This is a genomic window from Pantoea sp. SOD02, assembly GCF_024707505.1.
Lineage (GTDB): Bacteria > Pseudomonadota > Gammaproteobacteria > Enterobacterales > Enterobacteriaceae > Pantoea > Pantoea symbiotica.
In genome coordinates, this window is the sequence record NZ_CP102604.1 from 633,994 (window position 1) to 690,914 (window position 56,921).

The 56,921-nt window shown below is 52.3% G+C and carries 62 protein-coding genes (2 of these 62 only partly in view); 45 read left to right on the forward strand and 17 right to left on the reverse strand.

All coding sequences use genetic code 11. The features are described from left to right. Positions 1–218: the 3' portion of a DUF1090 domain-containing protein gene (locus tag NR302_RS02840; RefSeq protein ID WP_258144490.1), read on the forward strand. The gene continues 169 nt to the left of window position 1, outside the view; only the last 218 of its 387 coding nucleotides appear in the window; its start codon lies beyond the left edge, outside the window; the stop codon is at positions 216–218. 192 nt (positions 219–410) lie between these two features. Here NR302_RS02840 and NR302_RS02845 read toward each other — a convergent pair whose 3' ends face one another. The 8 genes from NR302_RS02845 to fliE are packed head-to-tail and all read right to left on the reverse strand — an operon-like array spanning position 411 to position 7,370. Continuing rightward, on the reverse strand, positions 411–821 hold the full coding sequence (locus NR302_RS02845; protein ID WP_258144491.1) for a flagellar protein FlhE: 411 nt from the start codon (positions 819–821) through the stop codon (positions 411–413). Further along, positions 818–2,911 (reverse strand): flagellar biosynthesis protein FlhA, encoded by a 2,094-nt coding sequence (flhA, locus tag NR302_RS02850; RefSeq protein ID WP_258144492.1) that lies wholly within the window; start codon positions 2,909–2,911, stop codon positions 818–820. Before flhA ends, NR302_RS02845 begins: the two co-directional genes overlap by 4 nt. Then, on the reverse strand, positions 2,904–4,055 hold the full coding sequence (gene flhB / locus NR302_RS02855; protein WP_258144493.1) for a flagellar biosynthesis protein FlhB: 1,152 nt from the start codon (positions 4,053–4,055) through the stop codon (positions 2,904–2,906). The genes flhA and flhB overlap by 8 nt, the downstream gene beginning before the upstream one ends. A gap of 18 nt (positions 4,056–4,073) precedes the next feature. Further along, complete coding sequence (gene cheZ / locus NR302_RS02860; protein WP_258144494.1) at positions 4,074–4,712, reverse strand: protein phosphatase CheZ; 639 nt, start codon at positions 4,710–4,712, stop codon at positions 4,074–4,076. A 5-nt stretch (positions 4,713–4,717) separates the two neighbouring features. Further along, positions 4,718–5,104, reverse strand: coding sequence for a chemotaxis response regulator CheY (gene cheY / locus NR302_RS02865; RefSeq protein ID WP_258144495.1), 387 nt, complete (start codon positions 5,102–5,104; stop codon positions 4,718–4,720). A 28-nt stretch (positions 5,105–5,132) separates the two neighbouring features. Next, complete coding sequence (locus tag NR302_RS02870) at positions 5,133–6,179, reverse strand: chemotaxis response regulator protein-glutamate methylesterase (RefSeq protein WP_258144497.1); 1,047 nt, start codon at positions 6,177–6,179, stop codon at positions 5,133–5,135. Further along, positions 6,176–7,030, reverse strand: a complete 855-nt coding sequence (locus NR302_RS02875) for a CheR family methyltransferase (protein ID WP_258144498.1) — start codon at positions 7,028–7,030, stop codon at positions 6,176–6,178. Before NR302_RS02875 ends, NR302_RS02870 begins: the two co-directional genes overlap by 4 nt. Before the next feature lie 16 nt (positions 7,031–7,046). Continuing rightward, positions 7,047–7,370 (reverse strand): flagellar hook-basal body complex protein FliE, encoded by a 324-nt coding sequence (gene fliE, locus NR302_RS02880; RefSeq protein WP_258144500.1) that lies wholly within the window; start codon positions 7,368–7,370, stop codon positions 7,047–7,049. 263 nt (positions 7,371–7,633) lie between these two features. Here fliE and fliF point away from each other — a divergent pair, with 263 nt between their 5' ends. The 13 genes from fliF (at position 7,634) to fliR (ending at position 18,077) form a co-directional block, all read left to right on the forward strand. Further along, positions 7,634–9,319 carry a flagellar basal-body MS-ring/collar protein FliF gene (fliF, locus tag NR302_RS02885; protein ID WP_258144501.1) on the forward strand — a complete coding sequence of 562 codons (1,686 nt, stop codon included), beginning with the start codon at positions 7,634–7,636 and terminating at the stop codon, positions 9,317–9,319. Next, positions 9,316–10,302, forward strand: a complete 987-nt coding sequence (gene fliG / locus NR302_RS02890; RefSeq protein ID WP_258144502.1) for a flagellar motor switch protein FliG — start codon at positions 9,316–9,318, stop codon at positions 10,300–10,302. Before fliF ends, fliG begins: the two co-directional genes overlap by 4 nt. Next, entirely contained in the window at positions 10,289–10,993 is a 705-nt protein-coding gene (locus NR302_RS02895; RefSeq protein WP_258144503.1) for a flagellar assembly protein FliH, read from the forward strand. Before fliG ends, NR302_RS02895 begins: the two co-directional genes overlap by 14 nt. Further along, a complete protein-coding gene (gene fliI / locus NR302_RS02900) occupies positions 10,990–12,354 on the forward strand; it encodes a flagellar protein export ATPase FliI (protein WP_258144504.1) in 1,365 nt (454 codons plus the stop codon). The genes NR302_RS02895 and fliI overlap by 4 nt, the downstream gene beginning before the upstream one ends. Before the next feature lie 4 nt (positions 12,355–12,358). Beyond that, the gene (gene fliJ, locus NR302_RS02905) at positions 12,359–12,808 is read left to right on the forward strand and encodes a flagellar export protein FliJ (RefSeq protein WP_258144506.1); all 450 of its coding nucleotides are present in this window, start codon (positions 12,359–12,361) and stop codon (positions 12,806–12,808) included. Next, complete coding sequence (locus tag NR302_RS02910; RefSeq protein WP_258144507.1) at positions 12,805–13,854, forward strand: flagellar hook-length control protein FliK; 1,050 nt, start codon at positions 12,805–12,807, stop codon at positions 13,852–13,854. Before fliJ ends, NR302_RS02910 begins: the two co-directional genes overlap by 4 nt. A gap of 130 nt (positions 13,855–13,984) precedes the next feature. Then, complete coding sequence (locus NR302_RS02915; protein ID WP_258144508.1) at positions 13,985–14,494, forward strand: flagellar basal body-associated FliL family protein; 510 nt, start codon at positions 13,985–13,987, stop codon at positions 14,492–14,494. Between the two features lie 5 nt (positions 14,495–14,499). Beyond that, entirely contained in the window at positions 14,500–15,492 is a 993-nt protein-coding gene (gene fliM / locus NR302_RS02920; protein WP_258144509.1) for a flagellar motor switch protein FliM, read from the forward strand. 7 nt (positions 15,493–15,499) lie between these two features. Further along, the gene (fliN, locus tag NR302_RS02925; protein WP_258144511.1) at positions 15,500–15,883 is read left to right on the forward strand and encodes a flagellar motor switch protein FliN; all 384 of its coding nucleotides are present in this window, start codon (positions 15,500–15,502) and stop codon (positions 15,881–15,883) included. Beyond that, positions 15,883–16,281, forward strand: a complete 399-nt coding sequence (fliO, locus tag NR302_RS02930) for a flagellar biosynthetic protein FliO (RefSeq protein WP_258144512.1) — start codon at positions 15,883–15,885, stop codon at positions 16,279–16,281. Before fliN ends, fliO begins: the two co-directional genes overlap by 1 nt. Further along, a complete protein-coding gene (gene fliP / locus NR302_RS02935; protein ID WP_308713713.1) occupies positions 16,281–17,018 on the forward strand; it encodes a flagellar type III secretion system pore protein FliP in 738 nt (245 codons plus the stop codon). The genes fliO and fliP overlap by 1 nt, the downstream gene beginning before the upstream one ends. A gap of 10 nt (positions 17,019–17,028) precedes the next feature. Further along, complete coding sequence (gene fliQ, locus NR302_RS02940; protein WP_258144514.1) at positions 17,029–17,298, forward strand: flagellar biosynthesis protein FliQ; 270 nt, start codon at positions 17,029–17,031, stop codon at positions 17,296–17,298. After that, the gene (fliR, locus tag NR302_RS02945) at positions 17,298–18,077 is read left to right on the forward strand and encodes a flagellar biosynthetic protein FliR (protein ID WP_258144515.1); all 780 of its coding nucleotides are present in this window, start codon (positions 17,298–17,300) and stop codon (positions 18,075–18,077) included. Before fliQ ends, fliR begins: the two co-directional genes overlap by 1 nt. Before the next feature lie 29 nt (positions 18,078–18,106). Here the strand turns inward: fliR and NR302_RS02950 are convergent, their stop codons facing one another. Beyond that, complete coding sequence (locus NR302_RS02950) at positions 18,107–18,631, reverse strand: hypothetical protein (protein ID WP_258144516.1); 525 nt, start codon at positions 18,629–18,631, stop codon at positions 18,107–18,109. Continuing rightward, a complete protein-coding gene (locus tag NR302_RS02955; RefSeq protein WP_258144518.1) occupies positions 18,597–19,436 on the reverse strand; it encodes a transcriptional regulator in 840 nt (279 codons plus the stop codon). The genes NR302_RS02950 and NR302_RS02955 overlap by 35 nt, the downstream gene beginning before the upstream one ends. Before the next feature lie 969 nt (positions 19,437–20,405). Between NR302_RS02955 and NR302_RS02960 the strand changes: the two genes are divergently transcribed. Further along, entirely contained in the window at positions 20,406–21,407 is a 1,002-nt protein-coding gene (locus NR302_RS02960) for a methyl-accepting chemotaxis protein (protein ID WP_258144520.1), read from the forward strand. Between the two features lie 432 nt (positions 21,408–21,839). Here the strand turns inward: NR302_RS02960 and NR302_RS02965 are convergent, their stop codons facing one another. After that, positions 21,840–23,312 (reverse strand): flagellin, encoded by a 1,473-nt coding sequence (locus tag NR302_RS02965; protein WP_258144521.1) that lies wholly within the window; start codon positions 23,310–23,312, stop codon positions 21,840–21,842. Between the two features lie 316 nt (positions 23,313–23,628). Between NR302_RS02965 and fliD the strand changes: the two genes are divergently transcribed. Genes fliD through NR302_RS02980 form a run of 3 tightly spaced genes read left to right on the forward strand, consistent with a single transcriptional unit; the run spans position 23,629 to position 25,875 of the window. Next, positions 23,629–25,137: a flagellar filament capping protein FliD gene (fliD, locus tag NR302_RS02970; protein ID WP_258144522.1), complete on the forward strand. Its 1,509-nt coding sequence runs from the start codon at positions 23,629–23,631 to the stop codon at positions 25,135–25,137. Positions 25,138–25,181: 44 nt separating this feature from the next. Beyond that, positions 25,182–25,589 (forward strand): flagellar export chaperone FliS, encoded by a 408-nt coding sequence (gene fliS / locus NR302_RS02975; RefSeq protein ID WP_258145148.1) that lies wholly within the window; start codon positions 25,182–25,184, stop codon positions 25,587–25,589. After that, a complete protein-coding gene (locus tag NR302_RS02980; protein ID WP_258144523.1) occupies positions 25,582–25,875 on the forward strand; it encodes a flagellar protein FliT in 294 nt (97 codons plus the stop codon). The genes fliS and NR302_RS02980 overlap by 8 nt, the downstream gene beginning before the upstream one ends. 127 nt (positions 25,876–26,002) lie before the next feature. Here the strand turns inward: NR302_RS02980 and NR302_RS02985 are convergent, their stop codons facing one another. The 3 genes from NR302_RS02985 to flgA all read right to left on the reverse strand — a co-directional run bounded on the left by NR302_RS02985 (position 26,003) and on the right by flgA (position 27,531). Further along, the gene (locus NR302_RS02985; RefSeq protein ID WP_258144525.1) at positions 26,003–26,446 is read right to left on the reverse strand and encodes a flagella synthesis protein FlgN; all 444 of its coding nucleotides are present in this window, start codon (positions 26,444–26,446) and stop codon (positions 26,003–26,005) included. Between the two features lie 20 nt (positions 26,447–26,466). Further along, on the reverse strand, positions 26,467–26,751 hold the full coding sequence (gene flgM, locus NR302_RS02990; RefSeq protein WP_258144527.1) for a flagellar biosynthesis anti-sigma factor FlgM: 285 nt from the start codon (positions 26,749–26,751) through the stop codon (positions 26,467–26,469). A gap of 78 nt (positions 26,752–26,829) precedes the next feature. Beyond that, positions 26,830–27,531, reverse strand: a complete 702-nt coding sequence (flgA, locus tag NR302_RS02995) for a flagellar basal body P-ring formation chaperone FlgA (protein WP_258144528.1) — start codon at positions 27,529–27,531, stop codon at positions 26,830–26,832. 258 nt (positions 27,532–27,789) lie between these two features. Between flgA and flgB the strand changes: the two genes are divergently transcribed. The 21 genes from flgB to NR302_RS03100 all read left to right on the forward strand — a co-directional run bounded on the left by flgB (position 27,790) and on the right by NR302_RS03100 (position 47,472). Further along, complete coding sequence (gene flgB / locus NR302_RS03000; protein WP_258144529.1) at positions 27,790–28,203, forward strand: flagellar basal body rod protein FlgB; 414 nt, start codon at positions 27,790–27,792, stop codon at positions 28,201–28,203. 6 nt (positions 28,204–28,209) lie between these two features. Then, entirely contained in the window at positions 28,210–28,614 is a 405-nt protein-coding gene (gene flgC, locus NR302_RS03005; protein ID WP_258144530.1) for a flagellar basal body rod protein FlgC, read from the forward strand. Between the two features lie 12 nt (positions 28,615–28,626). After that, positions 28,627–29,319, forward strand: a complete 693-nt coding sequence (locus NR302_RS03010; protein WP_258144532.1) for a flagellar hook assembly protein FlgD — start codon at positions 28,627–28,629, stop codon at positions 29,317–29,319. A 27-nt stretch (positions 29,320–29,346) separates the two neighbouring features. Next, positions 29,347–30,552, forward strand: coding sequence for a flagellar hook protein FlgE (gene flgE / locus NR302_RS03015; protein ID WP_258144533.1), 1,206 nt, complete (start codon positions 29,347–29,349; stop codon positions 30,550–30,552). Between the two features lie 10 nt (positions 30,553–30,562). Continuing rightward, a complete protein-coding gene (locus NR302_RS03020; protein ID WP_258144534.1) occupies positions 30,563–31,300 on the forward strand; it encodes a flagellar basal body rod protein FlgF in 738 nt (245 codons plus the stop codon). Positions 31,301–31,322: 22 nt separating this feature from the next. After that, positions 31,323–32,105 carry a flagellar basal-body rod protein FlgG gene (gene flgG / locus NR302_RS03025; RefSeq protein WP_258144535.1) on the forward strand — a complete coding sequence of 261 codons (783 nt, stop codon included), beginning with the start codon at positions 31,323–31,325 and terminating at the stop codon, positions 32,103–32,105. A gap of 60 nt (positions 32,106–32,165) precedes the next feature. Beyond that, positions 32,166–32,879 (forward strand): flagellar basal body L-ring protein FlgH, encoded by a 714-nt coding sequence (locus NR302_RS03030; RefSeq protein WP_258144536.1) that lies wholly within the window; start codon positions 32,166–32,168, stop codon positions 32,877–32,879. Between the two features lie 7 nt (positions 32,880–32,886). Beyond that, positions 32,887–34,008 carry a flagellar basal body P-ring protein FlgI gene (locus NR302_RS03035; protein WP_308713718.1) on the forward strand — a complete coding sequence of 374 codons (1,122 nt, stop codon included), beginning with the start codon at positions 32,887–32,889 and terminating at the stop codon, positions 34,006–34,008. Further along, positions 34,008–34,934 carry a flagellar assembly peptidoglycan hydrolase FlgJ gene (flgJ, locus tag NR302_RS03040; RefSeq protein WP_258144537.1) on the forward strand — a complete coding sequence of 309 codons (927 nt, stop codon included), beginning with the start codon at positions 34,008–34,010 and terminating at the stop codon, positions 34,932–34,934. The genes NR302_RS03035 and flgJ overlap by 1 nt, the downstream gene beginning before the upstream one ends. Positions 34,935–35,040: 106 nt before the next feature. Then, positions 35,041–36,678 (forward strand): flagellar hook-associated protein FlgK, encoded by a 1,638-nt coding sequence (gene flgK, locus NR302_RS03045; RefSeq protein WP_258144538.1) that lies wholly within the window; start codon positions 35,041–35,043, stop codon positions 36,676–36,678. An 11-nt stretch (positions 36,679–36,689) separates the two neighbouring features. Next, positions 36,690–37,583 (forward strand): flagellar hook-associated protein FlgL, encoded by an 894-nt coding sequence (gene flgL / locus NR302_RS03050; protein ID WP_258144539.1) that lies wholly within the window; start codon positions 36,690–36,692, stop codon positions 37,581–37,583. Positions 37,584–37,657: 74 nt separating this feature from the next. Further along, positions 37,658–39,298 carry a methyl-accepting chemotaxis protein gene (locus tag NR302_RS03055; protein WP_258144540.1) on the forward strand — a complete coding sequence of 547 codons (1,641 nt, stop codon included), beginning with the start codon at positions 37,658–37,660 and terminating at the stop codon, positions 39,296–39,298. A gap of 156 nt (positions 39,299–39,454) precedes the next feature. Beyond that, the gene (locus tag NR302_RS03060) at positions 39,455–40,180 is read left to right on the forward strand and encodes an RNA polymerase sigma factor FliA (RefSeq protein WP_258144541.1); all 726 of its coding nucleotides are present in this window, start codon (positions 39,455–39,457) and stop codon (positions 40,178–40,180) included. A gap of 357 nt (positions 40,181–40,537) precedes the next feature. Next, positions 40,538–40,897 carry a flagellar transcriptional regulator FlhD gene (gene flhD / locus NR302_RS03065; protein WP_258144542.1) on the forward strand — a complete coding sequence of 120 codons (360 nt, stop codon included), beginning with the start codon at positions 40,538–40,540 and terminating at the stop codon, positions 40,895–40,897. Beyond that, entirely contained in the window at positions 40,890–41,471 is a 582-nt protein-coding gene (gene flhC, locus NR302_RS03070; protein WP_258144543.1) for a flagellar transcriptional regulator FlhC, read from the forward strand. The genes flhD and flhC overlap by 8 nt, the downstream gene beginning before the upstream one ends. Positions 41,472–41,556: 85 nt before the next feature. After that, the gene (motA, locus tag NR302_RS03075; RefSeq protein ID WP_258144544.1) at positions 41,557–42,453 is read left to right on the forward strand and encodes a flagellar motor stator protein MotA; all 897 of its coding nucleotides are present in this window, start codon (positions 41,557–41,559) and stop codon (positions 42,451–42,453) included. After that, on the forward strand, positions 42,450–43,352 hold the full coding sequence (motB, locus tag NR302_RS03080; RefSeq protein ID WP_258144545.1) for a flagellar motor protein MotB: 903 nt from the start codon (positions 42,450–42,452) through the stop codon (positions 43,350–43,352). The genes motA and motB overlap by 4 nt, the downstream gene beginning before the upstream one ends. After that, positions 43,339–45,291 carry a chemotaxis protein CheA gene (gene cheA, locus NR302_RS03085; protein WP_258144546.1) on the forward strand — a complete coding sequence of 651 codons (1,953 nt, stop codon included), beginning with the start codon at positions 43,339–43,341 and terminating at the stop codon, positions 45,289–45,291. The genes motB and cheA overlap by 14 nt, the downstream gene beginning before the upstream one ends. Positions 45,292–45,310: 19 nt before the next feature. Then, positions 45,311–45,817 carry a chemotaxis protein CheW gene (locus NR302_RS03090; protein WP_258144547.1) on the forward strand — a complete coding sequence of 169 codons (507 nt, stop codon included), beginning with the start codon at positions 45,311–45,313 and terminating at the stop codon, positions 45,815–45,817. Between the two features lie 37 nt (positions 45,818–45,854). Beyond that, positions 45,855–47,048, forward strand: a complete 1,194-nt coding sequence (fliB, locus tag NR302_RS03095) for a flagellin lysine-N-methylase (RefSeq protein ID WP_258144548.1) — start codon at positions 45,855–45,857, stop codon at positions 47,046–47,048. Between the two features lie 94 nt (positions 47,049–47,142). Next, positions 47,143–47,472, forward strand: coding sequence for a DUF1493 family protein (locus NR302_RS03100; RefSeq protein WP_008107769.1), 330 nt, complete (start codon positions 47,143–47,145; stop codon positions 47,470–47,472). Positions 47,473–47,502: 30 nt separating this feature from the next. On the opposite strand, the gene NR302_RS03105 is transcribed toward NR302_RS03100, so the two are convergent. Further along, positions 47,503–48,282 carry an NAD(P)H-dependent oxidoreductase gene (locus NR302_RS03105; protein ID WP_258144549.1) on the reverse strand — a complete coding sequence of 260 codons (780 nt, stop codon included), beginning with the start codon at positions 48,280–48,282 and terminating at the stop codon, positions 47,503–47,505. A 91-nt stretch (positions 48,283–48,373) separates the two neighbouring features. Here NR302_RS03105 and NR302_RS03110 point away from each other — a divergent pair, with 91 nt between their 5' ends. Both NR302_RS03110 and NR302_RS03115 read left to right on the forward strand, forming a co-directional pair. Continuing rightward, positions 48,374–49,264 (forward strand): LysR family transcriptional regulator, encoded by an 891-nt coding sequence (locus tag NR302_RS03110; protein WP_258144550.1) that lies wholly within the window; start codon positions 48,374–48,376, stop codon positions 49,262–49,264. Between the two features lie 83 nt (positions 49,265–49,347). Continuing rightward, complete coding sequence (locus NR302_RS03115; RefSeq protein ID WP_258144551.1) at positions 49,348–50,403, forward strand: DUF1176 domain-containing protein; 1,056 nt, start codon at positions 49,348–49,350, stop codon at positions 50,401–50,403. Positions 50,404–50,842: 439 nt separating this feature from the next. On the opposite strand, the gene NR302_RS03120 is transcribed toward NR302_RS03115, so the two are convergent. Continuing rightward, a complete protein-coding gene (locus tag NR302_RS03120; RefSeq protein ID WP_258144552.1) occupies positions 50,843–51,520 on the reverse strand; it encodes a YecA family protein in 678 nt (225 codons plus the stop codon). A gap of 210 nt (positions 51,521–51,730) precedes the next feature. Here NR302_RS03120 and NR302_RS03125 point away from each other — a divergent pair, with 210 nt between their 5' ends. From NR302_RS03125 to NR302_RS03140, 4 genes are all read left to right on the forward strand, one after another. Continuing rightward, positions 51,731–52,750 carry an isopenicillin N synthase family oxygenase gene (locus NR302_RS03125; RefSeq protein ID WP_258145150.1) on the forward strand — a complete coding sequence of 340 codons (1,020 nt, stop codon included), beginning with the start codon at positions 51,731–51,733 and terminating at the stop codon, positions 52,748–52,750. Positions 52,751–52,767: 17 nt separating this feature from the next. After that, complete coding sequence (locus NR302_RS03130) at positions 52,768–53,550, forward strand: MetQ/NlpA family ABC transporter substrate-binding protein (RefSeq protein WP_179451923.1); 783 nt, start codon at positions 52,768–52,770, stop codon at positions 53,548–53,550. A gap of 142 nt (positions 53,551–53,692) precedes the next feature. Continuing rightward, positions 53,693–54,880 carry a serine hydrolase gene (locus NR302_RS03135; RefSeq protein WP_258144553.1) on the forward strand — a complete coding sequence of 396 codons (1,188 nt, stop codon included), beginning with the start codon at positions 53,693–53,695 and terminating at the stop codon, positions 54,878–54,880. Between the two features lie 156 nt (positions 54,881–55,036). After that, on the forward strand, positions 55,037–55,549 hold the full coding sequence (locus tag NR302_RS03140; RefSeq protein WP_008107748.1) for an RcnB family protein: 513 nt from the start codon (positions 55,037–55,039) through the stop codon (positions 55,547–55,549). On the opposite strand, the gene NR302_RS03145 is transcribed toward NR302_RS03140, so the two are convergent. After that, positions 55,546–56,921: the 3' portion of a PLP-dependent aminotransferase family protein gene (locus tag NR302_RS03145; protein ID WP_258144554.1), read on the reverse strand. Its footprint extends 73 nt past the window's final position; only the last 1,376 of its 1,449 coding nucleotides appear in the window; its start codon lies beyond the right edge, outside the window — the gene reads right to left on this strand; its stop codon occupies positions 55,546–55,548. The genes NR302_RS03140 and NR302_RS03145 overlap by 4 nt on opposite strands.

Genomic DNA, 56,921 nt, shown 5'->3' on the forward strand with positions numbered 1-56,921 from the left:
AAGCGTTGCGTGAAGCTAGCGAACATTGCACGGACAGTGGATTACTCAAAGCGCGCCAGGAAAAAGTGGCCGAGAAGCAGTTGAAAGTGCAGGAGCGTGAGCAGGATTTACAAGAGGCGCAGGCCAAAGGCCGTAGCGACAAAATTGAGAAGCAGCAGCGTAAACTGGCCGACGCGCGTGAAGAGTTGAAAGAAGCGCAGGATGCGCTGGCAAAGTAAACTCAATAGCAAAGTATAAAAAAACCTCGCTTCAGGCGTAATGCCGCTAAGTTAATCAATAAATTGCATATGTATCAAGGTGCGCATGAATGCGCACCCTACAAACCCCTCGCCAAATCACCGTAGGGTCGCCATTCATGGCGACCGATTCATTCTTAACTAACAAGCATTAGCGCATCCGGCGCGTTTTTTTTATTTCTGCACGCTGAATCCAAGAGTCACCTGATTACTCAATATCGTCAGCGGTGGCGACAACACGCCACGCACCGATGCGTAATATTCGAAGCGCAGCGGTCCCGCAGCAGGAAAACCGGCGGGCAGCACCATCTCACCGCGCAATCCCGATAATGGCAGGCAGCGATTGCCGCCACATACCTTGATCATAAAACCCATTGGCGTTGGGCCATCCGGCGTAATTTTCCACGCCAGTTGTTTGGCCACCGCGCCCGCAGGCGGTAATGATGCCGGCTGTACCGGCTGACTTTGCAGCACTTGTTTGCCGCGCGTCATCATGCCGCCAAAGCTTTGGCTGCTCCACGAGCCGTCGGCTGCCGATGCCAGAGGTGCAACCAGCAGCAGGGCAAACCACATGCCGCGCATCATGCTTTGCCACCAATCACCCACGTCATACGCACGTTGCGCTGCGTGTTGATCTCCTGACTGGAGAGCACGGCCATTTGCGGGAAGATGCGACGTAAATAGCGCGACAACATCAGGCGCAGCGATGGATTCACCAGCAACACAGGCGGCGCACCCAAACCTTCTTGATGCATCAACGCTTGCTCAGTCTGTTTCATCAGGTTCTCAGCGATGCCCGGTTCGATGGCGCTACCGCTTTGTGTCGCCTGCACCAGCAACTGCTCCAGCGACAGATCAAGACCAATCACCTGCACGTCATCTTCGCCAGGGAACCACTGCTGTGTGATGGCGCGAGACAAGCGAGCACGCACACGCGCGGTCAGTTCATCGGCATCGCTGTTGCTGGTGGCGAACTCCGCCAGCGTATCGATGATGGTGCGCATATCGCGGATCGGCACCCGTTCGGACAGCAGATTCTGCAACACTTTATGCAGCGTGGTCAGGCTGATCACCGCAGGGATCAAATCTTCCACCAGCTTCGGCGCATGTTTGGTCAGCTGATCCAGCAGCTGTTGCGCTTCCTGGCGGCCAAACAGCTCCTCGGTATGCGTAGAAATCAAATGATTCAGGTGCGTAGCGACCACGGAACTGGGATCGACCACCGTGTAACCCAGCGTCTGTGCCAGCTCGCGGTGCACTTCATCAATCCACAATGCTGGCAGGCCAAAGGTGGGTTCAGTACACACGGTGCCGGGCACATCGCCTTCGGCACAGCCGGGGTTGATCGCCATCCAGCGATCCGGCTGGATCTCGCCGTGACCGATCTCCACGCCTTTCAACAAAATACGGTAGCGCGTTGGCGGCAAATCGAGGTTGTCACGGATATGTACCGCAGGTGGCAAGAAGCCCATCTGCTGTGCGAATTTTTTGCGAATACCGCGCACGCGTGTCAGCAGTTGACCGTTTTGCTCCTGATCGACCATCGGAATCAAGCGATAGCCAACTTCCAGACCAAGCTCATCTTCCATCTGCACATCAGACCATGTGGCTTCGTTGACCTGCGCGGTTTCTGCTTCCGGCAGCGAAGTGTCAGGTGTATTCAGACCTTTGGCTTTATTCTCCGCTTCACGCCCGCGCATCCACCAGGCTATTCCCAGCAATACCGCCGTGAACAGCAAGAACACAAAGTTCGGCATGCCGGGAATCATACCCAATAAGCCGATCACCGCCGCAGCCAGCATCAGCACACGCGGTGAGCTGAACAGCTGGCCAATCATCTGCTCGCCAACGTCCTGATCGTTGACCACGCGGGTGACGACCACGCCCGCCGCAGTGGAGATCACCAGGCCAGGTATCTGTGCCACCAAACCGTCGCCGATAGTCAGCAAGGTATAGGTTTCACCCGCCATGCCCACCGACATGTCGTGCTGCATCACGCCTATAATCAGGCCGCCGATCACGTTGATCGCCATGATCATCAATCCGGCAATCGCATCGCCACGTACAAATTTACTGGCACCGTCCATCGATCCGTAGAAATCGGCTTCCTGCGTCACTTCTTTACGACGACGTTTCGCTTCCTCTTCACCAATCAAACCGGCATTGAGATCGGCATCGATCGCCATCTGTTTGCCAGGCATGCCGTCAAGCGTGAAACGCGCGCCAACTTCTGCGATACGTCCTGCACCTTTGGTGATCACCATAAAGTTAATGATGATCAGAATAATGAACACGATGATGCCGATAGCAAAATTGCCGCCCACCAGGAAGTGCCCGAAAGCTTCAACCACCTGGCCTGCCGCCGCTGAGCCAGTGTGCCCGTGCATTAAAATGACACGCGTCGAAGCAACGTTAAGCGCCAGACGTAACAGCGTCGAAAACAGCAATACGGTCGGGAATGCGGAAAACTCCAGCGTCTTCTGGGTGAACATCGCCACCAGCAGAATCATGATCGACAAAACAATATTGAAGGTAAAAAACAGATCCAGTACGAAGGTCGGCAGTGGCAAGATCATCATCGCAAGGATGGTCATGATCAATACCGGACCCGCCAGCACTTGCCACTGCGTCTCTTTCATACCAGGTAAACGTAATTTTGTGGCGATATTAGCCATCACTCTCACTCTCTTGTGCAAAATCCAGCGCAGCCGGAACCGGCAGATCTTTGGGTTGCTGCGGGCGAATGCCATAGCCTTTACGCCAGCGGCGCAGGCCATAAACCCAGGCTAAAACTTCAGCCACGGCGTTATACAGTTCAGTCGGTACCGGCGCGCCCGCTTCACAGTGGCGATAGAGCGCACGTGCCAGCGGCGGGGCTTCCAGCATTGGGATGCGGCTCTCTGCCGCCAGTTCACGAATGCGCAGGGCAATCAAGCCGCTGCCTTTCGCCACCACAATCGGTGCGCCCATGCTGCCTTCCTGATACTTCAGCGCCACCGAATAGTGCGTTGGGTTGTTGACCACCACGTCGGCAGTGGGCACATCGGTCATCATGCGTTGCTGCGCCATCTGGCGCTGAATCTGGCGAATGCGACCTTTAAGTTGTGGATCACCTTCCTGCTTCTTGAACTCGTCCTTCACTTCCTGACGGGTCATTCGTAGCTTTTTCCAGTTGCTCCACAGCTGATAGATCACATCAAACGCCACCATCGGGATCAGCGACAGGATGATGATCAGCATGCAGCCAATCATGATGCTGCTGATATCACTTAGCGCCATGCCTAACGGTTCAAACATCAACCCGATAAACTTGCTTTTGTTGTGCAGCAAAAACAGTCCGCCGCCGAGGCCCGCCAGTAAGACTTTGAGAATGGCTTTCACCATCTCAGAAACCATCTGGGCGGAGACCAGGCGTTTGATGCCGCTTATCGGGTTAAGCTTTTTCAGGTTGAGCTTGATTGCCTTGCCGCTCAGGTTCAGGCCACCAATGATCAGCGGTGCGCTGACGGCGGTGATGTACAAACCACCTACCAGCGGCAGCAGCGCCAGGAAAGCGATACCGAGCAATGAACCCGCCTGATCCAGCATGTGCTGCGGATCGCGCACCAGCAGGCGATCAAAGGTCAGGCCGTTGTGCAGTAAATGCAGCAAATTTCCCACCAGATAATCGCCGCCTGCCAGCATTAGGCCGCAGCCCACCAGCAGCATGGCGAGGGTGGTTAGCTCACGCGATCGCGGAACCTGCCCGTCTTCCCGCGCTTTCTGTTTTCGCTGGGGTGTGGGGTCTTCCGTTTTTTCGTTATCACTTTCTTCAGACATGGTGTAGGCCGGGCGTCATCAGAAGCCGAGGGACTCCAGCAGGTCATCCACCTGTTCCTGAGAAGCGGCAATGCCTTCAGCGGTAGCATTGATTTGTGGGCCATTCTTCAGATGATCATCGCCGTTTACTGCACGTGCTTCGCGTTCACCCATGTTCTCAACCAATACGCTAATCAGCTCGGTTTCCACCGTGGTGATCACTACCATCAGGCTTTGCAGCACCTGACCAGTGAGATCCTGGAAATCCTGCGCCATCATGATTTCGGTTAGCTGGCGATTGGTTTGCTGGGTCATTTCTGGCACCTGATGCAGAAATGCGCGGGTCTCTTTCACTAGCTCACGCGCCTCTTCCAGCGGTTGCGGATCGGCAAACCAGGCGTCCCAACGTTCGCTTAATGCACCAGCGTTCTCGCTCATTGCATCCTGCAACGGACGCGCCACTTCCACGCTGGTCAGCGCGCGATCGGCGGCTTGTGAGGTTTTACCGACGACATAGTTGAGGCGATCGCGGGTATTCGGAAAGGCATCTGCCACTTCCATGATCGCCTGTTCCAGGCCGAGATTTGCCATGCTGTCACGCAGTAAGCGCGTCAGTTGACCAATACGCAGAAACAGATCTTTGGGGTTATCCGTCTGCAAATTTAATTCTGGAGCCATTGTTATCACCCGAGTTTTTCAAAAATTTTGCCGAGCTTCTCTTCCAGCGTGGCGGCAGTAAAAGGTTTGACGATGTAGCCGTTAGCGCCGGCTTGTGCCGCAGCAATGATGTTTTCGCGTTTAGCTTCAGCGGTCACCATCAGCACCGGCAACTTTGCCATTACGCTGTCTGCACGAATGGTTTTCAGCAGTTCGAGGCCATCGATGTTCGGCATGTTCCAGTCACTGACCACGAAATCGAACTCGGCTGCGCGCAGCTTGTTCAGCGCATCCTGACCATCTTCGGCTTCTTCAATGTTCTTGTAGCCCAGGTCTTGTAGCAGGTTACGTACAATGCGTCGCATGGTGGCAAAGTCATCCACCACCAGAAAACGCAGGTTTTTATCCGACATGTAAGTTGTCTCCAATACGTCGTTAATCTTAAGTTTTTGATTTGTTACTGCTAAAACTCTCCAGCAAACGCTGGCTAATATGATCCAGATCCACCACGTCGCATGCTGCGCCTAATGCAATGGCTTCACGCGGCATGCCAAACACCACGCAGGTGGCTTCACTTTGCGCGAGGGTGTAAGCACCGGCCTGACGCATCGTCAGCAAACCGCGAGCGCCATCGCTGCCCATGCCGGTGAGAATGGCGGCGCTGGCATGTTTACCGGCTTGCTGGGCGACCGAAGCAAACAGCACGTCCACCGAGGGACGATGGCGATTAACCGGTATGGCATCGCTGAGCTGAACTTCGTAACCTTTGCCGCGACGCACCACTGACATATGCAAATCGCCTGGCGCAATCAGCGCACAGCCGGCTTGCACCGCATCGCCATCCTGCGCTTCGCGTACTGAAATCTGACACAGCGAATCCATACGCTGTGCAAAGGAGCGCGTGAAGCCCGCAGGCATGTGCTGCGCGATAACAATCCCAGGACAGTTAAGCGGCATCGGTTTCAGCACACGGCGTAAGGCTTCAGTGCCGCCAGTCGATGAGCCAATCGCAATCAGGCTCGACTGGTCGGCTTTGATATTGCTCTGCGCCAGTTTGGTGGCAGGCGCACTGCCGTGGCGGTTGATTTTGGCTTTGGCGGCAATACGGATTTTTTCCGCGAGCTGTGCGCCCCAAAGTTGTAAATCGCTGGCAATGTGGTTTTCCGGCTTAGCTAAAAAATCCACCGCGCCATGTTCCAGTGCAGCCAATGTGGCGCTGGAACCCCGCTGCGTCAGAGATGAGATCATGATCACCGGCATCGGGCGCAGTCGCATTAAGCGTGAGAGAAACTCCAGCCCATCCATGCGCGGCATATCAATATCCAGCGTCAATACATCTGGATTGAGCTTTTTTATCAGTTCTCGGGCAATCAGCGGATCCGGGGCCGTTGCCACCATTTCCATGTCTGGTTGCTGATTGATCACTGCGCTGAGCATATTGCGCATCAGCGCAGAGTCATCCACCGCCAGAACGCGTATCCGGTTCAACGCGAGGTCTCCGTCAGTTCGTACACCGACTGTCCGCGCAGGCGCAGCGGCAGATTCGGGGAAGTGAAGTGTTCTGAATGGCCAACGAACAGCAGACCGCCTGGCTTTAACATGCGGGCAAAGCGCTGCAGCAGTTTGAGCTGCGTGGCCGTATCGAAGTAAATCATCACGTTGCGACAAAAAATGGCATCAAAGGGATCGGGTACAGACCAGCGTGCATCAAGCAAATTCAGTTGCTGATAATGAATGCTGGCCAGCAATTCCCGTTTCACTTTGACGCGCTCGCTGTTCTCTCCCGATCCACGTAAAAAATAGTGGCGCTTCTGCATCAGCGTCAGCGCACTGAGATCGCTGAGACGGTAGACGCCCGCTTCGGCTTTGCTCAGAACCTCGGTATCAATGTCCGAAGCCCAGATGCGCGGGCCGGCAACGGTGGCACCCAAGGCTTCATCCAGCGTGATCGCGATCGAACAAGGTTCTTCGCCCGTCGATGCCGCAGTGCACCACACGCGATAACCGTCGGCGCGCTGGCGTGCATGTTCCGCCAGAATTGGAAAATGGTACGACTCGCGAAAAAATGACGTCAGGTTGGTGGTAAGTGCATTGATGAACGTCTGCCACTCGGGATGTTCCGGATTTGACTCCAGAATCGCGGCGTACTCGCTAAAACTGCTCAATGCTAATTCGCGTACGCGGCGTGAAAGACGATTGAAAATCATCTCTCGCTTCTGCGCATTTACCACAATACCGGCGCGTCGATAGATCAATTTCCCGAAACGCTCTAATTCGTTATCCGTAAGAGATAACGTATTCCGTAATAAGCGCGCAGAAGTGGAGTTAATTTCGTTCATAGAATGAAATCAGGCCTTATACCGGAGTATTCATTATTTCTTGATAAGCACTGATCATCTTATTACGCGCCTGCATGCCAAAGGTGAAGGAAATAGAAGATTTCTGCATGGAGAGCATCACATCATTGAGGCCGATATCACTGCTACCGGACATCCACTGCTGCGTCATATTCTTTGCATCAAGTTGGGTTTTATTTATTTCGCTAATGCTATTAAGTAACGCATCAGAGAATGATGGCGCATTCTCGGCTGCACCAGATTTTACGCGAGATTGCCCAGAGGCTTGCTGCGCCTGGGTTTGAATCTGATCGAGCACGCCGCGCATTAATGTAGCTGACATTATTCACTTCCTGGATTAACGAAGGAAATGCGCAATTCAATTGCACATCTTTTAAACGCCGACAGCTTAACACGCGGGTAAATAGGGCAGAAAATGCGATAAGCGAACAGAAGTTCGGGCTTATTTATGCTTAAAATTTGTCGCATTCAGCTGATAATGGCTGCCTGAAAATTCCTCTTGAATTTGATTCGTAGATATCTGTCGGGCAATTGCATCGGCGGACGCGCATTAATGGTGCGTGCTATTTCTTACAGGATAACGGCATGAGTGCCACATTAAATGGTCTAAATAACAACCCGACAGAGCGAATTAAATCCGCGATGTCATCACTTCGTTCAAGCCCGAAGATAATATTGGCTTTTGTCGCTGCGGCGGCATTGTCAGTGATCATCGCGCTGATGTTTTGGGCTAAAGAGCCAGGCTATCGCGTGCTGTTCAGCAATATCAGTGATGAAGATGGCGGTGCGATTGTGGCACAGCTGACTCAGCTGAACGTGCCTTACCGCATCGACACGCCGGGCGGCATCATTATGGTGCCGGAAGCGCAGGTGCATGAAGCGCGAATGAAGCTGGCACAGCAAGGTTTACCGAAAGGTGGATCGGTGGGCTTCGAACTGCTGGATCAGGAAAAGTTCGGCGTCAGCCAGTTCAGTGAGCAGATCAACTACCAGCGTGCGCTGGAAGGGGAATTGTCACGCACTATTGAGAATTTGGGGCCAATCCAGACGGCCCGCGTGCATTTGGCGGTGCCGAAGCCTTCAATGTTTGTGCGCGATCAAAAGCAGCCAACCGCATCGGTGACGGTGAATTTGATTCAGGGACGCACGCTGGATGAAGGGCAGGTAGTCGCGATTACGCACCTGATCTCCAGTGCCGTGACGGGTCTGTCAGCCGAGAATGTCACCATTGTCGATCAGCGCGGCAATTTGCTGACGCAAGGCGGTGTTCGCGGTCTGCAAACCTCACAGCTCAAGTACACCAACGAGATTGAAAGCGACTACCAACAGCGTATTCAGCGCATTTTGGCGCCGCTAGTGGGTGACAGCAATGTGCGTGCACAGGTGACAGCGCAGATTGATTTTACTCAGCTTGAACAGACACAAGAGCAGTACCAGCCCAATTCCGATCCGCAAAAAATGGCCATTCGCAGCCGTCAGGCGAGTTCAGCTGAGCAGGGTAACTCACGCGGTGCTGGCGGCGTACCGGGCGCGTTGACCAATCAACCGCCGACGCCCGCCACTGCACCGATGACGCAACCGCTGCAAAAAGCGGGCGATGCGAACGCAAAAACCAGTGCGACTGGTAACACAGCAGCGCGCGACAGCGGTCAGCCGTTTAACAACCGCAGCGACGAAACCACCAATTTTGAAGTGGATCGCACTTTAACCCACACCAAATCCAACATGGGGCGGATTGAACGCCTGTCCGTCGCGGTGGTGATTAACCATCTGCCGCAGGGCGAAGAGGGCAAAACCGGCCCGATGAACGACGCTGAGCTGGCGCGTATCAATACCTTGGTTAAAGAGGCGATTGGTTACAGCGACAGGCGCGGTGATAGCGTCAATATCCTCAACTCACCGTTTAACGGCGTGATTGAAGAACCGCTTCCGCCATTCTGGGAACAGGATCGCTTCTATGCGCTGATGATGTCGATTGCCCGTTATTTGGTGATTGCGATTATCGCCTGGGTAATGTGGCGCAAATTGGTTCAGCCGGCATGGATTCGCCATCAGGAAACCAGCCTGCGTAAGCTGGAGATGGAAAAAGAGGCACGCGAGCTGCAACTGGCCGAGAAGAAACGCGCCTCCGAGAAAGATGCCCGTGCACGCGCTCAGCAGCGTGAAGATACCGACCTCAACTCGCAACAGCTGCGTGAACTGGCTGAACAGGAACCACGTGTTATTGCCCTGGTTATCCGTCAGTGGATGAATAAGGAGCACAAATCATGAATGCCGCAGATAAAAGCGCCATCGTAATGCTGACGTTAGGCGACGAACTGGCTGCTGAAGTGTTTAAACACCTGAATGCTCACGAGGTGAAGCAGATCAGTAGCTCAATGGTCAACATGGCGGGTTTCACGCATGACCAGATGGCTAGCGTGTTGCAGGAGTTTAAAAACGACTCCACCGAATATGCCGCACTGAGCATGAACACTAACGATTACCTGCGCAGCGTACTGATCAAGGCGTTGGGCGAAGAGCGCGCCTCGTCACTGCTGGAAGATCTGCTGGATACGCACCAAGGCACCAACGGCATCGAAACGCTCAACTTTATGGATCCACAAGCGGTGTTTGATCTGATCCGCGAAGAGCATCCACAGATCATCGCCACCATTCTGGTCCATCTGAAACGTAACCAGGCGGCCGATGTGTTGGGCAAATTTGAAGATCGTGAACGTAACGACATCATGCTGCGTATTGCCACCTTTGGTGGCGTACAGCCGGCGGCGCTGCAGGAGCTGACAGAAGTACTCAATAACTTGCTGCATGGCCAAAACCTCAAGCGCAGCAAAATGGGTGGTGTCCGTCCAGCGGCCGAGATCCTTAACCTGATGAAATCGCAGCAGGAAGAGTCGGCGATTGATGCGGTTCGTGAGTTTGATGGCGAACTGGCACAGAAAATTATCGATGAGATGTTCCTGTTCGAAAACCTGGTCGAAGTCGAGGATCGCAGCATCCAGCGTCTGTTGCAGGAAGTGGAAACCGAGACACTTATCGTGGCGCTGAAAGGGGCCAACGAGGAGCTACGTCAGAAGTTCTTCTTCAACATGTCGCGCCGTCAGGCGGATCTGATGACCGAAGATTTGGCATCACGTGGTCCGGTGCGCTTGTCACAAGTGGAAGCGGAACAGAAAACCATCCTCAATATCGTGCGTCGTTTGGCGGAAGCGGGCGAGATCATTATCGGAGGCAGCGACGATGCCTACGTTTGATAATTCCAGCGCACCACAATGGCGTAGCTGGCAGCCAGACAACTTGCTGAGCGAAGCGGTGGAAGCGCCGCTGCCGAGCCTGGACAACGCGCAATCGGACGAGCAACTCAAAGCCGAGCTGGCACGTCTGCGTAAACAAGCCGCGCAGCAAGGTTTTAACCAGGGTTTAACGCGCGGTGAGGAAGAGGGACGCAAACAAGGTTTCGAAGTGGGCGTACGTGAAGGCCGTGAAGCCGGTTTGACCAAAGGCATGCAGGAAGCGCAGGCACAACAGCAAGCTTTGCTGCGTCAGGCAGAGCTCTGGATCAGCAACTTTAAGTTGGCAGTGGAGAACCTCGACAGCCTGATTCCTGGCCGGTTGGTGCAACTCTCGCTGACTGCCGTCCAGCAACTGTATGGCAGCATCCACATGGCTGATAACACCGCGCTGGTTAAACAGATTCGCAGCCTGATGAAACAGGATGCGCTGCTGCACGGTACTATTCAGCTCTATGTGCATCCTGATGAGCGCGCGCAACTGGCGCAAGCGCTGGGTGAAACCCTCACGCAGGTTGGCTGGGAGCTGCACAGCGATGCGCAGCTGGCGCCGGGCGGTTGTCGAGTGGTGTCACCGGATGTGGAGTTTGATGCCAGCATGGAGACGCGCTGGCAGGCGCTGTGTCAGCTGGCTCGCGAGGAACTATCACAATGAGCCAGCAGTTAAAGGGCTGGTTACAGGCGCTGGATCGAGTGGAAGAGAAGCTCGGCGAAATGCCCGCCTTTCGCCAGTACGGCAAATTGACGCGTGCCACCGGTTTGGTGATGGAAGCGGTCGGGCTGAAATTGCCGATCGGTTCGCTGTGTATCGTTGAACGTCAAACCAGCAAAGGCATCGCGCAAGTTGAGAGTGAAGTGGTGGGCTTTAACGGTCAGACGCTCTATTTAATGCCGCTGGAACACGTGGACGGCATTCTGCCCGGCGCGCGCGTTTATGCGCCAGATGCAGATTGCAGCGACGGTAAACAACTGCCGGTTGGGCCGCATTTGCTGGGACGCGTGCTGGATGCGCAGGGTCGCCCATTGGATGGTCGTGCACCGCCGGGCAAACCGGCGGCGGGCCTGTTTACACCCACCTTAAACCCGTTGCATCGCGATCCGATTAAGAACGTGCTCGACGTCGGCGTACGTGCCATCAACGGTTTACTCACGGTTGGACGTGGTCAACGAATGGGGTTGTTCGCCGGTTCTGGCGTCGGGAAGAGTGTGTTACTCGGCATGATGGCACGCTTCACCACTGCGGATGTGATTGTGGTGGGATTGATTGGCGAGCGTGGTCGCGAAGTTAAAGACTTTATTGAAAACATACTCGGTGAAGCCGGACGTGAACGTGCGGTGGTGATTGCCGCACCAGCCGATGTGTCACCGATTCTGCGCATGCAGGGCGCGGTGTATGCCACACGTATTGCAGAGGATTTTCGCGATCGTGGTTTGAACGTGCTGTTGATTATGGATTCACTGACGCGCTATGCCATGGCACAGCGTGAAGTGGCGCTGGCTATTGGTGAACCGCCGGCCACCAAAGGCTATCCGCCTTCGGTCTTCGCCCGCTTACCTGCGCTGGTGGAGCGCACCGGTAACGGCATGCCTGGTGGCGGATCGATCACGGCATTTTATACCGTGCTGACCGAAGGGGATGATCAGCAGGATCCGATCGCCGATTCGGCGCGTGCGATTCTTGATGGCCACATTGTGCTGTCGCGCCGTTTGGCAGAATCAGGCCATTATCCGGCGATCGATATCGAAGCGTCCATTAGTCGTGCGATGACGGAACTGATCCCGCATGCGCAGTACCGCAAGGTACAGCGGTTTAAACAGATGCTTTCCGCCTATCAACGCAACCGCGATCTCATCAGCGTTGGCGCCTATGTGAAGGGCAGCGATCCGTTACTTGATCAGGCGATCAACCACTTCCCCGCACTGGAAGCCTTTCTACATCAGGCAATTCATGAATCTGCTCCGTATGAGTCGGCAATCGCTGGTTTGTCTCAACTGTTCCCTGACATGACGGAATAACGTGATGAAAGTGAAAAACCCGATGGCGATGCTGCGCGATATGGCGGAGGAGAAGCTCACTGAAACCACGCGCGCGCTGGGTAGCGTGCAACAAAGCCTGCAACAAGCGGTGAAGCAGCATGAACAATTGAAAGGTTACGAACAGGAATATCAGCGCTCTTTACGCCAGGGAATGATGGGCAAAGGAATGTCTGTGGCGGATTTGGTTAACCACCAGGCTTTTATCGTGTCGCTTAATCAAGTGGTGAAACAGCACGAAAACCACGTCAACAGTTGCGAACATGCAGTAAGTAAAACCAAAGCCAACTGGATGCATGACAAACGCAAGCTGAATGCTTTTGAGACGCTGATTGTACGACGTGAGAGCGCACAAGCTCTGGTCGAGAGCCGTCAGGAACAAAAGTTAATGGATGAGTTCGCTCAGCGCGCCGGGCAGAAAAGAGAGAGATTATGAACATTGATATCACGACTTTACTGGCGGGTGGCAAGGAGCTGCAGTCGACAGTGGGTAAGCTTACAGATAAAGAATTTGGCCTGACGCTGGATGAGAAGCTGGGTGATTTAGAGCAATTACTGGCCGCGTTGCATAGCGAATTATTACCGGACGTGGCAGCGGATGTTCCTCAGTTAGCGGCGCAACTGACTAATGCGCTGGTGTCTCAGCGAGAGCCGGAACTCGACGTCGAGGCGGATGAAGCCGCTCCAGCCGCACTGCTTGAGGTGTTGGGGGATGAAAATCCGCAATGGCAATTGCAGCAGTTGGTCGCAGGCGTCGTCTCTGGTCACGAGGGAAAAGCAGCTATCCCCGAGGCGAAAGGGACGGCAATCAATGCGCTGTTAGCGCCGCTTAATCAGAAAAAAAGTGCACCAGCTGCAGCTGAACAGCCGCTGGTGTTAACCAACAACATGATGAAACAGGGAAGTATTCCGCTGGCAACCTCCGTTCAACCTGTTGCTGTAGAGTCTGGATTATCCGTTGAAACGGCGTCACCGCAGCTGGTTACCGCCCCCGTCACGGTGAGCATGCGCCCGCTAGCCACGAGCAGTGTAATGCCAACCGCCAGTGTGCATTACCCGCCAGAAACGCCAGAGTGGAAGCAATCCGTTAGTCAGCATATCGCGATTTTTAGCCGCAATGGTTTGCATAACGCTGAGATCCGTTTGCATCCAGAAGAGTTAGGATCGCTACAAATCTCACTGCGTGTGCATCAGGATCAGGCGCAGGTACACATCGTGAGCGAACATGCGCTGGTCCGCCAGGCGATGGAGCATGCCATGCCGCAGCTGCGCACGGCGATGGCGGAAGCGGGTTTACAGCTGGGCCAGGCCAGCATAGGCGCCGATAACCCTTATGCCGATGCCAACGCACAAGGTGAACAACAGGGTGAAGCCGCACACGCGCAAGCGCAGCCGGAAGAATCAGGGCCAGAAGATGACATTGTGCCCACTTTATTAACATCTACACCTGGAAATATTTACGGAATTAACACCTTCGCCTGAAGTGCTGAATAAGCAACAGGAATGAAATTTGATCGCCTAATTATTCAGCATACCTTATGGACTACAATATGCGCCATATTATGAATGGCTGGACAATTTGACCTCCCCTTTATCACAGAGTTTATGAATCATGGGTAATAAAAAAACCAACGCCACGAAAAGTGGAGGGGGGCGCTCGCTCCTGACAATATTAATGTTTGTCTTCGCTGTTGCGGCTTGTGCAATGACTGGCTATTTAATTTGGGAACTTAAATTCTCGCCTGCCCGCACGGATGCCGTTGCTGCAACTGAGCAGGCTGAACCGAAGCCAGTCAAACCTGTTGATCCCCTTTATTTGTCGATGAACACCTTTACGGTGAGTTTGAAACCTACGGCAAATGAATCTGACCGTGTGCTGTTTTTAGGGTTGTCAGTACGTCTGGCCGATCAGCCATCATTATTAATGTTGGAAAAATATTTGCCAGAATACCGTAGCCGTCTCTTTATGTTACTCACTCAGCAGACCTATGAATCTTTATCTACGGATGCAGGTAAAAATCAGCTGATTGAGAATATTAAAACCGAACTCAGCAAACCTTTAGACGCTAATCAAGCCTTGCGTCCTTCCGATGTTCTCATTAATGAATTTATTCTGCGGTAATTATTATGGCTGATAGTTTTTTGTCTCAGGATGAAATCGATCGTTTGCTCAATGCGGATCAAGAGAGTAGCGAAGATTCACTCGGTGCCGGACCAGATGTGGGGATTAAACCTTATGATCCCCATACCCAGCGACGGGTAATTCGTGAGCGACTTCATTCGCTGGAAATCATCAACGAACGTTTCGCACGTCAGTTTCGTATGGGGCTGTTTAATCTGTTGCGTCGTAGTCCAGATATTACCGCGGGCAACATCAATATTCAGCCATATCACGAATTTGCGCGTAATTTACCGGTGCCAACCAATTTAAACTTGTTGCATCTCAATCCGTTACGCGGCACATCGCTGATGTCATTTTCGCCGGGATTGGTGTTTATGGCAGTAGATAACCTGTTCGGTGGCGATGGGCGTTTCCCGACCAAAGCCGATGGACGGGAATTTACACCGACAGAACAACGCGTGATTCATCGTATGTTGAGCATGGCGCGAGAAGCCTATGAGTTTGCCTGGAGCACCATTTATAAAATCAAAACGGAATATATCCGTTCTGAAATGCAGGTGAAGTTTACCAATATTACTTCTTCTCCCAATGATGTAGTGGTGACTACGCCATTTTCGGTAGAAATCGGTTCTCATCGCGGCGAATTTAATATTTGTATTCCGTTTAGCACCATCGAGCCATTGCGAGAGTTATTAAGTAATCCGCCAATGGATAACTCACGTTATGAAGATTCTAACTGGCGCGGTTTATTAGCCAGCCAGATGCGTGAGACGCAATTGGAGGTCGTTGCGCAGTTCTCAGATGTTGATACGCGGCTTTCCAATGTTATGCAGTTGAAAAAAGGCGATGTGCTATCGCTGGATAAACAAGAATTTATTGAAGCCTGTGTTGGCGGTGTGCCGGTATTCACCGCGAAATATGGCTCGGTCAACAACCAATATGCACTCAAGGTCGAACAGATGGTTCAGCCCGCATTATCATCATTAACTAAGGAGTAATTTCCCCATGAGCGATATGAATAACTCGTCGGGTTCAGACGATCAGTCCATCGATAATCTTTGGGGTGATGCGATGAGCGAGCAACACGCTGCGGGAAATACAGATAAAATGGCTGTTCCACAATTTTCTGAAGAGATGAACCTGATCCTTGATATCCCGGTAAAAATGACCGTGGAATTGGGGCGCACTAAGATGACGATCAAAGAGCTGCTGCGCCTCAGTCAGGGCTCGGTGGTCTCGCTGGATGGGTTAGCCGGTGAGCCGTTGGATATTCTGATCAATGGCTACTTGATTGCGCAGGGTGAAGTGGTTGTGGTATCCGACAAGTTTGGCATTCGCATCACCGACATTATTACGCCTTCAGAGCGTATGCATCGTCTGAGTCGCTAATGAACAGTTCTGCTCCCCTAATCTCAGCCCGCCAGGCCAGTGATACGCTGCCTTCTGATTCTCTGTTGATGACGGTGACCGGTGCGCTGGTGCTGGTGATTCTGCTGATGGTGACGCTGGCATGGCTGTTCCGCCGCAGCGGCCTGACACGCCGCCTCGCCGATAGCCAGGGTGCCATTCATCTGGTTGCCAGTAAATCGCTGGGTGCACGCGAGCGCGTGGTGCTGGTTGATATAGGTGAGCAGCGCTTAGTGTTGGGCGTAACCGCCACGCAGATCAACTGTTTGGCTACGCAAGCGCGCCCAATCGAAGAGGCGATTAGCGCAGCGTCAGCGGCCGCTACCTTCCCGGCGATACTGGAAACTTTGCGTCAGAAATACCGTAAGGATGCAAAGTGATGAAGATGCGTTATCTGGTCTTGACGCTGTTGATGATGCTGTTGCCTGCGGCCAGTGCATTCGCGGCCAACAGTGACATTGTGCTGGCGCGTCCAGCGGGAGAAGCAGGCTGGTCACTGCCGGTGCAAACGCTGGTGCTGCTGAGCGGCATGACGTTCATTCCCGGTGTGCTGCTGATGATGACCGGCTTTACTCGCATCGTCATCGTGCTGGGCCTGTTGCGTAATGCGATGGGCACGCCGACCGCGCCACCCAATCAGGTATTAGTCGGTTTGGCGCTGTTTCTGACTTTTTATGTGATGTCGCCGGTGTTCAACCAGATCTACGAAAAGGCCTGGCAACCGCTGCAAAACAACAGCATTACCATGGAAACCGCACTGGCAGAAGGTGTGAAGCCGCTGCGTGCTTTCATGCTGGATCAAACGCGTGAAAGCGATCTGGCGATGTTTGCCCGTATCGCTAAATCTGACGAGATGGAAGGTCCTGAAGCCGTCCCGCTGAGTATTCTGGTGCCGGCATTCGTCACCAGCGAATTGAAAACCGCGTTTCAGATTGGCTTCACCATTTTTATTCCTTTCCTGATTATCGATCTGGTGGTTGCCAGCATTTTGATGGCGCTGGGGATGATGATGGTGCCGCCCACCACCATCGCGCTGCCGTTTAAATTAATGCTGTTCGTGCTGGTAGACGGCTGGCAACTGCTGATGGGCTCGCTGGCCCAAAGCTTCTATAGCTGAGGAAGATCCGATGACACCCGAAAGCGTAATGGTGCTGGGCATGCAGGCAATTAAAGTCGGATTGATGATATCCGGGCCGCTGCTACTGGTGGCGCTGGCTACCGGTTTGATTATCAGCATCTTGCAGGCCGCTACACAGATAAACGAAATGACCATGACGTTCATCCCGAAAATCCTGATGATTGTCGGTGTTGGCGTGATTCTGGGGCCGTGGATGCTGAAGATTTTTATTGAGTACACCCGCGTTCTGTTCGCCAGCATCCCTTATGCGATTGGCTAATGGCGTTTGGCATCCCGCTTGAGCAGATCTCCGAGCAGATCAGCCACTATTTTCTGATCATGGTGCGTATTGCCGCACTGTTGCATGTCGCACCGATTTTTGGTGAGAAGGCGGTGAGTAAGCGTTTACGCGCCGCATTGGCCATGCTGATTGCGCTGCTGGTGGGCGCCAATGTGCCGGATGCACATATTGAGCTCTATACCTTGACAGGAGTCTGGGTAATGGCAAAGCAAGTGGTGATTGGCGCGGCGATGGGTTTGACCTTGCAGCTGCTGTTTGCTGCAGTGCGTCTCTCTGGCGAGATCATCGGCATGCAAATGGGCCTCTCCTTTGCCACTTTCTTTGATCCCGGTATGGGCAACAGTCCGGTGATCTCACGCTTCCTCAACCTGCTGGTGACGTTGTTGTTTTTAACCCTCAATGGTCACCTTTGGACGTTAGCGTTGCTCTCTGAAACATTCGATGCACTGCCGGTGAATGCTGATCCTTTGCATGCGGGTGGCTTCCTCTATCTGGTGAGCAGCGCTGGGCTCATTTTCAGTCAGGGTTTAATGCTGGGGCTGCCGATTATTGCCTTACTGTTATGTATCAATATGACGTTGGCCTTACTTAACCGCTTAACACCGCAGCTGTCGATTTTTGTCGTCGGTTTCCCTCTGACACTCAGTGTCGGCATGCTGGCGCTGTTCCTGATGGCACAAACTTTGCCGGTATTTTTCGAACGGCTGATGGCGAGCGGTTTCGATATGATCGCCCAACTTATCGCAGCATTGGCTTAGCACCCATGAGTGCCATGGATGCTAATGGATTAATTGATACAGCCAGAACGCGGCACTGTCTCTGTCCCTGCCGCCAGCATTTTCCCATTGAGCAAATAGAGTGATGACGTTGATACGCTGCCAGGATCAATATGCGGAAAAACGTAATCCTTAATGTCCTGATCGCTGCTATGGTCGGAAAGGCGGCGACTTTGGCTGACAACGGTCATTTCAAACTGATTATCGTGTACCTCGCCGGTGAAACGCAGTTCACGATTAACCGGCGTGGGTTTTGCGACTAAACCTTGTTGATTGAAATGAGAAATATTGCCGATAAATGTCATATGACCTTTGTTAAAACCATCCCGATAAGTGCGATACATGCCCCGCGTCATGGTGACATCTGAGTCCGAACGAATGTGGAAGAAAGAAACGGGAAAATCACACTGATCTTTCAGCGGTGAAACAGAGTACGCGCGCACCGCCATTCCGACTAAGGTGATGACAAATCCGGCAAGAAAAAGTAGCGAAAGCGGCGACTTAATAAATGCGGAAATAGTACGATTCACAGTCATTATTTGAATCCTGCAGCGGTTGTTGACAGGCAATTAGCCCTTGATGGTTTAAGCTTTTACTGCTGCCCAACGTGATATACAACACCTTAGCGGGTTTCACGTCTGGATGTGTTTCACTGGCATAGCGGGTATAAGTTTTCAGGGTTTCTTCGATCAATTGCGTCCAGTCACGTTTATCTTTTGGCACCTCAACATGCGTATTGGGTGGAATACCTTCGCCATACCAGGGAACATAGTCGATTCTGGTTGGCTTCAAAATAAACAGAGTATGCAGGAATAAGCTCACCACTAAGCCCGCAATAACGCCACCTGACAGCGCGAGAATCGCTTTGAACCCTTTGCCACGTTGCCGCACAACTTTAGCTAAAGCCGGTGCCTGAGACGGACGAGGAGCTGGTGCTGGCTGGCTCGTTGAATTGGGCGAAATGTGCAGCGGTTCTTCCGACTTCTTTTCCTCTTCAGGAGGCGGTGTAACGCCACTCTCACGCACGATTAAACGATAACCGCTGCGCGTTACCGCCAGCAGTGTGACATCATTTTGTATTTCCAAATCGTTGAGGGCGCGGCGCAATTTGTTGATCATGACGCGTACGCTATTGTCAGTGACTTCGACGCCAGAGCTGCGCCATCCTATGTCCATCAACTGTTCCTGGGACAGCACCTCTCCATTGGCCTCGGTCAAAGCATATAAACACAGACAGGCTGACGCGGGCAGGCTCACATACTTGCCATCGCTGAGTCGGGTTAGGGTTCTGGTTTGCGTATCCAGCGTAACGGACAATCCAATCGCAATGTTGTTGAGCATAGACAATTGATTCTTCTAATTAATAATGCGTAAGTACAGGCAATAATTGATTTTATTAATGCGTGTTAAGCGGTTCCTGTCATCTTGGGTTCAAGCGAGCCAGATTCTTAAGTGCGCCATGATTTTTTTCAACTCCCTTATCCTGGTCGTCATCATGCAATTAACATTGTTAATTTTAGTGGGCTAAAATTTATCTGCTGCCAAATGACCTGATTTCCGCAATTAATAAAGTTAACACTCGCTCTTCACGTTGTACACTCAAGCGATTATTGGCCCTGATTACTCTGTGGTTATTGCGGGTGAAGAGATAATAATGCGTGGGGATAAGGAGTTAGCATGGTAAGGACGATTGTCAGTAAGTATTTGCTTACCATTGGGAAGTTTATATTAGATGAGCGTGTTTTTTGGGCAAGTTGCTTATTATTTCAACGAGCGAGCTTAAGGTTAACAGTGGACTTTTAATATTAATTAATGTCCCAGAATTTGTTAAAACTGAAAATTAGGACAATCTTCCTTGAAAATTTTCTTATAACGTTAATTTCTGGAACTATTCTTCCGAGAAATAGCCGTTGAAGATTCATTGTCGCTAATGAATTTAACCGGGTCTCAGGACTGTAAAAATCTACTAGCAGGCGCAATTAAGACTGAATTTGTGATGAAAGGGCATGCTGCAGAAGTGCGCTGTTATTGGCGGTTTAACTGCTCTATTAATCATAAGGTTGAGTCTCTTCCCATAATAAAATAGTGCTGTAGTGACAGTGTCGTGCTGTCATGGTTCTTACAGGCGCTTATTCAATGTTAGTTACTTCAATACTGGTTGTTGTTTTTATCCTGCTGATGGGGTTAATTCAGTACGGAATAATCCCCCCTCTTATCAAATCGGAAAATGCCCGCTTACGCAGTCAGGTTGATGCCCTGGCGCACCAATTACGCACGCAGCTTGATCGTGTCGAAGCACAACAGCGCTCAATGACAGAAAACGTCGTGACGCTCAAAAGCTATGCACTCGACAAAGCGCTGCCGGAAGTCGGCGAGTTTGATGCCGGCCTTGAGCGCAATTTTTTCAATGCGTTGGTAAAAGAATTAGGCGAGCGGGTTGGTGGACGATTGTGGATTGTAGAGAATAATGGTCGCGTGGTGGGTGAAGCGGCAGAAGGGCCAAATTTGCAGTCGATGAATAATCTCGATCTGCCAATGGCAATGCCGTTGCGCACGTTACTCTCTCAGTCTGGCGATAAACTTAGGCAAGCACATTTCCGCACCGCTAGCGGTGAACATACCCTGATCGTGCAACCCATTTCTGAAACGCCATGGTTACTGGCGATTGATATCCCCTCCCGCCATTTAGGCGATCGTGTTGGCACGGTATTACATCGCCCGTGGCCGCTGGCAACGTTATTGTTAGTCTCGACGCTAACACTGCTGCGCAGTTTGCACCAACACACGTCTCGCTTGCATGAAGAGCTGCCCAGCTTGCTGCATCATCAGGATGCGACGATTCGCGATCAGAGTGCCCATTTACCCGCATTATTACAGGAGATCGCCGGGCAGGTTGGCACTCTGGCGGACGCGGCAAACACCATTGCGCAAAAAAATGAGCAACTGTTGTTGGCACCGGAAGTGAATGCCAATCGCGTGGCGATGCTAACTGAAAGTGCCTGCGGCATCGTACAGGGGATGCATGCGCTGCAGCAGGCTTCACTGCAAATGGCTGACAGTGCAGCCGCGTTGGTTCCGCTCTCTAGCCGTGCCTACAGCTATGCACTGCACGATGAAGAGGGCGTTTTTGCCGTCGAAGCCCGTAATTTAGCGCAACGCTGTGCGCGCTCTTCGAAGGAACTACGGGCGTTAATCACTGATGCGATGATGCAGGCACAAAATGGATTACCGGCTAATGGGCAGAGCAGTAATGTGCTGATTGAAGAGTTATATACCGTTGCGAATGCCTTAATGAAGCGTGCTAAAAGCTAGTCGACGTTAACCTTACCAATATCATCTTACGGCGCGATATATCGCGCCTTTTTTATATTCTACTTTTCTGCCTACCTAAACGCCTTGCCTGGTTTACCGGTGCGCATGAATACGTATCCTACATATAACCCACATCGTAGGGTCGCCATTCATGGCGACCGATCTACTTGCCATTAATTAGCCCTCATTAAACGAAAAAAAAGCCCTCCGAACAGGAGGGCAAACTTTCAGGATAACTCTGGTTATTATTATGGGCGTGGCACGGGAATCAGTAGTGCACCGACACTTCACTCATACTCTATTCATCGGAGAATTTAAAAATCACTAAAATATTTTTTGCAAAAAAAAGCCCTCCTGAGGAGGGCGAAGGCTGCACTGGCAATGCAGCCAAAAAAGTGAGGTGAAGAATCTATTGTTGTTATCAGCGCGGGATTAACGCAGCAGGCTCAGTACGTTCTGTGGAACCTGGTTCGCCTGAGACAGCACTGAAACGCCAGCCTGCTGCAGGATGTTTGCGCGGCTCATCGCAGAAACTTCAACCGAGAAGTCAGCATCCTGAATACGTGAACGTGCTTCAGTGGTGTTGATGACGGTGGTGTTGAGGTTAGCGATGATTGAGCTGAAACGGTTCTGAATCGCACCCAGGTCAGCCTGGAAGTTGGTCACCTGAGTCAGCGCGCCATCCAGTTTCTCCAGCAGGTTGTCGCCGGTCGCGATTTTAGTCACTTCGTGTGCATCACGTGCAGCAGCATCAGCAACGTTAGTTGCATCGCCGTTAGCATCCAGCTCGAAGGACTTCACTGCACCGGTGCTGTCGATAGCGAAGTAAGCACCTGGCGTGTTGTCATCAGCAACAATTTTAATGCCGCTATCTTTCGCGCTGGCACCGAAAGCTGCCTGAGAAATGCTTTCCAGACGTGCTGCATCGAGGTCAAACTCTTTACCCGCAGCATCGCTCATCTTGCCGCCTTTAGCGACGTTAGTCAGATCGGTCAGAGTGCTTGGGCCGTTCAGCAGTACGTCGGCATCCAGATCGCTCAGAACTTCACCTTTAGTAACGTTTTTGACAACTGCCGGGTCAGTACCAGGGGTTGTGCCAAGCTCGAATTCTACTTCAACTTCAGTAATTTCTTTGGTCGCTTTGTTCTGGACGAAGAAACGCGCGTCAGCACCGGTGCCAACAGTAATGACATCAGCCTTTGTATTATCCAGAGCTGCATCGACGGCTTTTACAATCTTATCGTGTTCAGCTACCACAAGCTTAAAATCATCACCCAAGCCAACGTCAATTGTACCGGTACCTGCAGCAAGCGGATCACCCTTAGCAGTAAACTGCGAATCTTTCACCGCGATTGCGCTCTGCAGCTTAGCGAATTCAGCATCGAAATCATCCAGGCTCAGGGTTTCCAGGTCCATTTTAGTCAGGTCGATGTCGATGGTCTGGCCATCTTTGTCGCCGATCTGAATGGTCAGCTTGTCTTTAGAACCATCAAGCACGTTAACGCCGTTGAAGTTGGTGGTTTCAGAGATACGCTTGATTTCGTCCAGACGTGCAGTGATTTCTTTCTGGATTGATGCACGGTCGTCAGAAGAGTTGGTGCCGTTTTTCGCCTGAACAGTCAGTTCACGAATACGCTGTAAGTTCTCGGTCACTTCTTCCAGAGCACCTTCAGTAGTCTGCGCCAGTGAGATACCGTCGTTGGCGTTACGTGCTGCCTGAGTCAGGCCACGAATAGAAGAGGTGAAGCGGTTAGAGATCGCCAGGCCTGCTGCATCGTCTTTCGCGCTGTTGATTCGCATACCAGAAGAGAGGCGCTGAATAGCAGTACCCAAAGAAGTCTGAGATTTGTTCAGGTTGTTCTGAGCCATCAAGCTCAATGCGTTGGTATTAATGACCTGGGCCATGATAGATATCCTTTTAGCAAGTTAATGCTGCCTCAGCAGCCGTTGAAATATGCGTGAGTTGTTGCGCATACCCTATTCATCGGAGTTGCCAGGAATCACTGAAATATTTTTTTGAAGATATTTTAAAGCTGCGAATTAACGTCATTTGTGACGCTAAATATCGATATTATGGCTATCAATGCCGTAATAAGCGCACGCCTGTGCTTTTCCTCTTTAGCTTTATTGTTGCTGCTGGCGTAAAAAATTAAACTTAACGCCAAATATACCGATGGGATTCAATGTAACCCTCATTTATTCACTTACAGGAATTTGCATCATGGCGACGCCTATTTCAGGGCTTGGTGGTTCTGGGCTCGATATTCCCGCTCTGTTAGAGCAGATGAAAACCGCAGAGAGTAAAAAGCTCAATCCTTATTTACTTAAGCAAAGCAGTTTTAATGGCCAGGTTTCCTCCTGGGGCAAGATCTCCAGCTCGCTGGACTCTTTGAAGAGCAACCTTGGCAAACTCGAGGATGAAGGTTTTAACGGCGTGAGCATCGGCGATAACAAAGCCTTTAAAGCCACCGCCGGTAAAGGCGCGATTCCGAACAGCTATTCGGTGATTGTTGAGCAGTTAGCGAAATCGCACAAAATCGGCACGCCTGCTCAAGCCAGCAACAGCGATCAGTTAGGCAGTAATGCCGCAACGCGCACCCTGAATATCACCATCGGTGATGGCAAAACCATGGCGGTGGAGCTGAAGGACGACGAAACCTCACTAACGCAAGTCGCTAAAAAGATTAACGACAAAAACGGTGACGTTACTGCATCGGTAATGCCCGCTGAGAATGGACAGTTCCAGCTGGTGGTGACCTCGAAGAAAACCGGTTCAGATGGCGAGATCAAAATGGAGGTCACCGGCGACAGCAAGCTGGCTGACGTGCTTAATTACGATCCTAAAGTGCCTAACGATCCGGCTAACGGCGGGAATAAAAGTAGCGCCTATCAGATCAATGCCGCGCAAAACGCCATTTTAACCATTGATGGTGCCAAAGTTGAGCGCAGCTCCAACACCATCGCGGACGCTATTGAAGGCATTACCTTTGAACTGCGTGAAGTGTCCGAAAAAGACGACAATGGAGACTTGAAGCCAGAAACGCTGGCCGTCACCGCCGATACCTCCAAGGTAAAAAGCCTGATTGAAGATTTCGTCAAAATGTACAACAACTTCCTCAGCGCAGCAGGTACAGCCAGTGCTTACAGCGAGCCGGTAAAAGGTTCAAGCGGTGATCTCGCACAGCAGAATCCGGCCAACGGCGCGCTATTTGGTGATGGCACCTTACGTCGTCTGACCAGCCTGATGAAATCCACCGCAATGGGTAGTTATGGCGAAGCGGGCGATCTGTTCCAAACGCTGGGCAGCATTGGCATCACGGTGAAATTTGATGGTAATACCGGCGACGATCGCACCGGCACCTTGGGAAGCTTGTCGATTGATACCAAAAAACTGGATGCCGCGCTAAAAGACAATCCGAAAGAGATTGAAGGGTTGTTCCTCGGTAAAGATGGCAATCCCGGTATTAAAGCCGGTATGGAGGAGGTCTTCAAAAGCTACCTCGGTGACAGTGATAAAACGCCAAAAACCGAAGGCGCCATTGCCACTGCCATCAAAGGGCTGAAGGAGCAGGAGTCTCGCGTAGCTAAGCAGATCACGCGCATGGAGCAGCGTATTGAAGACAGCCTCAAGCGCAGCGAAAAAGAGTTCCTGCGTCTCGACCAGGCAATGACTGAAATGAACAGCATGAGCCAGCAACTGCAAGCCGCATTGCTTGGCATTATGGGCTAATCACCACTTAACCGGGCAGACATGCTGCCCGGCAGGATTTTATGATGTATACCAACAAGGGCAAAAGTGCCTACACCGCCGTTTCTCTCGATAGCCAGGTTGCTGGCGCCACGCCACATCAATTGATCACCATGCTCTTTGATGGCGCTATTAACGCGATGCGCCGTGCCGAAATCTATTTCCAACAAGGCAATATTGCGCGTCGTGGAGAGATGATTTCTCGCGCCATCAACATTATTGATAATGGCCTGCGTGCGGGATTAAATCATGAGGTTGGTGGGCAAATTCCGGCCGATCTTGAACGCCTGTACGAATATGTGTCGCGTAATTTGCTGGAAGCCAATCTAAATAAGTCTGGCGAAAAGCTGCCACAGTTAATCACCTTAATGGTGGAGATGGCAGAAACGTGGAAAGCCATCGACCCGCAAGGCCGGCAGGTGAGTCATGTCTGATGAGATGATTGAACAGTTGCTGGTTCGTAGCCAGCAATTGTTGATGCTGGCGCAGAATGAAAGCTGGGATGAATTCGTTGCAGGCGTGGAAAGTTATAGCCGGGATTTGAAACAATTGCGGCCACAGGAGATCAGCCATCTGATTAATCCTGATAATTTACAGCAGTTAATTACCCAGGATGCCGTTCTGCGTCAGCATATGCAAACTCGCCTTAATTCCCTCAGCGGTGATATGACCGCGATGCGTAAATCACGCCAATCCGCCCAAGCCTATAACGCCGTTTAGTTATCCCCCATTATTTCCCGTAGGGTCGCCATTCATGGCGACCTGATTTATTTCGCCCAATTTCAGGCAAAAAAAACTCGCCTCAAAAAGGCGAGTAAATAAACCAACGATGGTTCCAACTGACAGGTTAAATGCTGATGTTGTATTTTCTTCCGGTGGGAATCAGGCTGGACTCACCTGTTGAACCATACAATGTATTGGTATTTCCCACATGATCGACCACTTTCTGCATGTGCTGGTTTTTTTGCATATGGCTTTGCAGCAGTGTTTCAACTTTCTGATTCAGTGATTTGGTATTGCGTACCTTTTCGGTGACTTGCTGCCAACAGGTCATTAATTTTAATTGTGACTGATAAGGCGCTTCAATTGCTGACAACTGTTCCTGCTGGCGGCGCATTTCATCGTAATACTGGATGGTCGACAGCAGCTGGCTTTTATTATCTGTCAGCACTTGTAGCGAAACGGGATTAATTTGAGCGCGATTGAGTTGATTAACCTCTTCAATCATGATCGCCTCCAGTTCATCCAGAGACGTTTTCATTTGCGTCAGTATTGGGTACAGCTTGTCCATAACCTGGAAACGTCCTGCTATTAATGAAACTGAAAAATATCCTGCACCAATGCCTGAGCAATTTTAGTTGGCTCAAGCGGCAGTTCACCGGCTTCTAGTGCAGCGCGCATTTCGGCAACGCGTGCATGATCAATATCACGGCTGTCGTCGTTCTGAATCTTTTTGGTCAGGGTGCTCAGCGTGACGGAGCTTTTACTGTCGCTCTGCGTCGTTTGCGTCTGGCTCTCGGTTGAACCGGGGCGGGTACGCAGATCCTGGCTGGTTACTGGGCCAATCGGGTTAGTGGGTTGGGTGCTGTCAATCATCGTTCTTCCTCGGCATTCATGTCATTTCGCTCTCGCGTATACTTTTCTCATCGGTGATTCGCCAAAAAACTAAAATTATTATCGTAAAAAGATCATCACCTGACCGTCAGCGTCCACTTTTCCCTTTATTGTCTGACCGTTACGCGTCTGCACTTTCAGAGTGCCATCCACGGCTGCATTATTCAGCGCTTTGCCCTGCGAGCGAATACGGAAGCCATCGCCCACGGTGACCAGATCCACCGTTTGCCCTGCGTGCAGTTGCCACTGCTGGCGCAGCTGGTTTTGCAGTAAGGGTTTGCCGGCAGTAATGGCGCGCGTCAGGCGTTGACCGATTATGTGGCTGACATCAAAAACCAATCCGGCAGGCTGACCATCCAGGTTTCCGGTGACCGCTTCAATATCACTGCGTTGTAATACCGTGCCGCCGGGTAGATTCTGTTTAGCCACCCACCAGCGCCCTTGGGCACTGATGCGAATGGGCAAATAGTGTTTGCGCTTGCCACACTGAGCGATAGCGGTGCGTTTACCGGTTAACCGGTTATCGTTGCCTGCCAGGCTTAATTCCGGGTTGTCGCAGACGGCGGCGAGTTGAGTCGGTGTCGCCAGCAACTCGGCTGTGCGCACAATCCCATCATTCACGCTGGTTGAGCTCGTCAGCAACGCATCAAGCCGGACGTGCAAATGTTGCTCTGCGGAAGGTACCGCCGGAACGCTGGCCTGCAATCGCGTGGCATAACAGGCCAGCATGAATAATGGGAAAATAAAAAAAGAGTGCCTCATCTTGTTGCCTTATTTAAAACCGGATAAAGTGGCGCTCGCTATTCGCCGTGGTTAAATTATAAACGCGTTTGGTTATGATTTAATGCGTTAAATGGCGGCACTTTTGCAGCTATTAACCTCAATCGAATTTCCTCTTAATTAATTCCATTTCTAAATTCGCTAAAAGCGCTTATTTCTGTCGGCTCTTTGCAGTGTGATATTTCACCACTGCTGTCTACACTATCGCAGTTAAAATAAAGCGAGGCAGGAGTCAGCGTAGTGGTCAATAAACTTGATGACGCTTTCCGCTTTCAGCAGGAAGCGTTAGGTTTACTCTCACGCCGTCAGGATGTATTGGCATCCAATATTGCAAATGCCGATACGCCAGGATATCAGGCGCGAGATATCGATTTTTCACAGCAGTTAAAGCAGGCCATGGATAACTTATCTATGGCAAAACAATCAGTCTCACTGTCATTAACGTCCAATAAGCACATCGAAGGAAAATCGATGCCATTTGACGACGCGCAGCTGTTATATCGCGTGCCCGATCAGCCAAGTGCTGATGGTAATACCGTGGATATGGACCGCGAGCGTGTCAATTTTGCGGATAACGCCGTGAAATACCAGTCAGGGCTGACTTTCCTCGGTGCGGATATTAAGAAAATGATGACCGTGTTGAGTCAGGGGTAATACGAAATGTCGCTATTCAGCATATTTGATATTTCCGGTTCGGCCATGGCGGCCCAATCCCAGCGCCTCAATGTCAGTGCCAGCAATATGGCCAACTCCGACAGTGCGGTGGGGCCAGATGGTCAACCGTATCGCGCACGTCAGGTGGTGTTCTCGGTCGATCCCGCGGCCGGTCATGACATTGGTGGCGTCAAGGTCCGTGAAGTGGTGGAAAGCACCGAACCCGATCGTCTGGTGTATGAGCCCGGTAATCCGCTCGCGGATGGACAGGGTTATGTGCGCATGCCCAACGTCAATGTGGTGCACGAGATGGTCAACACCATTTCCGCATCGCGCAGCTATCAGGCCAACGTGGAAGTGATGAGCTCCGCTAAGACACTGATGCTGAAAACCTTAACTCTGGGTCAGTAAGGATTCATCACTATGGTTGCAGCAGTAAACAACAACAGCGGATCGGAAGATTACGGCAATGGCAGCAGCGCTGCCGATCTCACTGATAGCTTTATGAAGCTGTTAGTCGCGCAGATGCAGAATCAGGATCCCACCAATCCCATGGATAACAACCAGCTGACGGCACAGCTGGCGCAGTTCAATACCGCCGCGGGCGTTGAGAAGCTGAACACCACGGTGAACGGCGTGCAGGCCATGATGGCGCAGCTCGGCAGCATGAGTGCCTCATCCTGGGTAGGGCGTAGCGTGCTGATTGAGGGCGATCCGAAAGTCACCTTCAACAGCGGCATTGGCATTCAACAGGAAGGTGCAGACAGCGCTGAGAAGTTCAGCTTCCTGCTGGGCGGCGACGCCGACACCGTGACCGTGACCCTCACCGATGCTGAAGGCAATGCCTACACCTCTGAACTGAAGAATGTGAAGTCTGGCGTGAAGACTTACAGCCTGGACGATTTGCAGAACTTCCAGCCAGAACCTGGCCCGGCGCCGGACACCGAATACACCCTGACCTTCAAGGCCAATAACGTCGAAGGCGAAAGCCCTGAGGTTTCCGGCTTGATGCAGGAACAGGTGCAGGGCGTGACCATGACGGCGAACGGCGCGGTATTGCATCTGCTTAACCACGATCCGATCGGTATGGCCGATGTGGTTGTGATTCAAAAATAGTTATTACCTCTTCTTTGGAATTTTATTATGAGTTTTTCTCAAGGTCTCAGCGGCCTCAACGCGGCAGCCAAAGCGCTGGACGTGGTGGGCAACAACATCGCTAACTCACAAACCAGCGGTTTCAAAAGTGGTTCTATCGCCTTCGCCGATATCTTTGCCGGTTCAGTTGGCTTAGGTGTGCAGGTGGCGGGCGTTAGCCAGAACTTTGCAGACGGCGGTTTAAACTTTACCGGCCGCAACCTCGACATTGGTCTTCAGGGCAAAGGCTTTTTCCGTATGCAGAACGAGGGTGGTGGCGTGTTTTATGGCCGTAACGGCCAGTTCGATCTCGATGCTAACAGCAATATCATCAACAAAACTAACAACTTGTTCCTGACCGGTTATCAGGCTACTGGCACGCCGCCAACGATTCAGCCTGGCGCACCCGTTGGACCGATCCAGATCCCAACCGGCGATATGCCGCCAGCAGAGTCCACCACAGGTTCGGTCACCGGAAATCTGCAGGCCGATGACGACACGATCATCACGGTTGGATTCGATCACACCAAGCCGGAAACCTACAACTACACCAGTCAGGTTGAAGCAACGGATAGCTTGGGTAATAAGCACACCATCAAACTCTACTTCGTGCAGACTGCTGCTGGTACGTGGAAGGCTTACGCTCGAGACGAAACCTCGCCAGCTGTCGGTCCCGCGAGTGAGTTACCACTAAGCTTCGACGCCAACGGCAATATTGATATGCCGAGTGCCATCATCAATGTGAAGAGTAGCCGATATAATGGTGCTAATGCGTTGGATCTCGACATTGATCTCTCTGCCATCACCAAATACAGCGGTGACAGCACGATGAAGCTGAACGAGATCGATGGCCAGGCGCCGGGCAAATATCAGACGTTTACTGTCGGTGATAACGGTGAAGTGGTTGCTACTTACAGCAACGGTAAAAAGCAGACGATCGCCCAGATCGTGCTGGCAGACTTTGCCAATAGCGGTGGCCTGGCAGCAGAAGGCAATAACCTGTGGTCGGAGACGCCACAGTCGGGCCAACCGTTCCTCGGCACCTCCGGTTCCGGCAGCTTTGGCTCCGTTAAAGGGAGTTCACTGGAAGGTTCGAATGTTGATATGGGTGAGGAGATGGTCAACATGATCGTCTATCAGCGCAACTATCAGTCGAACTCGCAAACCATCAAAACCCAGTCTGAGCTACTCCAGACGCTGGTTAACCTGCGTTAAGGATAGCTGAATGGATCGCGCAATATACACCGCCCTGAGTGCCGCCAGTGCCTCAATGAACCGTCAGGCGGTCACCGCAAACAATCTGGCCAACAGCTCGACAGCTGGCTTTCGTGCCCAGCTGGCGGCTTTCCGCGCCGTGCCAATTCAGGGCGAAACCCTGCAAACCCGTGCGCTGGTGGCGGAATCCACGCCATTCCATGACAACACCATGGGACCGATCACGCATACCGGCCGCAGCCTGGATGTGGCACTGCCACAGAACGGTTGGCTGGCAGTGGCCTTGCCAGACGGCAGTGAGGGTTACACCCGCAACGGCACCATCGAAGTGGATAACGAAGGCGCCTTAAGTGTCGGCGGTAAGCCACTGATGGGCGATGGCGCGCCACTGACCATTCCGCCACAGGCCAACGTCACCATTGCCGCCGACGGCACAATTTCAGCGCTGGGTGCGGGTGATGATCCAACCGCAGTCGTGCCGGTGGGGCGTTTGAAGATGGTTAATGCGGACATGGCGGATTTACTGCACGGCGATGACGGTGTGTTCCGCGCCGCAGCAGGGAATGCGCTGGCGCAGGACGACACGCTGCGTCTCAGCCCGGAAGCGCTGGAAGGCAGCAACGTCAGCCCGGTGAAAGCCATGACCGAGATGATCGCTAACTCACGCGGCTTCGAGATGAACATGAAGGTGATTCGCAGCGCCGACGAGAATGCCCAGAAGGCCAACCAGTTATTGAGCGTGGGCTAATCGCCTACCGAGGAGCTTTACGATGATCCGTTCTTTATGGATTGCAAAAACCGGTCTGGAAGCACAGCAGACCAATATGGATGTGATTTCCAACAACCTGGCGAACGTCAACACCAACGGCTTCAAACGCCAGCGTGCCGTATTCCAGGATCTGTTGTACCAGACCATGCGTCAGCCCGGCGCACAGGCATCGGAACAAACTACGCTGCCAAGCGGCTTGCAGTTGGGTACCGGTGTGCGTCCGGTCTCCACTCAGCGGATCCACACGCAAGGTGGCTACAACGAAACCGGCAACGAAACCGATGTTGCCATTGAAGGTAAAGGCTTTTTCCAGGTGCAGATGCCTGATGGCAGCACCGCCTATACGCGTGATGGTCACTTCGATAAAAACGAAAATGGTCAGTTGGTGAATGCTGAAGGCCATCCGGTTCAGCCGGGGATTGTCATCCCACCAGATGCAAAAGCCCTGCAAATCAGCAATGACGGTATTGTCAGCGTGACGTTGGCCGGACAGGCGCAGCCGCAGCAAATCGGTCAGTTGACCCTGGCGACTTTCGTCAATGAAGCCGGACTTGAGAGCGCAGGCGGCAACCTTTATCGCGAAACTCAATCTTCCGGTGCGCCGAACGAGCTGAACCCAGGCATGGAAGATGCCGGCACGCTGAAGCAGAAATACGTGGAAACCTCCAACGTCAACGTGGCGGAAGAGCTGGTCACCATGATTCAGGTGCAGCGCGCTTACGAGATCAACAGTAAAGCGGTATCGGCTTCTGACCAGATGCTGCAACGTCTTACGCAGCTGTAATTTCCGTTCTCTGCGGGCGCTGCCTACTGTGCAGCCCCGCAGACTGTTAACGACATCGATATGAATACATTTCTAACACTCTCGCCAGCTGTGATTGTTCGCGTGCTGTTTTGCACAGGCGCGCTGTTGATCAGCGGTTGCGCGCATATTTTGCAGAAGCCCCTCGTGGAAGGGCCCACTTCGGCAGCACCATTACCGATGGCACCGGTAGGCACCAGTGGCTCACTGTTTATGGCGGGCCAGGCAATGAACTACGGCTATCAGCCGATGTTTGAAGATCGTCGTCCGCGCAATGTTGGCGATACGCTGACTATTTTGCTGCAGGAGAACGTAAGCGCCAGTAAGAGCTCCTCCGCCAGTGCTAACCGTAATGGATCGGCCGGAATGGGGCTGATTGCCGTACCGACCAAAATGAGCAGTTGGTTGGGGGATGGCAAAGCCGATTTTGATGCCGAAGGAAAAAACGATTTCTCTGGCAAAGGCGGAGCCGCTGCTCGTAACACCTTTACCGGCACCATCACCGTGACCGTCAACGAGTTGATGCCCAATGGCAACTTGCGCGTGGTGGGTGAGAAACAGATCGCCATCAACCAGGGCACCGAATTCATTCGTTTCTCTGGCGTGGTGAATCCGCGCACCATCAGCGGCAGCAACACCGTGCCTTCCACCCAGGTGGCGGATGCCCGCATTGAGTATGTCGGCAATGGCTATATCAATGAAGCGCAGACAATGGGCTGGTTGCAGCGTCTGTTCCTGAATCTTTCACCTTTCTGATACTGCGATGAAAAAACAATCCTTTCTACTTATGATCAGCATCGTGCTCTACGGCATGATGCTGAGTCTGCCAAAACTGGCACACGCCGAACGCATTCGCGATTTAGTTAGCGTGCAGGGCGTGCGTTCCAATGCGCTGATGGGCTATGGCCTGATCGTCGGTTTGGATGGCACGGGTGACCAGACCATGCAGGCACCGTTTACCGGTCAAAGCGTCAACAACATGTTGTCGCAACTTGGTATCGCCGTGCCGCCCGGCACCAATATGCAGCTGAAAAACATTGCTGCTGTAATGGTGACGGCGGAGCTGCCGCCGTTTGCCCGTTCCGGTGACAAAATCGACATCGTGGTGTCGTCGCTGGGTAACGCCAAAAGTTTGCGTGGCGGCACCTTGTTAATGACGCCGCTTAAGGCGGCAGACAATCAAATCTACGCCATGGCACAAGGTAACGTGCTGATCTCCGGCGCAGGCGCGCAGGCTGGCGGCAGTCGTGTGCAGGTTAATCAACTGAACGGCGGTCGAATCAGCGCGGGTGCCACGGTGGAGCGCGAAGTACCGAACGATTTCGCCAGCCAGAATGTGGTGCGTTTGCAGCTTAATGAATCTGATTTCTCGCTGGCACAGCTGATCAGTGATGAGATTAATCGCCGCTACAACGGCGGTGCAGCTATACCCGAAGATGCGCGCACGGTGCGCCTGTTCGCGCCCGCAGATGGCCCTTCACGCGTGCGTTTTCTTGCTAACATTCAGGATATTCCCGTCCGCGTGAACGTGCAGGATGCCAAAGTCATCGTTAACTCTCGTTCCGGTTCTGTGGTGATGAACCGCCATGTGCAGTTGGATAGTTGTGCGGTAGCGCATGGTTCGCTGACGGTGGAAGTGACACAAAACAACGTGGTCAGCCAACCGGATACGCCATTCGGTGGCGGAGAAACCGTGGTGACACCGCAAACCGATATCTCCGTGCGCGATCAGGGCGGATCGCTACAAAACGTTCGCAGCAGCACCGATCTCAACAACGTGGTGCGCGCGCTCAATAATCTGGGTGCCACGCCGAACGAGCTGATGTCGATCTTGCAGGCGATGAAGAATGCCGGCTGCCTGCGTGCGAAGCTGGAGATCAACTAATGGAGCAATTCGATAAGTATGATCGTCCGGCGTTCGACATGCGTTCGCTGGATACGCTCAAGCGCGAGGCGGGGCGCTCCTCGCCTGACGCGCTCAAAGCAGCAGCGAAGCAGATGGAGGGCATCTTCGTGCAAATGATGATGAAGAGCATGCGTGATGCCAGCTTCAAAGACGAGTTGATGCACAGCCAATCATCCGAAATGTTCACGGCGATGCACGATCAGCAAGTGGCGCAAAATATTGCCGGGAGTGGTCAGCTCGGCTTTGCCGATTTAATCGTTCGCCAGTTGGGCGGTGAAAGTGAAAGCACGCAGGTTAGCGCGCCGGGGCGCGGGCCAATGTCGCTGGTGGGGGAATCCAGCTCGCCACGCGCTACTGGCCCGCTGCGTTTGCCAGCTCCGCTCTCTTTTGCTCAGCCTACTGAAGGTGCCCATCCGTTCATCAGCCGATTGATGCGCCCCGCACAGCAAGCCGCCCAGCAAAGCGGCGTGCATCCGCATCTTATTCTGGCGCAGGCTGCGCTGGAGTCCGGCTGGGGTAAGCGTGAAATTCCTGCTGCCGATGGTACGCCCAGTCATAACCTGTTTGGTATCAAAGCCACTGGCGACTGGCAGGGCAAAACCACCGAAATTACCACCACCGAATACATTGATGGCGTGAAGCGTAAGGTAAAAGCCGCATTCCGCGTTTATGACTCCTATGAACACGCGCTGTCGGATTACGCCAAACTGCTGACGAAAAATCCACGCTATAACCGCGTAGTGGCATCCACCACGCCGGAGCAGGGCGCAAAAGCTCTGCAGGCTGGCGGTTACGCCACCGATCCGGCTTATGCGCAAAAGCTCATCACCATTATTCAGAAAGTGAAAGGCAATATTCAGCAAGGCGTTGCCGCCTACCAGAGCGATATTTCGAAATTATTTTAGAAAGTCGTTTTAGAGAATTTTGTAATCACCGATGAAATAAACAGAACAATGAATTTTTGAGCCGGTGACTAGCCGGTTCACCGATAACGGAATCTGTTAGACGCTTATGAATAACCTCTTTAATTTAGCGCGCAGTGGCTTGAGCACCGCCCAATCGGCCCTGAGTGTGGTGGGTAGCAACCTCACCAATGGCATGTCACCTAACTACAGCCGTCGCGACATCCTGATTGGCGAATCCGGTGGTTTGAGCACCGCCAACGGCTTCTATGGCTACGGCGCGAAAGTGAACGGTGTACAACGCGCTTACGATGCCTTTGCTAACTCACAACTGCGTGGTTCGGTCTCCAGTTGGGCTGCGCTGAACGGCCGCCATGAACAGCTCACCGACATCGACAACATGTTGGGTGATGAGTCCGATAACGTCTCGGTTTCAATGAACAATCTGTTCAAAGCCATGGCTACGTTAAGCGAAAATGCTTCTGATGGCCCATCGCGTGCTGCGGTATTCAATTCACTGGGTGTACTGACCCAGCGCTATAACGAAAGCGGCAAACGGTTGACTGGGTTGGAAAAAAGTACCAACACGCATATCGAACAAAGCGCCAAAGACATCAATAGCTTCACCGAACAGCTGGCGGAAGTGAACAAACAGCTGGAGCGCATTCAGGCGCAAAACGGCACGCCGCCTGCGGATCTGTTGGATCAGCGCGATACGCTGTTGGAAAATCTCAGCGAACAGATTGGTATCGATGTTACTGAAAACAAAATCAACGGACGTGTCGATATCACTCTGGCAGATGGTCGTCCGCTGGTGTCCGGTGATACCGCTTACAAGCTGGCGACTGCGCCTTCAGACAGCGATCCAAACAAGATTGTGGTTTCGTATGTGGGCAGCGACGGCAAAGCCACGCCAATCAATGAAAGCAGCATCACCAAAGGCCGACTGGCGGGACTGTTCAAGTTCCGTAATGAAGATTTGGCCGTAGCGCGCAACGAGTTGAACCAGATTGCGTTCCAGATGGCCAGCCGCATGAACGAACAGCATCAAGCCGGTTTCGATCTCGATGGCAATCCGGGCGATCCGCTGTTCTCACTGCCGGACATGAAGGGCATAGCCAATACCAATAATACCGGTACCGGGCGTTTAGATAACATCCGCGTATTGGATTACAAGGCGGTCAATGCTGAGGATTACACCATTAGCTTTGATGGCGCCAACTGGAATGTCACCGGAGCGGATGGCCGTACGGTGCAAGCTAGCGCTTCAGGCGGCGTATTGAGCTTTGATGGTGTTGAAATCGATCTTCCACCGGTTGGCGTCAATGCCGGTGACAGCTTCAGTTTCAACCCAACAGCCGGTATGGCGGAAGGGATTGGCCGTGCACTCAGTAGCGCCAGCAAATTCGCGGCTTCTGACAGCGCCATCGGCGGTACCTCGAACAACAACAACCTGGAAGCGATGCTGAAGATTCAGGATGAGAAACTGATTGGTGAAAATACCCTAACCAATGCTTATACCAAGCTGGTGGGCACCATCGGTGCGAACGCGCGTGCAGTGCAATCCGGATTAAAATCGGCCGAAATTGATCTCAATACTAAGTATGAGACCAAACAGGCGTTGACGGGTGTAGATATGAATGAAGAGACGGTGAACATGAATATGTTCCTGCAGTATTACCAGGCGAATGCCCAAATCCTGCAAACCGCCACCACGCTTTTCGACACGTTGTTGACGATTAAATAAGGGAAAAGATAATGCGATTAAGTACGCTTTATATGTTTAAACAAAGCGCTGAGAGCATGTCGAAGCGCGTGAGTGATAATAACGACGTTTATCTACGTTTATCGGCCGGAAAATCATTGTTGCGTGCATCCGATGATCCCCAGGGGGCGACCGACGCCGTGAAATATCAGGATGCATTAGCCAAACTAGAGCTTTATAGCAATGTGCGTTCAGGTGTACGCGGTGCACTCCAGCATGAAGATAATATTCTGAGTTCGGCGGGAAATTTACTCACCACATCATTGACGGAAAAAATTGTTGCCGCTAAAAGCGACACTTATTCCGATGAAGACCGCAACGCGTTGGGCAAAGAAATTGGTGGTATTCGTGCCAATTTATTAGACCTGGCAAATACGCGTGATGGTAACGGGCGCTATATCTTCTCGGGTTTTCATACTGACACGCCACCTTTTGACGCTGCGGGAAATTACCAGGGCGGTACTGAAGCGCGTAAGCAAACCGTGGCAGACAGCACTGAAATGACGGTGAGCCATTTAGGTGACGATGTTTTTGGGGATATTTTCGGCAAGCTGGATGCAGCCGTCACCGAATTGAACAAATCACCTATTGATAAAGTGGCGTTGGATGCCGCGCTCAGTGAAGCCAGTAAGGCGGTCAGCGCAGGTATCGAGCGTTTAGGTAAAACCCAGGCAGAGCTGGGTACTAACATGCAACAGATTGATTCCCTCGATTTAACCGGCGATAACCTGATCAATGAAACCATCGTTAAAGTGCAAAATGCGATTGGTTCAGATTACGGCACCATGACGTCGCTGATTATGGATTCAAAAATGTCGGAATTTGCGCTGAATGCTTCGATGTTGGTATTTCAATCGATGCAGAAAATGAGCTTATTTAATAAATAATCTTCTCTTTAGTTAATTTTCACTAACCAGGTCTTTCCTGTGAGTTTAAATCGGCTCACAGGAAAGGGAATGTCATGCTTAAAAAACTTAAGATTCACAGTGCGATCAGTCTGATTATCAGTTTGTTCGCGGCTATTTTATTTGCCACCGTCATTTTTTCCCTTTATGACTCTTACTCTAATAATGTCAATTTCAAACGCATTGTTGTTTCTTCCGAGAATAATGCTCGCGTGCGTGATGCGGCTTACAATATCAGTGCCGCGATGGCCAACACCAATGGCTTGATGCTGCAAGCAGCCAGAGGTCGCGCTCAGTCAGCAGACGTTGTTAAATTGACACATGTAACGCTGGATAAAGCACGTATCAGTATTGATGAGTTTATGTCTACGCCATTTAATTCTCCTGAGGAGAGTAAAGCGGGCGCAGAGGTAAATGCTGCATTTGACGCGGTGTATAAATCGGTGCTGGATAAAATCGATCATGTAGATAGTCCGGAAAGCTATGCCGGAACCCTCAATGATGAGATGGCACTTCGTACCTTATTGCGCCAAAAAATCGCACAATATAATGACGTCACGTCTAAACAAAGTCAGGCTTATATCGACGAAGCCGAGTCAAATTATGAATATATGATTTACTCCGGCGTGCTGATTGTTGCTGTGGCCCTCATCATGATGTTTATTACGCGTATCTGGTTACGCCGTACCTTAGTGCAACGCATGAAGATGACCGTGGATATGTTGAAGCGTGTCGGCTCGGGCGATCTCAGCCACAAAGTTACTGTTGGTCAAACCAATGAAATTGGTGAAATGTTGCATGAACTGGAGGTGATGCGTACTTCGCTTACCGATACCATTCACGGCATACGTGAAAGCGTGCTGCATATTCATTCCAATGCGCAGGAGATTGCGCATGGCAATAACGATCTCTCCTCTCGTACCGAAGAGCAGGCCGCCGCACTACAGCAAACTGCCGCCAGTATGGAGCAGATCAAAACTACGGTGCGTCAAAATGCTGATAACGCTCACTCTGCACGTCAACTGGCAGAAGGTGCCAGCAACAATGCGCGCCACGGTGGCGAGGCGATGCTAAGCCTCGAGCAAATCATGGCGCAGATTACGGTGAGCTCGCGGCAGATCGCCGATATCAATGGTGTGATTGACAGCATCGCCAATCAAACCAATATTCTGGCACTGAATGCCGCCGTTGAGGCCGCGCGCGCCGGAGAACAGGGACGCGGCTTTGCCGTGGTCGCAGAAGAAGTGCGTAATTTGGCGAAGCGCAGTGCGGATGCTGCTAAAGAGATCAATCAATTAATCACTACCTGTGTGAGCAACATGGATACCGGTTCACGTCAGGTGAATCAGGCCAGCACAGTGATGCAAGAGATTGTCAGTTCAGTTGCTCAGGTCACGCAAATCATGGGCGAGATTACTTCGGCTTCTGATGAACAGAGTGCGGGCATCAACCAGATATCTCAGGCCGTTAACGAGATGGATTTGGTGACGCAGCAAAATGCGGCGATGGTTGAAGAGGCGGCGATTGCGGCAGGTGAACTGGAAGCACAGTCTGAATCCCTGGAAAAACGCGTGGCGCAATTCATTCTTGGCAAAGAAGTGATAGCGGGTAAAGCTCCCTCGATGGCAAAAATAACCGCTTCACGCAGTGATTCCTTGTCTAATCCAAAAGACAACGAACAGTGGGAAACCTTTTAACGCTTTAATTACCGACACGCATGGCGTTAATTAACCGCATGGGAAATTCATTCAAATAAAGTAGCAGATTGGGCATTTTTATACGGGCTTATCGCACTATATGAATTTCCCCTTTCACCGGATAATTCTCATTGAGAATATGAGGTGAATAGAATCGTGGATGGTATATATACAGCCGAAGGGCTTGAAGATAAAACAGCGTTGTGGACGAAATACCATCATTTGGTTCGCCAGGAGGCGTTGCGTTTGCAAAAGCGTCTGCCGGCCAGCGTCGAGCTGGATGATTTAATTCAGGCGGGAGCGATGGGGTTTCTTGGTGCAATTGAAACATTCGATCCTAAAAAAGGCGTCACTCTCAGTGTCTGGATTGTGCAACGCGTGCGCTGGTCGTTACTTGATGAATTACGTGAGCGAGATTGGGTTCCTCGTCGGGTGAGAACACACTCACGTGAAATGGTTGAAATCATCAAGAACATCGAGCAGGAAAAAGGTGGTGAAGCGACAGAAGCAGAAATTGCTGAACGAATGGGTGTGTCGCTTAAAGAGTTTCAGCAAATGCTGGCGGATAACAACAGTAGCCAAATGTATTCGATGGATGAGCTACAGGAAAACTTCGCGGATCTTTGGGAACATCCCAGTGACGATACTGAATTATTGAATCCGGTCAATGATTCGATACAGCAGGATTTGATAGATAAGATCGCTGAGCACATTACTGTTATTCCCGAGCGCGAGCAGAGGATTTTGCAATTCTATTATCAGCACGATCTCAATATGAAAGAAATAGCGTTGATTTTAGGTATTACAGAAACACGGGTAAGCCAATTACATAGTCTGGCAATAAAGCGATTACGTGGTCGTATGGAATCCACTGCAGGATGATAACATACAGGTAACATTAACAATGTTAATAACCCTCTTTAGTTGGATTTATGTTAATAACATGACAATTAAGAACGTTTAACAACGTGTTTTTGTCAATAAAATCATTTGGTTAATGTCTTTTTGTGAAATTGGGGTTTTCTGGTGTGTTGTTCGGAGAATTCTTAGTGGCTATCCTTTGCTCCGTTTCCTGATGACGAATACTTACAGGGTTTGAATAAACCTGAAGATGATTTCTTATCCTGTTGGAAGAAAGGTAAGAGTCGATATCTAACGCAAGTATTCTCATCAGCCCGGTAATGTTCCATTACCCTTTTAGACTTATCTTTTTTATTGATGAAGGTTGAGGTGTTATCAGTGTCTAATTTTGACGAGTATCTACAACACATTCATGACATTAATTTGTCCTATTTACTGCTTGCTCAGCAACTGATTCGACAAGACAAATTTGCCGCCGGTTTTCGTTTGGGGTTGTCCGAGGGGACTATCGATAACTTAAAAGAGTTGTCATTGCCGCAATTAATGAAACTGGCTTCGACCAATCAGCTTATTTGTCGTTTACGCGTTGATGACGAAGTGGTGATTGAGAATTTAACCAAAGACTCGCGTATTGAAGCATTACAGCAAATTCACACAGGAATTATTCTTTCAACAAACTTACTCAACTCGCTGAGTGAAGAACCCGTCGTAGAAGAACAAGGTGGCTGGAATGTGTGATAGCAAAAGTCTGTTGGAAGAGATTCATGATGTGAATATCGCCATGGGATTAATTTCTCTGGGTGCTCGTATGCAGGTACTTGAATCAGAAACCTCATTGAGCCGTCGTCGTTTATTACGTTTATATAAGGAACTACGCGGCTGTCCTCCGCCAAAAGGGATGCTGCCTTTTTCTGAAGATTGGTTTATGTCGTGGGAGCAGAATATTCACTCTTCGATGTTTTACAACATCTACCTGTATTTGAAGAGTACAGAGAAGGGACGTTCGATTGAGACGCTGATTAAAACCTACCGGTTATACCTTGAGCAATGCTGCTCCAATTCAGATGACAAGCCGGTATTAGGTTTGACGCGAGCCTGGACATTATTGCGTTTTATTGATTGCGGCATTATTTCGCGCAAAGCCTGCAGTGTTTGTCAGGGCGGCTTTGTCGTGACCACGGAGTTTATTAAGAACCCGTTTACCTGCAGCTTGTGCAGCCCGCCGTCGCGTGCATTTAAAAAATCACAAGTGAACAGCGGTGGACGTATTAATCCATTTGCTGCACCAGACCTGATGGCGGTGACGGCCTGATCCAATGACAGGTGCAGTTCACAAGATGGCTTTACGCCGGTGCTGTTCGTTGCAGCATCGGCATTGAAATCTAAAAGGAGCGTTTGTGTTAGTTATCATTGGCTATCTTGTTGTTATAGCAACTGTATTTGGTGGTTTTGTCATTTCAGGGGGCAATCTTGCTTCGCTGTTTCAGCCGGTTGAGTTGCTCATTATCGGCGGTGCCGGTGTAGGGGCTTTCCTCGTAGGTAATAATGCCAAGGCACTGAAAGCTACCGGTAAAGCGGTGGTGAAACTCTTTGCGGGTCGTCGCTACAACAAAGCGGTGTACATGGATTTGATGGCGCTGTTGTTTCTGCTGCTGTCAAAAAGCCGTGTACAGGGCTTGATGTCGCTGGAAAAAGATATTGAAGAGCCGCTGGAAAGTGAAATTTTCAGCGCTTATCCACGTCTGATGAACGACCCAATGATCCGCAATTTCGTACTGGATTACTTCCGCTTGATGATTGGCGGCAGCATGAACTCGCACGAAATTGAGGCGCTGATGGACGAAGAGATTGAGACCTGCGAAGAGGAACTGGAAGTGCCTGCGCATAGCCTCAATACGGTGGGTGATGCGTTTCCAGCCTTTGGTATCGTTGCCGCAGTAATGGGCGTGGTGAATGCGTTGGCAGCTGCCGATCGACCTGCTGCGGAATTGGGGATGCTCATCGCTCACGCATTGGTGGGCACCTTCCTCGGTATTCTCATCGCTTACGGTTTTGTGCTGCCGCTGGCACCGTTGCTGCGTCAAAAGAGCAGCGATCAAGTGAAAATCCTGCAGTGCATCAAAGTGACTTTGCTCTCTAGCTTGAATGGCTATGCGCCGCAAATCGCGGTGGAGTTTGGCCGTAAAACCATTTTTGTCAGTGAGCGCCCGTCGTTTGAAGAGTTGGAAAATCACGTTCGTGAAGTGAAATCCAATGCCAGCATGAAAACTAAAGCTTCGGATGCGGCAGCATGAAAAACGCTACGCCTATCATCGTCCGTAAGCGCAAAAAGAAAAAGCACGAGCATCATGGCGGCACATGGAAGATCGCCTACGCCGACTTTATGACGGCGATGATGGCGTTCTTTTTGGTGATGTGGCTGCTTTCGCAGTCCACCGATATGGACAGAGAACTCATCGCGGATTACTTCCGTACGCCGCTTAATCAGGCGCTTTCGCAGGGCAATAAAAATAGCCTTAGCGATAGCGTCATACCAGGCGGCGGCGATGACATCATTAAGCAGCAAGGTGAAGTGTTTAAAAGCCGTATTGATGCACAGAGACGGCAAAAAATGCTCGAAAGTTTGCATCAGGCTAAGCAGAAATTGCAGCAGATGATCGAGACCGATCCGCGTCTGAATAATTTTAAATCCAACATTCTCCTGACCTTAACCAACGACGGATTACTCATTCAGATCACCGATTCTCAGCAGCGGCCCATGTTCAAAGTGGGCAGTGAAAGCCCTGAGCCTTATATGAATGGCATTCTGCAAGCGTTGGTGCCGCTGCTGAATGAGCTGCCTAACAAAATCAGCCTGACGGGTCATACCGATTCATTGCCCTATTCGGGCGGTGCAGGGGGGTACAGCAACTGGGAGCTTTCGGCCGGACGCGCCAATGCGACACGCCGCGTGTTAGTTAGCGCGGGGCTGGATGACGCGCGTTTCTTGCGGGTGATCGGTACTGGCAGCCGTATGCCGCTTGATGAGATCAGCGCTGACGATCCGCGCAATCGCCGTATCAGTATTTTAGTACTCAGCCAGCTCAAGGAGCGCGAGATTCTGAAAGAGAACACGCTGGAGCGGAAGCCAATCGAGATGCCATCGGATATGTCACTTCAACCAGTTCAGGGGTATACCGATGGACATGAATGATTTTTCGCAAATCTTCTTTAGCGAAGCGGAAGAGCTGCTGAATGAGATGGAGCAACAGCTCTTACAGCTGGATGTTGAGTCGCCGGACATTGAGCAACTCAATGCGATTTTTCGTGCCGCTCACTCGCTAAAAGGCGGGGCAGGCACGTTTGGTTTCTCTGCGTTGCAAGAAACCACACATCTGCTGGAGAACCTGCTGGATGAAGCGCGCAGTGGTGCGCGAGTGCTCACCCAGCCGATTATTCACCTCTTTTTGGAAGGTAAGGACATTATGCAAGCGCAGCTGGAGGCCTACCAGGCTTCAGAGGAACCTGACGAGGCAAGTTTCCGCTATATCTGCGAAGCTCTGCGTGAAATCGCATTACTGGAGCAAGCTCCAGCGATGGCGGCATCGGAGCCGGTCAAGCCTCAACCTGTTGCCGCAAGTGTGGCTAATAGCGAAATGCGTATCACGCTGAGCAGGGTCGATGGCGAAGCGCAAACGCTGCTGCAAGAGGAGTTACAGCACCTTGGCGACATCCTGAAAATGGAGAATGTCGCGAACAGCATGACGGTGACGCTTGCCACCACCGCATCTGCGGATGAGATCAGCGCGGTGCTTTGCTTTGTGTTGGATGAATCGCAGATCGCGATCGAAACACCAGCGGTGATTAGCGCTCACGAACCCACACCCGCGCCCGCAGCGCCTGAGGTGGTTAAAGAGGTTAAGCCCGAGGTTGCAGCGAAGGCCGCAGCACCACGCGCGGCCAATCAGGAGTCAGGCAGCATTCGCGTGGCGGTCAGCAAAGTTGATCAGATCATTAATCAGGTCGGTGAGCTGATCATTACCCAAGCCATGCTGTCACAGCTGACTCAAGCGCTGGACGGCGCAAACCATGACATGCTGCTGAACTGCGTGGCGCAGATGGAGCGTAACACGCGCGAACTGCAAGAGTCGGTGATGTCAATCCGTATGATGCCGATGGACTACGTGTTTAGCCGCTTCCCGCGACTGGTGCACGATCTCGGTTCTCGCCTGAATAAGAAGATTGAACTGACGTTGAAGGGCGGTTCAGCCGAACTCGATAAGAGTTTGATTGAACGCATTATTGATCCGCTGACGCATTTAGTGCGAAACAGCCTCGATCACGGCATTGAAGCAGCTGATGTGCGTGTCGCCAACGGTAAGCCCGCCACCGGTAATCTGACGCTGTCTGCGGAACATCATGGCGGCAATATTGTAATTGAGGTGACGGATGATGGTGCCGGCCTTAACCGTGAAAAAATTCTCGCCAAGGCGCGCGCCAAGGGAATGAACGTCAGCGATACCCTCAGTGATGATGAAGTGTGGATGCTGATTTTCGCTGCGGGTTTCTCCACAGCGGAAAGCGTCACCGACGTATCAGGGCGTGGCGTCGGCATGGATGTGGTACGACGCAATATTCTGGCGATGGGCGGCCATGTCGATGTGCTGTCTAAGCAGGGTAATGGCACCACAGTACGCATTATTTTACCGCTGACGCTGGCCATCCTCGACGGCATGTTGGTGAAAGCCGCCGACGAAATATATGTGCTGCCACTCGGGGTGGTGATGGAGTCATTGCTGCCGCAGGAAGAGATGCTTTGCCGTTTTGTCGGTGAAGAACGCTTGCTGCAAGTGCGCGGCGAATATTTGCCGCTGGTGCTACTACGTCAACGTTTCGCTATTGCTGGCGAGCCTCACAGTGATGACGGCATTGTGGTGATTGTGCAAAGCGCGGGATGCCGCTACGCATTGTGGGTCGACCAATTAATCGGCCAGCAGCAAGTGGTGGTGAAAAATCTCGAGCAGAACTATCGCAAAGTACCGGGCGTTTCGGCCGCCACTATTCTCGGCGATGGCAGTGTGGCATTGATTCTCGACGTAGTAGAGCTAGCAACTTTGACTAATCAGCAAGAAAAACTCACTCGCGTTGGATGAGTGATAGAGGAAGAACACGATGACTTTATCCAATGGACAACAAACTGCGAATGCGGATGCAGTAGTACAGGAATATTTGGTATTTCGTCTCGGCAAAGAAGAGTACGGCATTGATATTCTTAAAGTGCAGGAGATTCGCGGATGCGATCGCGTAACTCGCATTCCTAATGCCCATGATTTTATTACTGGCGTCACCAACCTGCGCGGCGTCATTGTGCCCATTATTGATCTCCGTTTGCGCTTCCATTTACCCGATGCCAAACACGATGAGAATACGGTCGTCATTGTATTAAACCTTAATGACCGTATTGTGGGTATTGTGGTTGATGGCGTGGTAGATGTGCAGTCAATGGATGTTGATCAAATTAAGCCGACACCGGATGTCGCATCAACGCTATCAAGCCGTTATCTAATGGGCATTGGTGTACTGGAATCACGCATGGTGATTTTGGTGAACATTGAAAAATTATTGAGTCGCGAAGAGATGGAGTTAATGGATTCGATGACGGAAGCCTTCGCTGAATAATATCGCCGTCTATTAATCTCAACCTGCAGGAATTATCATGAAAGTTATTACGGTCAATGAACCTAAGTTTGTTGCTGAGTTTCAGTGCGCCGGCAGCCAATGTATTGACCATTGCTGCCAAGGATGGAATATTGTTTTTGATAAGAAATCGGTCAACAAATATCTCAAAAGCCCGGTCATTGAAATTAAGAATATCGCTGCTGATTCCATGGTTTTATTGAAGAAAAGCCATGTGCATTGGGCCAGGGTGAAATTCAATGAAAATCGGGTTTGCAGCTTTATGGACGAAGATAAGCTGTGTAAGGTCCATGCCTTAATGGGACCTGCTGCCCTGAGCCCAACGTGCGCGAGTTATCCACGCAGTAGTCAGCGTTTTAAAAGTGAAGAGAATAAAACGCTGACGCTATCTTGCCCGGAAGCCACGCGTGCCTTACTGACCGCAGATGACGCGATGCAGATGATAAGCCATGTCACCACCGCTAAAGTTGCCGATAAGGCGCGCATTGTTAACCAGCACGATAAGTTGCTTAACCTGATGTCCATGCACCTCGTTAACGCTAGTCAGGCGCAGACGCAGCAAGGTTTATATGCCATTGCCTCATTACTACTATTTGCGGAGAAACATCCGCAACAGGTTGAGGATATTGAAGCCTATTTTAATGGCCTGATGCACAGCATTGAATCGGGTGAAATTTCCCAGCATGTAGCTAATCTGGAATGTGATAATCAATTACAGTGGTCATTGCTGTTACGACTGCAAAGTTATTTAGGATCAAGAAAATCTACCCGTTCTCTGGGCCGGATTAATTGGTATGTTGCCAGGTTATTACAAGTACAAACCAGCGGTCTGGAAAATAATAATGTGGCTGCAAGTATGGAGCGGTTAGCACAGGCCTGGTCTTCTACCGCACAACCCTGGCTCAATGAGCGGCCACACGTTATGCGTAACTATATTATGTATCGTTTGTATAACGATCAATTACCTGATGCACGCAAGCGCAGCGCAATGTCGTGGTTATATTTATTGACGGCAGAGTGGTTTTTAATCAAATCATTGATTGCAGCGGCGATCGAAATTGATGGCGAAATCAGTGAAAAAATTATCATTGATATTATTTACAGTTTCCATGCAGTCACCAAACATAATGCCATCACCACTGAGTTCTTCTTTGAACAAATTGAAAAGGTGAAAGTGAACGATGATCTCTCACTTTTATACCTTCTGGCTTAGTCTTAAAGTTAAAAGATGCAGCTTTTTTTCACAACTTACAGCAAATTGCATGGCAGAATGGCGCTCCGGTGAAATCAGTGGAGGTGCAGAAGCGATGACAGTTGAAATTGAGCAGCGTATCTACGAGCTGGTGCGACGTTACGACGGCGTTTACCTGTTTAAGCAAAAGACGCTGACGCCGCAAATTGATATCGATAGCGATCTCAACTTCGAACGTGAAGAAGCTGCTGCGCTGATGGATGAGTTCTTCGGCGAGTTCAGCGTCGATCGCGGCGGATTTGTCATCGAAACCTACTATCCCGATGAACCTTCGCTGGCGCAGATTCTCAATCCATTCAATAAGCGTGAAGTGCCGGTGGTACCCGATTTTACGCTGGGAATGTTGATTGAATCGGCGAAAGCGGGGCGCTGGCTTTACGAGTAACAGCAGGCTCAGCGCCGAGCCTGCCACCTCTCACCGTTTTACATGCACGCCAAAGCCGCTCTCTTCCGCTACAAACTCCGCTTTTAACGTCAGCGCAGGAATTTCATAGTCGCCGCCGTTTTGCTGACGATAGGCAATTGGCGCTGTCTCTTCCAACGTATCCAGCCTTGTGGCCAGCGCATCGCACCAGCCAGCAAAACGTTCTGCTGCTGACTTTTGTACCCGATAGAAAACCAGCGGCGGCAGCACGCTAAAGCCGGGATAAAACAACATGCCGTGCTGAATCGGGAACAGCAGATCGTTAATCGGACCGTTAATGCCGCGCGGGCTGTAATGCGATTCCCATCCACCTGTCGTTACCACCAGCATCGCGCGTTTACCGCTAAGATTGCCTTCGCCGTAGCGATCGCCCCAATGCTGTTCGTTGTGCTCGCCCACGCCGTAGGCAAAACCGTTGGCGTAAACCCGGTCAAACCAGCCTTTCATGATGGCGGGCATCGAAAACCACCACAGCGGAAACTGGAAAATCACCGTATCAGCCCAGCGTAATTTTTCCTGCTCGGCGGCGATATCGCCAGCCTGCAGCTGATGATCGTAGGCGAAGCGTGAATCCACTGTCGCATCGTAATGGTCACCCACTAATGGGGCGCGCGTGTCATCAGCATCGAGCTGCACTTTCCACTGCATCGCATAGAGATCAGAGACCTGCACCTGATGTCCGGCATTCTCTAAATGCTGCACGGCAAAGTCTTTGAGGGAAGCGCTCAGCGAACGCGGTTCCGGATGGGCATACACAATCAGTACATTCATGGGCTTAATCCTGTGAGATGAAAACCACTGCAGATTAAGTCGGTGCTGGCTATAGTAGAAATCAATTGCTGATATCTCAGGTATAGACAGTGTGAATATCAACTCGCTGGATTTGAATCTGTTGCAGACGCTCAACGTGCTGTTGACCGAACTCAACGTCACGCGCGCGGCGCAGCGTCTGCATCTCTCGCAGCCTTCCGTCAGCGCTCAGTTGGCGCGATTGCGTAGCCATTTTGACGATCCGCTGTTGTTGCCCGGACCGCGCGGCATGCTGCCGACGGCGCGTGCAGAAGCGTTGCGTGAGCCGCTGCGTCTGGCGCTTGAGGCGGTAGAACGTGCTGTCGCGCCGCCCGATACCTTCAATCCGGCCAATGCCGAAGTCACATGGCGCATCGCCGCCACCGATTACACCTCGTCGGCGTTAGTGTTGCCGGCGCTCAACCTGATTCGTGCCGCTGCACCGCTGAGTCGCATGGCGGTCCTGGCGCTCAATCCGCCGCTGATAGCGCAGCAGTTGGAAAAAGGTGAGCTGGATGTGGTGTTTCATACCGGCGATAACGCGCCGCCGACGTTGCATCAACGCAAACTGTTCAGCGAGCGCTACGTGCTGGCGGGACGGCGCGATCACCCACAATTGCAACGTCCGCCGACGCTGGATCAATTCTGCCAGCTGGAATTTGTCATGGTTTCGCCGGATGGCGGCGGCTTCAGCGCCGCCACCGACACTGCGCTGGCGAAGCTGGGACGTTCACGCCGCGTGGTGTTGTCGGTGCCGCATTTCTTGTTTATGCAGGAAACACTGGCGAACAGCGATTTGGTGGCGGTGCTGCCCGAGCGGCTGGTGCGTCAAACTTTGCACCTTCAGGTAATCGATTTACCGCTGGAGGTGCCGGGCTTTGATATTTTGCTGCTGTGGCATGAACGCCTGCATCGCGACCCGGCTCAGCAGTGGTTGCGGCAGCAGATTGTGGCGGCGCTTTAAATCAGCTTCGCCGCAAAAAATTCACTTCTCCCGCATCACAAAAATCATCACACTAGCCACCTTTACCATTATGGAGAGATGGCATGATTACCCGATTGCTGCTGGCGATGTCGCTACTTGCCAGCCTGAGTGCGCCGCTGTTAGCAGATCAAGACGGCGTCTCCTTTAGCCACAAAGACTGGGAATTGGCCTGCGATAACACGCTGACCTGTCGCGCCGCCGGTTACAGCGCCGAAGAGGGCGCGGGCGGCTCGGTGCTGCTGGTGCGTGCCGGTGGCCCCAATGCGGTGACGCACGGTCGCGTGGTGCTGGCCGATACCGGCGATGATGATTCTAAAGTGGTGAACAACTTAGCGCTGTGGATTGATGACCGTGCGCTGGGCGACGTGGCGAAAGCCGACAACGACGAATGGACGCTGACCGATGAACAAACCCAGGCGCTGATCAACGGTATTAAAGGCAGCGGCAAAGTGGAGTTTCGCGGTGGCGAGGAGCCTTTCGATCTCTCCAGCAATGGCGCGTTTGCGGTGCTGCTGAAGATGGATGATGCGCAAGGTCGTCTTAGCACGCCGGGCGCGCTGGTGCGTAAAGGCAACAAGCCGGAAAACAGCGTACCGGCAGCGGTGGCGATGCCGGTGATTCAACAGGTGAAAGTGGTGAAGGCAGATGCGCGTCCGTTGACGGCCGATGAGCTGGCGCTATTGAAGCCAAAGCTGATTGCTTCACTCACCGATGACGACAGCTGCGACAATCTGGCACCGTCCGACGATCAGCCGGAAGAGGGCGCGGAGCCGCTGACGTTAACGCCGGTTGATGATGCGCACGTGCTGATCGCCGCGTTGTGCTGGCGCGGGGCGTATAACGAAGGTTATGGCTATTGGCTGATCGACAAAGCGTTGCAGGGCACACCACAGCTGGTGACGGATTCTGGCTCTGATTACAGCGAAGGTGTGATCTCCGAAGCGCAGAAAGGGCGCGGCATCGGCGACTGCTGGAGTACTGCGGCGTGGGTGTGGGATGGCAAAGCGTTTGAGCAGAGCAGCGATGCGACCACCGGCATGTGCCGCGCGATTCGCGCGGGCGGTGCATGGCAGTTGCCAACCTGGGTGACGGAGGTGAAAGCGGCATCGCTGCCGTAGGGTGCGCATTTATGCGCGCCTGGTCGGCATTAATGGCGTAATGCCGCTCAGTTAAGCACCGAGCGACTTTCGTTCGCCCTATACTGAGGCAGTTACAGTAACTTCGTGCGGCGACCGAGCAAAGGGCGTCTGGCCACGCCCTCTGCACTCCCGGGCCTTGCGCCAGCCCAACCCGCCGCTTCGCGGTACCTTCACTCATTCACGATTCCTGACGGACCGGCGGCGATTCGCTCCTGCTCAGCGCCACCTCTCGCCGCATCCATGCGGCTCGCCCTGGAATCCTTCATTCGCTCAGCGGTTTAGGATGTCGCCTCAACACCCACGCTGCAGCAAAAATGCATTATTGGCACCCACAATTGCTGCAAATCTTGTAGGGTCGCCATTCATGGCGACCTGGTGCGCATGAATGCGCACCCTACGAATAACTAATTCGGCGACCCTACTTGCCGCAGCACTGCTTATATTTTTTACCGCTGCCGCATGGGCAAGGATCGTTGCGGCCGGTTTTCTCGCCGGCAAAGTGCGGCAGTTGAGGTTCTGGATCGGGCTGCGCCATGCGCTGTTCCTGCCAGTATTCATGTAGCTCCAGCGCCGCAGGGCGAATCGCCTCGATGCTGGCTTCAAACTCGTCCGGCGTGAAGGCTTCGCGCTTCGCCAGATGATCTTCGCTGCCGTGCAAGGCAATCGCCGCCATCATCGGCTGCAGTGATTCTGGCAGCAGCGACCAATCTGCATCCAGCGCCACGCCGCGCAGATAGCCGTAGCACCAATCTTCCACCACGGTGAATTCCTGGCCTTCCATCTCTTGCGTGCCAAACAGCGGATCAAACTGCTCCGGGAATTCGGCAAGGCGCTCGGCGATGTCGTTGAGATGCTGGAACGTCAGCGTCATAAAACGATCCATCTCGCGCTCATTCGACCATTTTGGAATGTGCTTTTTGCCGCCCCACATCGCCACCAGCCATTCGCTCGGTTCGATGTCGTTCGGGCCTGAGAGCAGCGCCGTCAGCATGCCGTCCAGCTCAGCGGTGTCCACCACCGAGTGTTCGTTGCCGTATTTCTCCAGCATATCTTCAAGCCAGTTCAGCTCTTTTTCGGTTAACGGACCCTGGTTCATACGGCATCTCCTGCTTTCATTGATGGGCAATGCCCAAAGTTAATTGGCGGCGATTATAGCGAGAAGCGGGCGCGATTTATCGCTTTTTGCATATCGATTGCTGAACCTCTCCTAAAAATGATTCGCCATAACTTATCGCGCAACAGTATTGGCTGCTTTTGTCGACAGATGGCAGCGTAAAGGCAGAATTTTTCTGCATAAAGGATGCAAATTATGGCCAGCACATTGCCGGTACTGGATTTAGCCCTGCTGGAGCTGCCGGATGCGGAACAGGCGCAATACCTTGCCGAACTGCGCGAAACCGCGCGTGACGTCGGCTTCTTCTATCTGGTGAATCATGGCATCAATCCACAGTTATTGCAGAACGTGCAAAGCATCACGTGCGCCTTTTTTGCCTTGCCGGATGAAGAGAAGCAGCGCGTTTCGATGATTCATTCGCCGCATTTTCGCGGTTACAACCGCGCAGGTGTGGAATATACCCGTGAGCAGCGCGATCAGCGCGAGCAATTTGATATCGGTGCAGAACGTGCCGCGCTGACGTTGCAGCCAGACGATCCGGCATGGAAGCAGCTGCAAGGGCCCAATTTGTGGCCGCAGGCGCTGCCGCAGCTGCGTCCGGTGATCCACGCGTGGCAGCAGGCGATGACCGACGTGGCGCTGCGTTTACTGCGCGCCTTCGCCAAGTCCCTGGCGCTGCCGCCGGACGCTTTTGATGCGCTGTACGGCACGCATCCCAACGAACATGTGAAGCTGATTCGCTATCCAGGTCAGGATGCCGCTGCCAGCCAGCAAGGTGTTGGCGCGCATAAAGATTCCGGCTTTCTGACCTTTCTGTTGCAGGACGATCAACCGGGATTGCAGGTTGAAGTCACGCCGGATCAGTGGGTTGATGCGCTGCCGAAAGCGGGCGCTTTTGTGGTGAACATCGGCGAACTGCTGGAAATTGCCACCAACGGTTATCTGCGCGCCACCGTGCATCGCGTGGTGTCGCCGCCGGCAAATCAGCAGCGCATCTCCATCGCTTTCTTCCTCGGCGCGCAGCTTGATGCCGAAGTGCCGCTGTATCAGTTACCGCCGCAGCTGGCTGCAGAAGCGCGCGGACCGACCAGCGATCCCAGCAATCCGCTGCTGCGCGAAGTGGGCTGGAACTACCTCAAAGGGCGTTTGCGATCGCATCGCGACGTGGCGCAGCGTTATTACGCTGACACTCTCAATAGCGTTAAATCATAAGAAACTAAGGGAAGCAGATGAATAAAAAGGTGATAGCCGCGTTAGCGATGGTTTCGGTGTTCAGCAGTTACGCCTCGGCGGCCGCACTGCGCGTGGCGGCCGATGCCGTACCGCACAGCGAAATCCTCAACCACATCAAACAGACCGACAAGAAACTCGATCTCAAGGTGATTGAACTCAACGGCAACCTCAACGCCAACGAACTGCTGGCGCGCGGTGACGTCGATGCCAACTACTTCCAGCATGTACCTTATCTGCGCGATCAGGAAAAAGCGCTGGGCGAGAAATTTTCTGTGGTTGCCACGGTGCATATTGAGCCACTTGGCATCTACTCGCACAAAGTGAAATCACTGAAAGATCTGCCTGATGGCGCGCAAGTGGCGGTGCCGAATAATGTCACCAATCTGAGCCGCGCACTTTATCTGTTGCAGGCCAATGGGTTGATCAAACTGAAGAGCAGCAGCGCCAATACGCTGGTGACCTCCGCAGACATTACTGACAACCCGCACCATCTGAAGATTATCGAAGTGGAAGCGCCGCAGCTGCCGCGCGCGCTGGATGATGCGCAGTTGGCGATCATCAATGGCAACTACGCGTTGCAGGCTGGTTTAGTGCCGTCGAAGGATGCGCTGGCGCTGGAACAGGCGAAGGATAATCCATATGCCAACGTGCTGGTCACCACGCCGAAACTGGCGCAGGATCCGCGCATTCTGGAATTAGCGAAAGATCTGGAGTCAAAGCAAACCGCTGAATTTATTAACCAGCACTATAAAGGATCGGTTATTCCCGTTAATCAATAATCCCCGCCGCCACCTGTTTTTGGCAGGTGGCGCTGACTTTCTTCTGTGTTATATTTCGCCACCAACACCCGTCGCACCCTTAATAAAAACATAAAAATTCGCTCAATCCATTGCCATGATTATCTTCGCCAGGAATAAACGGGTGCTGTGCCATCGTTTAATAACATGCATCATTCTGCTGGGCGTGAGCGTATTGCTCAGCGCCTGCGGCACCTTGTCGCAAACCTCCGCGCCCGTCAGCGATAAAGTCTATCTTTCGCATGCGACCTTTAATGAAAACGTCGATGACATCGTGCGCCATTATATGCAGCAGAAGCAGGTTTCCGGCATCAGCATCGCCATCATCCATCAACGCAGCCAGCCTAAATTTTACAGTTTTGGCGTCACCGATGCGGTGCACCGTTATCCCATCACGCCAGATACCTTATTTGCGCTCGGCTCGCTGAGTAAAGGCATCACCGCTGAGGTGATTATTGAGCTGGTGGATCGCGGCGAACTGCACTGGAACGATACGCTCGTGACGCTTTTGCCGCCCAACGTGCCGCTGAGCGACGATGCCAAACGCATCACGCTGTTGCAGCTGGTGACGCACACGTCAGGCTTGCCGCGTCAGGATATGGATTTGCCGATGTTCATGAAATTTATGGGCTATTTGCGTAGCGGCGAGAACTTTTACGGCAACCTCGACAGCGACGCAGTGCTGGATTATCTGGCCGATTTTGACGCGCCCGCGCATCCCACTGCGCGCTATTCCAATCTTGGCTATGCGCTGTTGGGCTACATCCTCAAACATCGCTTTCATCAGGACATCGAAACGCTGGCGCAGCGCAATCTGTTCCAGCCGCTGGGCATGACCAGCAGCAGCTTCAAGCCGCAGAGTCTGCGTGGCTATCCGTGGCGTGCGCTCGGCCATGCGGGCGATCAACCTAAGCTGATTCCTCGCGGGCAAATTACGCCGGATTGGGCGTTTAACAACAATATGGTGGCGGCCGCCAGCCTCTACAGCAACGCGCGCGATTTGATTCGCTATCTGGATGCGCATCTGCATGACGGCGCAGACGCTGCGCTCAACGCGGCGTTTTCGCAGGTTAATCACGGCTACGAGCAGCACGGCAATCAGTCACAAAATATCGCCTGGGTAACCGACAGTTACGGTGATCAGCAGATCACCTATCAGGTGGGTTATATCGGCGGCTACTCGAGTTTTATTGGCTTTGATAAGCAGAACGGCAATGCGATTGTGGTGCTGCAGAACGCGTTTAACTGGAGTAACTATCTGGGCATCGCGTTATTGATGGATCTGGCGCAGAAAGCGCACGACAAAAACTAACATGGTTGCTTGCAATTTTACTGCGCCAAAAAATGCGTGAGCTGAGGTATGCTGAGCAGCGAAATTTGACGCGCTAAGCGCGCCGGGGGAACCTTCTGCGTGCTTAACTTGTCAGTTAAATGGACAGTTAATAATTAACCAGAGTGGAAATCACCAATGCGCAGGACACACGTCAATCTTCTTTCTGCAGGAATTTTTCTGGGCGCTTTAAGCCTTGCTCCGGCCGCGCTGGCGGAAGGCGAGCAAACAGACGCCGTACCGATGCCGCCACAAGTGCAGCAAACCGCACCCGATGCCCAAACCCAGGCGCCAGCCGCAGACCCGCAAACGCAGGCTCCGGCAGCCGATGCGCCAGCCAGCAATGAACCGGCTGAATCCAGTGGCGATGTCGCGCCAATTCGTCCACCGCAAAGCGGCAATGCGACGGCTCCGAATAACTACGATCTGACTACCATCATCATCGACTACAAAGAGTACAAAGTGGGCGATGTGGTGCCAGATGAGTATCGTAAAAAGCAGTACACCATTGTTGAGTGGAAGCCACGCCATCTGCCAGCGCCGCAGCCAGGCACGCACTGGGCGTACATCAATGCCAACTACATCCTGATCACCGATGACAGCGGTAAGATCGTGATGGGCAAATCAGGCGAAATCTTCTTCCGCGGTTAATTCCCGCGTAGCAGACGCGCTAACTGCGCGACGCCCGCCGTAATCTGGCTGGTGCTGGTGTTACCGTAACCCAGCACCATCCCTTGCTGCTTCTGCTCACCCGAATAAAATCCCGACAGCGCGCCCGGCGCGTAGCCGCTCTGGATCAGCCGATCCACCAATCTCATATCGTTTTGATCCGCAGCCAGCGATAACACCAGATGCATGCCGCATTCGCCGCCCAGCAACGGAACCTGTGCGCCAAATGTTTGCTGCAAAGCCTGCCGCAAACTCGTCTGGCGTTGACGGTACAGACGGCGCATTTTGCTCAGATGACGACTAAAATCACCGCTGCGTAAAAACAGCGCCAGCGCCTGCTGTTCAGGACGATTTCCGCCGCGCAGCAGTTCATGTAGCGCAGGGCGCAACGGCGCGACCAGCTGTGGCGGCAGCACCATAAAGCCGAGGCGCAGCGCCGGAAACAGCGTTTTGCTGAACGAGCCGACGTAGATCACCGGCGTTGGTTGCGTCATGCCCTGCATGGCGGCGATCGGCTCGCCGCTGTAGCGAAAATCGCTGTCGTAATCATCTTCGATAATCCACGTTTGCTGTTGCCGTGCGGCCGCCAGCAGCGCCAGACGACGCGGTGCGCTCATGATCACGCCGGTGGGATATTGGTGCGTTGGCGTGGTGTAGATCAGGCGCGGCGCACGCTGCTGCCAATCCTGCGGCTGCGGTGCCAGCCCTTGTGCATCAACCGCTACTGGTTCAATACGCATATCTCCCAACCGCATCGCCGCTTTTGCGCCGCGATATCCCGGTTCCTCCACCCAACCAATGTCGCCTGGGCTGCTGAGCAGCGCCACGCACAGCGTTAATGCCTGCTGCGCGCCTTCGGTAATCACGATTTGTTCGGGCGTACAGCGCACGCCGCGCGCCAATGCCAGATGCTGCGCCAGCGCTTCACGGAGCGTGCGTTCACCGAGCGGGTCGCCGTAGCCCAGCAGTTGCTGCGGCTGATGCAGCATCACGCGGTTCAACGCCCGCCGCCACTGAGCCAGCGGGAAATGTGCCAGCGAAGGAACGCCGGGGCGCAGCGCCATCTCCTGACTGAAGCTGCGATGGCTGGATCGCAGCTCAGCAATGCGCGGCGACAAGGTGATTTCGTCGCTGATATGCGACTGATTTTCCTGCGGCAGCTGCGCCATATTGCTGATACGACTGCCCTGGCGGTCGCTCAGCAAAAATCCTTCCGCCTGCAGCTGCGCCCAGACGGCGATCACCGTATTGCGCGAAACCGCGAGATCCTGGGCCAGCTGGCGTGTCGCGGGCAAACGCGTACCGGCGGCGAGTTTGCCTGTCAGAATCGCCTGCCTGATACGCTGAAACAGCT

Bases quoted from the DNA above. Each gene is read 5' to 3' on its own strand.
- NR302_RS03020 (WP_258144534.1), top strand. From the start codon at position 30,563: ATGGATCGCGCAATATACACCGCCCTGAGTGCCGCCAGTGCCTCAATG.
- fliP (WP_308713713.1), top strand. From the start codon at position 16,281: ATGAAGATGCGTTATCTGGTCTTGACGCTGTTGATGATGCTGTTGCCT.
- NR302_RS02910 (WP_258144507.1), top strand. From the start codon at position 12,805: ATGAACATTGATATCACGACTTTACTGGCGGGTGGCAAGGAGCTGCAG.
- fliI (WP_258144504.1), top strand. From the start codon at position 10,990: ATGAGCCAGCAGTTAAAGGGCTGGTTACAGGCGCTGGATCGAGTGGAA.
- flgL (WP_258144539.1), top strand. From the start codon at position 36,690: ATGCGATTAAGTACGCTTTATATGTTTAAACAAAGCGCTGAGAGCATG.
- fliR (WP_258144515.1), top strand. From the start codon at position 17,298: ATGGCGTTTGGCATCCCGCTTGAGCAGATCTCCGAGCAGATCAGCCAC.
- fliB (WP_258144548.1), top strand. From the start codon at position 45,855: ATGAAAGTTATTACGGTCAATGAACCTAAGTTTGTTGCTGAGTTTCAG.
- NR302_RS03120 (WP_258144552.1), bottom strand. From the start codon at position 51,520: ATGAACCAGGGTCCGTTAACCGAAAAAGAGCTGAACTGGCTTGAAGAT.
- fliF (WP_258144501.1), top strand. From the start codon at position 7,634: ATGAGTGCCACATTAAATGGTCTAAATAACAACCCGACAGAGCGAATT.
- motB (WP_258144545.1), top strand. From the start codon at position 42,450: ATGAAAAACGCTACGCCTATCATCGTCCGTAAGCGCAAAAAGAAAAAG.
- NR302_RS03105 (WP_258144549.1), bottom strand. From the start codon at position 48,282: ATGAATGTACTGATTGTGTATGCCCATCCGGAACCGCGTTCGCTGAGC.
- fliO (WP_258144512.1), top strand. From the start codon at position 15,883: ATGAACAGTTCTGCTCCCCTAATCTCAGCCCGCCAGGCCAGTGATACG.
- NR302_RS03130 (WP_179451923.1), top strand. From the start codon at position 52,768: ATGAATAAAAAGGTGATAGCCGCGTTAGCGATGGTTTCGGTGTTCAGC.
- NR302_RS02960 (WP_258144520.1), top strand. From the start codon at position 20,406: ATGACAGAAAACGTCGTGACGCTCAAAAGCTATGCACTCGACAAAGCG.
- fliN (WP_258144511.1), top strand. From the start codon at position 15,500: ATGAGCGATATGAATAACTCGTCGGGTTCAGACGATCAGTCCATCGAT.
- cheA (WP_258144546.1), top strand. From the start codon at position 43,339: ATGGACATGAATGATTTTTCGCAAATCTTCTTTAGCGAAGCGGAAGAG.
- flgE (WP_258144533.1), top strand. From the start codon at position 29,347: ATGAGTTTTTCTCAAGGTCTCAGCGGCCTCAACGCGGCAGCCAAAGCG.
- fliJ (WP_258144506.1), top strand. From the start codon at position 12,359: ATGAAAGTGAAAAACCCGATGGCGATGCTGCGCGATATGGCGGAGGAG.
- NR302_RS02845 (WP_258144491.1), bottom strand. From the start codon at position 821: ATGATGCGCGGCATGTGGTTTGCCCTGCTGCTGGTTGCACCTCTGGCA.
- flgC (WP_258144530.1), top strand. From the start codon at position 28,210: ATGTCGCTATTCAGCATATTTGATATTTCCGGTTCGGCCATGGCGGCC.
- NR302_RS02980 (WP_258144523.1), top strand. From the start codon at position 25,582: ATGTCTGATGAGATGATTGAACAGTTGCTGGTTCGTAGCCAGCAATTG.
- fliS (WP_258145148.1), top strand. From the start codon at position 25,182: ATGTATACCAACAAGGGCAAAAGTGCCTACACCGCCGTTTCTCTCGAT.
- NR302_RS03035 (WP_308713718.1), top strand. From the start codon at position 32,887: ATGAAAAAACAATCCTTTCTACTTATGATCAGCATCGTGCTCTACGGC.
- fliD (WP_258144522.1), top strand. From the start codon at position 23,629: ATGGCGACGCCTATTTCAGGGCTTGGTGGTTCTGGGCTCGATATTCCC.
- fliQ (WP_258144514.1), top strand. From the start codon at position 17,029: ATGACACCCGAAAGCGTAATGGTGCTGGGCATGCAGGCAATTAAAGTC.
- flgG (WP_258144535.1), top strand. From the start codon at position 31,323: ATGATCCGTTCTTTATGGATTGCAAAAACCGGTCTGGAAGCACAGCAG.
- NR302_RS02895 (WP_258144503.1), top strand. From the start codon at position 10,289: ATGCCTACGTTTGATAATTCCAGCGCACCACAATGGCGTAGCTGGCAG.
- NR302_RS03055 (WP_258144540.1), top strand. From the start codon at position 37,658: ATGCTTAAAAAACTTAAGATTCACAGTGCGATCAGTCTGATTATCAGT.
- cheY (WP_258144495.1), bottom strand. From the start codon at position 5,104: ATGTCGGATAAAAACCTGCGTTTTCTGGTGGTGGATGACTTTGCCACC.
- flgJ (WP_258144537.1), top strand. From the start codon at position 34,008: ATGGAGCAATTCGATAAGTATGATCGTCCGGCGTTCGACATGCGTTCG.
- flgM (WP_258144527.1), bottom strand. From the start codon at position 26,751: ATGATTGACAGCACCCAACCCACTAACCCGATTGGCCCAGTAACCAGC.
- cheZ (WP_258144494.1), bottom strand. From the start codon at position 4,712: ATGGCTCCAGAATTAAATTTGCAGACGGATAACCCCAAAGATCTGTTT.
- NR302_RS03030 (WP_258144536.1), top strand. From the start codon at position 32,166: ATGAATACATTTCTAACACTCTCGCCAGCTGTGATTGTTCGCGTGCTG.
- fliG (WP_258144502.1), top strand. From the start codon at position 9,316: ATGAATGCCGCAGATAAAAGCGCCATCGTAATGCTGACGTTAGGCGAC.
- NR302_RS02950 (WP_258144516.1), bottom strand. From the start codon at position 18,631: ATGACTGTGAATCGTACTATTTCCGCATTTATTAAGTCGCCGCTTTCG.
- fliE (WP_258144500.1), bottom strand. From the start codon at position 7,370: ATGTCAGCTACATTAATGCGCGGCGTGCTCGATCAGATTCAAACCCAG.
- flgA (WP_258144528.1), bottom strand. From the start codon at position 27,531: ATGAGGCACTCTTTTTTTATTTTCCCATTATTCATGCTGGCCTGTTAT.
- NR302_RS02915 (WP_258144508.1), top strand. From the start codon at position 13,985: ATGGGTAATAAAAAAACCAACGCCACGAAAAGTGGAGGGGGGCGCTCG.
- NR302_RS03100 (WP_008107769.1), top strand. From the start codon at position 47,143: ATGACAGTTGAAATTGAGCAGCGTATCTACGAGCTGGTGCGACGTTAC.
- flhA (WP_258144492.1), bottom strand. From the start codon at position 2,911: ATGGCTAATATCGCCACAAAATTACGTTTACCTGGTATGAAAGAGACG.
- NR302_RS03010 (WP_258144532.1), top strand. From the start codon at position 28,627: ATGGTTGCAGCAGTAAACAACAACAGCGGATCGGAAGATTACGGCAAT.
- NR302_RS02875 (WP_258144498.1), bottom strand. From the start codon at position 7,030: ATGAACGAAATTAACTCCACTTCTGCGCGCTTATTACGGAATACGTTA.
- flhB (WP_258144493.1), bottom strand. From the start codon at position 4,055: ATGTCTGAAGAAAGTGATAACGAAAAAACGGAAGACCCCACACCCCAG.
- flgK (WP_258144538.1), top strand. From the start codon at position 35,041: ATGAATAACCTCTTTAATTTAGCGCGCAGTGGCTTGAGCACCGCCCAA.
- NR302_RS02985 (WP_258144525.1), bottom strand. From the start codon at position 26,446: ATGGACAAGCTGTACCCAATACTGACGCAAATGAAAACGTCTCTGGAT.
- NR302_RS03115 (WP_258144551.1), top strand. From the start codon at position 49,348: ATGATTACCCGATTGCTGCTGGCGATGTCGCTACTTGCCAGCCTGAGT.
- NR302_RS03140 (WP_008107748.1), top strand. From the start codon at position 55,037: ATGCGCAGGACACACGTCAATCTTCTTTCTGCAGGAATTTTTCTGGGC.
- NR302_RS02965 (WP_258144521.1), bottom strand. From the start codon at position 23,312: ATGGCCCAGGTCATTAATACCAACGCATTGAGCTTGATGGCTCAGAAC.
- fliM (WP_258144509.1), top strand. From the start codon at position 14,500: ATGGCTGATAGTTTTTTGTCTCAGGATGAAATCGATCGTTTGCTCAAT.
- NR302_RS03090 (WP_258144547.1), top strand. From the start codon at position 45,311: ATGACTTTATCCAATGGACAACAAACTGCGAATGCGGATGCAGTAGTA.
- NR302_RS02955 (WP_258144518.1), bottom strand. From the start codon at position 19,436: ATGCTCAACAACATTGCGATTGGATTGTCCGTTACGCTGGATACGCAA.
- flhC (WP_258144543.1), top strand. From the start codon at position 40,890: ATGTGTGATAGCAAAAGTCTGTTGGAAGAGATTCATGATGTGAATATC.